Below are 45,196 nucleotides of genomic sequence, written 5' to 3' on the forward strand. Positions count from 1 at the left end.
GCTCCCGCGGCGCAACCGCGCCAAACTCAACCGCGGACTCCGGCATCAGCTGGATGAATGTCGGGGGTCACAGCACCGGCGCCTTGGCTTGCTCGATCGCGCACCGAGAGGCGACTACCGTAAACTTTGCGAAATTCTTACTTTGGCTGGATCAGGCCGGTGATCCGACGCACCGCAACCCGGCGATTGAGGCGCTCGGCTTCCAGTGTCGGAACGATTGGAAAGCGTTCGCCGTAACCCTGGACGACAATGTTCTCGGGTCGCACGCCGAAATACTCGGACAGGGCCAGCGCAACGGTTTCCGCGCGGCGGTCCGAAAGAAGCAAGTTGTAGCTTTCGTCACCGACAGCATCGGTATAGCCCTCAATCAGGAAAAGTTCCCGCGGATTTTCGTTAATCAACTCCACCATCAGCGAACCGATTTCCAGAAGCTGTTCCGCCTCGGAAGGCTCTATAGCAGCGGAGGCGGTTCTGAAGGTAATGTTTGACAGATTGATTTCGGGCGCCAGGTCGCGAACTTCGCGGTACTCCCTGACCTGGCTCAAACTGAAGGCGCGTCCGAGGTCGCGACGTTCGGCAGCCCGAAGCGCCTCGCGCAGGGTGTCCTTGTCGGTAGCGTCACGATAAGAGAGATCGGAGACAGTCGGTTTCGGCAACGCCTGAATTTCAACCGGCTCGAAACGTCTTGTGTCGTCAATAAGCATTACTTCGGTGCCATTGCTATCAATCCTGGTGCGGCGCAAAACCCGACCCATGACGTCGCGGATCGTTACAATCTGGACACCATCCTGGCGCGTGACGAATGTGCGTGTCGAGCCATCATTGAAGGTTTCCGTGCGAACGTCGGACCCGGCCTCGCGGACGAGGATATCGTCGTCCTTCAGAACACTGAAATTGCCATATTGGTCCTGCACGACGACCCGGTCGCCCGTCTTTGCGGTAACTTTCTGGCCATTGGAAAGAACAGACCCGACAACAAGTGCGCCAAGCGCGAGCAGGCCGGCCTTTTCAAGAGTGCTCAGGCCACCATCCTTGGACTTGACCTTCGGCTCGACAAACTCTTCGCTGCTGGAACGCGTGGCCTCCTCGGTGACGGTTTGGGTTGTCACTTCAATGTCGGCACCATCTGTTGCTTCGGCTGTCACGACGGCAATCTCCGCCTGACTCATATCATCGGCACAGAGTGTTTCGCCTTTGGCGTCGAGCAGTTCGACAACACATTCCTTGGCTTGGGCGGCGGCGCGGGCTTCGTTTTCGGCGATTGCGGTTTCTTCGGCTTTCTTGACTTGTGCCAAGGCTTTGGCATCCGCGATCGCAGTTGTTTCCGCTTCCGACTTCGTTTTGGCGTCGGCTCTTGCCTCTGCTTCCGCAGCCTTCGCGGCTTTGGCTTCTGCTTTCGCGGCTTTGTCTGCGGCCTCGGCCTCAGCCTTTGCGGCAGCCAAAGCAGCCGCATCGGCATCTTCTTGCGCTTTTGCGTCAGTTTGATCTTTTGCTTTAAGTTCAGCGTCTGCTGCTTCCTGGGCTTTCAGGTCGGCGGCAGCCTCGGCGTCGGTAACCTTTTCCGTTTCGGCTGACGCAAGCGCTTCGGCGTCGGTCTTCGCCTTCGCATCGGCCGCGACCTGCGCGTCTTCCGTCGCTTTCACAGCGTCGACAGCAGCCTGTTCAATTGAACAGGCCTCGGCATTGGCTGCGCGCACGATCCGCTCCGCCATAATTTCGTTGGATTCGCCCCTGTTTTTCTTGTCCTTCTTGTCCGCTGCATCATCGACTTCAAGTAGGCTTGGATCGCAGACAACCCCAGTGAATTTCAACTCCTCAAGACATGCCTCTTCGGCCGCCTTGGGTTTGCCGCTGAAATTCTCAAGACAGGCGAGAGTCGAGGCCAGCATCGCTTCGGGAATAGCTCCCGGCGTCTCGGCTTTGGACTGCGCCAGCGCGGGCAGCGGCTGAAGAAACGACAGCACAAGAACCAGTGCGGTTGTGGAGTCCAATTTGTTCTTGATCATGTCCGCTTCCTATTGATTGATCATTCTCCGCCAATTTAACCCAAGAGATGCGCAAAAAGGCAGAGCAATGAATAATTAAAGACCCCAGTTACAGACGAACGGTGAGGACCAGAACGACGATAACGATAAAGATCACACAGAGAGCGCCGAGGCCGCCATGTTCGAAACCACAGCTATATTCCCTAAATCGACCGAGCACCCCTCATCCCGACTGCATTAAATTCTGTAATGCAGAGCGCCGCACTAACTTGCGTCAACATACCAAAGGATTTTGCGCTTCCTCAGGTCGCAAGATCCGCCCCGCGGTGAGTTCTGAAACGTCCTTGTAAGCAAATGTGCACTCTCCTGCCGGCGCTGTCCTACCCAGACGCCATCCGTCTCTCGGCGTCCGGCGGCCCGAAAATCAGCCGGCTGCGTCGGATAACGTCCAACGGCTAATACATGTCAGGCGAAACGAGAGCAGAGGCCAAGCGCCAAGCCGAAAAGGTCGAGAGCAAGGTCCGCAATGCCGCGTGCGGCATCAAGAACACTATCCGCGACACCTAGGAATCCGGGCGTTACGCGCGTGGTTCGACACAATGAGGAAGAACCCAGCAGTGTCCCCGCCCGACTGAGTGGCGGAGCGCTCGCGCGGCACAAGTGGCCGGGACCTCGTACTCGGAGAGACAAGTTCGAATTCGTCTGCCAGCGCCTCACGCTTTGGTCTTGGCCAGAAATGTCGTCCAGACCGCGATAAACATGGCCGCTATAACCGGGCCCGTGATGAAACCCTGTATGCCAAACGTCGCGATCCCGCCGATGGTCGAAATCAGGACGACATAGTGGGGCATCCGCGTTGCTTGCCCCACAAGCCATGGCCGGGCGATGTTGTCGATCAGGCCGATGACCATGACGCCATAGACCATCAGGGCAATTCCTTTCCAGATCACTCCATTGGCAAGGAAATATATTGCCATTGGCCCCCAGACCAGTGCCGCCCCGAACACGGGAACCAGCGACATCAGCGACATCAGCACCGTCCACAGAGTCACCGCATGGACCCCCAGGAACCAGAACCCCAGTCCGCCAAGGCTGCCCTGCAAAAGGGATACCAGGATGTCCCCACGTACCGTGGCGCGAACGACGACGCCGAGTGTGTGAAACAAGTCCTCCATGAGATCGGTCTCCATCGGAATGGCCGACTTGATGCGCTCCAAAATCGCATCACCATCGCGAAACAGAAAGAACATCAGATACAGCATGACGCCCAGCCCGACGAACAATCCGACTGTGTTCTGCCCGAAGTACAGGATCGTCGGCGTATTGGTCCCGAACCAACTGGTGGACGAGTCAGCGATCGAGCGCAGCGCCGCCGTAAGATTGCCAAGCCCCAGCCGTTGCAGAGCGGCTTTTGACCACGCAGGCAAACTATCCAGAACGGACTGGAACATCTGATACAGATTGATCTCGCCTGACTCCACGGAGGCAATCAGGCTGTTCGCCTCCCTGACCACGGCAGTCAGGATCAGAAGTGTTGGCAGGATGATCAAGAGCAGGAAGCCCGTGATCATTATCAATGCCGCCAGATTGCGACGCTGGCCCAGATGCTGCGACAGACGGCTGGCCATGGGGTCAAGCACGATCACGAAAGCAACCGCCCAGAAGACGGCACCGAACAGCGGCCAGAGAACCCAGCCAAAGGCAAGGGTGACAAGGGCAATCAAGACGACAAACGTCCGGTTCCGTGCCATGTACCCTCCCGTTTTACCCTTCTCTTCGTGCGAACATTGATAGCTTAAACTGACATTCCCCAAGTGGAACGCCAACTCATTGATGGGTGTCGACGTTTTACGCAGCGCTCAAGCCGCTTGGCGGGGCGGTGCCTTGGTTCCGGCACGGCTTGGGCGCACAGAGCAGGTCGCGCGGCTCATGGAAACGATCCCGCCGGCGGAAGGGTAACGCTTCTTCATAAGCCAGAATTGCAGATTATTCGACATCCAAACGGACGTAATGTCATGAAACCAAGCTGTCGGTCGGCCCATTGTGCACGGGCCGACCAATCTGCAGAACGTCGTGCGTCCGCTCGGATATTACCGGACGATGTGGACGACCTTGCGGTCTTTCGTCTCCACCAGAACCAACACACCGTTGATGTATGCATATTCATAGGTGCTTTCGGGAACCGGAGCCAACATAACCGTATCCGGAATCCCAGCACCGACGACAACTTCGCCGTCCAGATAGATCGGGTCGACGGGGTTGCTCTTGACATAAGTGACAACGGTCGGATCGGGTTCAACCGAAGCGCCAACGGCACCTCCGACGATTGCGCCAACGACCGCACCAACCGGGCCGGCTACAAGCGCACCGGCAATGGCTCCCGTGGCGAGCCCACCAGCGGTTGCCGCTTGCTCATTGTCATACGTGACTGTTTTGAGGACTACCCGCTTGTCGCCGGAGGCAAGTGCGACCGGTGCGTTCTCGATCGTTGTTGCCAGATAATTGCCCGCGGCCCATCCTGACGTCTCGCCGTGGGTGACTCGGCACCAGCTCGCGTCGGTAAGGCATCCTTGCACCATAACTGTGTCATTCGCCGGGATCACATCGACGATCGAATGCATCGGACCGGGTCCGTCGCGCATGTTGAGATCGGTCCAGGCCGTAGCCTGGGTTTCAGCGGTCGCGGCGCCAGCAATCAGACCGGCAACAACCGACATACCTAAAATTGTCTTGATAAACATCATGTTTCCTTTTCAACGGAGACGCAAAGCGTGGTTCTTTGGACCGCCCCTTTCAAAAGGGCGTTCCGGACATGCCATCGCAATGCTGTAGAGGTTGGCCTGCAGCAAGCTTTCGCTGCTGTGTCCCGACGGAGTCGTCGGATGAACCAACATTACGCAGATTGTCCGGGCCGGCTGACTGATATGCATCAGCCCGACACCCCATTTCAGTAAATTCCGTGACTACGGACGAATGAAACATGTTGCGCTACCTGTACCGGCAGGCTCTGTTGCACAAATCGGGTGATGGCGGGGGTTCCCCTTTCCCCGGACAGACTCATCCCACAGCTTCTGTGATGGGTATACCGAGGGCGGTGAAGCCGTTGAGGACGGCAACCCGGATCTGGAACTCGGCAACCTGACGGTCGAACTCGCGCGCGGAGAGCCGCTGGCCCAGCAGCTTGACGCAGTGCATCTTGGTTTCTGCGCGGCTTCGGCGGTGATACCCGCTCCATCGTCGCCAGATCGTCCGGCCGAGACATTTCGATGTGCGCAGGATCTCGTTTCGCGCGATTGCCCCGGCTGTGTCGGGCTTCCAGGGTTTGGCGTTCTTGCGGGCTGGAATGATGGCGGCAGCACCACGGGCGGCGATGGCGTCGTGACACTTGCGGGTGTCGAAGGCGCCGTCGGCGGTGACACTGCCGATCTCCTGATCGGGCGGGATTTGGTCGAGCTGCATCGGCGCATCGCCTACATCGCTGGTGGTGAACTCGGCGGCTCGGATTTCCAGTGTTTTCTCGTCGATCCCGATGTGGAGCTTGCGCCAGACCCGCCGTTTCGGGCCGCCGTGCTTGCGCGCGTTCCACTCCCCCTCGCCCTCGACCTTGATGCCCGTGCTGTCGACCAGCAGGTGAAGTGGACCCTCTGACCCGCGGTAGGGAATGTTGACCTTCAAGGTCTTCTGGCGACGGCTGAGCGTGCTGAAGTCCGGCACCGTCCAGTCCAGACCGATCAGCCGCAGCAGGCTCTCGACAAACCCGGTCGTCTGCCTGAGCGCCATGCCGAAAAGAACTTTCATCGTCAGGCAAGTCTGGATCGCCGCATCGCTGTAGTCGGGCTGTCGACCGCGTTTGCCGGTCGGCACAGCCTCCCATGTCATGGCGGGATCAAACCAGATCGTCAGCGAGCCACGGCGCTTGAGCGCTTCGTTATAGGCCGGCCAGTTCCTGGTCTTGTAGGCGGGGGGGATGGGTCTGCTCATGCACACCAGCTACCACACTGGATTCACGAGATGAATCCCTCACGGGATTTGTGCAACAGAGCCGTATCCGCCATTTCTGTGCCTGTTTCCAAGTCGTCGGCTGCCAAGCGCGAAACACTGGGTGGAGCGGCGCGGAAAATCGTCAGGCTGACCTCGGCCAAACTCCACCGTTTCGTTAACGTTCCTCCAGAAACAGCGGAAATTGCGGCTCCAGACCAACCTACATCAGTATGAGAGAACGAGGGTGGTGCCATAGTCTGATCGTCCGCCGAACATCGCTGGGCATGTACCAGTCCGAGTGAGCCTGAAACACGTGGGGCAAGCTGTTCCCTCGTCCCCATGTCCCGCGTGTTTCTCGTTTCCGGACCGTCCAGGAAAGGACAATCCAATGACACCCGAAACCAACAAATCCACGAACGTCGCCGACAAGATGAAGACCGTGAAGGCCGCGTGGGACAACGCGCCCGCAGGCCCCAAGAAAGATGCGGCGCTGAAGCATTACCAGGCGGCCGAGAAGGCCCATACGGCCAACAACGACGCCGAAACACACAAGTCCCTCGACGCTGCGACTCACGCTCTCGCGTAACAAGTCGGCAAGTCTGCCCGGTAATACATGCCGGGTAGGCGGACGCGGAAGACCGACTAAGGAATTCCCGCCCAGATCCCTACAACCATTTCATGAAGACCTGATTTCAAAAGTATCACGGGTGGCGAGTCCTTTTTGCCTCGCCACCCGTTATTCTATTTGACGATGCGCGTGGGCAATCAGCGCCGCCGAACATCCCTCTACCACCGCCGCGCATCGGGATGGCAGTGTGATCCGGTGGAGTCGTTTTTCGACACAACAGTATTCTTTTCCTTGGGCTGATTAGGGTTAGTGCGGCCCTTGAGAAAACAGGCGAAAAGACTCCATCGCCTGGTTCGGAACATGGCACCACGTCATCTTCTGGAAAGCCGCGCTTTAAAAGGACAAGTTCCATGATCAAGATTGCTGGAATTCTCTCTGCCGCAACCGGCCTCGCTCTGGCGGGCTGCACCTACAACGATGGCACGGCCAACCAGCCGGCCACCGGCGCTATCATCGGAGGCGTGACAGGGGCGGCCATTGGCAACGCAATCGGCGATGACACGCGCTCGACCATTATCGGCGGTGCCATCGGCGCTGCTGTGGGCGGCGCCATCGGGGCGAACATGGCCCAACAGGAACGCGAGTTGAATCAACAACTGGCGGGCAGCGGCGCGGTCGTCACCAATACCGGCAGCCAGTTGCGTGTTATCCTACCCGAAGGCGTGACCTTCCCGACGGGATCCGCCACTGTAGCCTCTAGTTTCCTGCCAGCCCTGCGCGAGGTCGCCCGTTCGCTGAACGCGCACCCAAACTCGACGGTCCGTGTCGTGGGTCATACCGACACCGTTGGCTCTGCCGCTTACAATCAACAGCTGAGCGAAGATCGGGCGTTGGCCGTGGCACGCATCCTGATCAGGTACGGCGTATCCACTTCGCGGATTTCCTATTCCGGTCGCGGCTACAACGAGCCGATCACGACCAACGCCACGGCCGCCGGCAGGGCGCAAAACCGTCGCGTCGAAATCGTGATCACGCCCACGCGCTGACCGGCATCAATGCGCAAGCAACGCATCGCCGGCAGCATAACTTCTGGTCGCACCGGATTTGGCGATCACCTACCTTCGGAAAGGAATACGCAATGGACAAGGATCGGGTTATCGGCTCGGCCAAGGTCGTGAAGGGTAAGATCAAGGTTGCCGTCGGCAAGGCGGTCGGCGACGCCAAGCTCGAAGCGGAGGGCCAGGCCGACAAGGTCGAGGGCAAAGTCCAGAACGCTGTCGGCGGCATCAAGGATACGATCCGTGACGCCTAGAGCCCCAGTGCTCCGAGCATCCGCTCATTCGCAGGCAATGGTCCCGGCGGCGTGCTCTCATTGCGGCCACGGTTCCGCTTTGCAAGAGAGTTCCACGTACCAGCGAGGACAATTTCGATGAGCCGGAACTTGCTTCTCATCCTGACCGGTGTGCTCGCCGTCTGCCTCATTGGCGCAGGCTATCTCTACTATCAGGAACGCCAAAGCGGCATCGACATCGAGATCAACGAGCATGGCGTGACCATCGAAGGGAACTGAAACGGCCTTGTGCCGAAAATACCACCATCGGAGCGTCTCGCATGACGAGCGCGCCCCAACATAGGAGAAAGCGCCATGTCACTTGGTACGATCCTGATCATTATTCTTGTGATTTTTCTGCTCGGCGGGTTCAGCGGGCGCTTCGGTGGCTATGGCTACGGCTTCGGTCATGCCGGAACCGGCGTTATTGGTACTGTGTTGATCATCGTGGTCATCCTGATGCTGCTGGGTCGCATCTGAAGGCAGGCCAATGCGCAGCGACGTCAGCGGAGAAGCGGCCCTTTCTGATCCATGTAGGACGGATCAAACTGGGCGAACCTGACCAGTTGGTCATAGTCGTCGAACGCGACAAACCCGTCCCGAAACGTGATCATTCCCGCTTCGCGCAACTGCCGCAGAACCCGGTTGACGTGGACGGCGCTCAGCCCAAGCGCATCGGCCAGGTGGTATTGCGTCAGCGGACAGGCAAAGCCTTCCCGGCTGGCCAGGCCGATCAGGGAAAGCCTCGCGCCAAACTCCAGCAGGAAATGCGCCATGCGCTCGGCAGCATCGCGACGCCCCACATCCACCAGATGCTCGACCACCATGGCCTCATCGCGGGACGCTGCCCACAAAACCGCGGTGGCCAACCGGGGCGTTTGCGCAAATGCATCCAAAAGGTCGGCAACGTGGATTTCCGTCACCTCGATCTCCGTCACCGGCTCAATGCTGTGATCCGAGACGTGCAAAAGAACACTGCGCAGCCCCAGGAAGTCGCCGGGGATCTGGAAATCCACGATCTGCCGCTGACCATCCTCAAGAAGCTTGTAGGAACAGGCCCAGCCGGAGGCGAGGATATAAGCGGCCTGATCCGATTGCCCCTGATGGACAAGATCCCGCCCGGCCACAAAGGTGCGGCGGCGCTTGTGCAAGGACGCAAGCACCGACAGTTCAGGGTCCGACAAGGCGACGAATGCGCCGAGCTTTCGGACAAGCGGAGTGTTTTCGATCATTTGTTCCTGTCCAGCGCCTGACACAGTCTTAGCCAAAACAACCGCAGCGACGACTGATGTGGATCAGCGCAGCATAGCAGATTTCTTGCCAGTCTGCTCTGCAAGCAGCGGGCGCCTTTCGGCGTCGCACATGCCGGAAAGGCCAAGACCCCATGACGGACGATCATACGTATTCAGGCATGGCAGCCCTCTCAGTTTGCGAAGCCCTGCTCCTCGCACTGAACGACGCCGGGATTTTGCCCGAGAAAGAGATCATGGGCGTTCTGACGGATGCCGCTGCCACCCATGAGAACGCCGTTGGTTCCGCGGCCGATGTCGAAAGGCACCAGGCTGCGGCAGCATTGCTCCGACGGATCATTGCTGGGGGGAATTCTGTGCGCAGGGGGTGACTCTACAGATGGCGCGCCTGGTTCAGACCAACATGGCGCCCGCACCAAGTTCGGAGGGCAGGCCCCATTATCTACAAAAGGAGGAAAACCATGAAACATCACGAAAAACCTAAGTCCAGGTCCCCGGAGGTCTCGGACGAAACCGGCCGACACAAGCGCGGGAAGGCCGCAGAAGACGAACCGCGCAGACCAGACGAAGGCGCTCAAAAGATCGACCGACCCGGTTTTGATTTGAGTGGCTCATCTAACGACACACATGCCGGAACGGGTTTGGGGCTAGGTGCTGATGCGTCCGATACAGCCGGTGACAGACGGCTTCCGGGGCGCCGGCCTGACAACAAGCTGACCATTCCGCGTTGGAGTGGGCCCGAGCCAGATGGCAGGACCGAACCTGACAGGAAACCGTCGGGTAGCAAAACGTAGGTCCCGATGAACGCCTTGCAGATCGGCACGCTTCTGATTGTGTTCGCCGGCGTGTTCGGAGCGGTAAATCACATCGTCTTCCGCCTGCCATCTGCTATCGGCATCCTGATCGTCGCCCTTGCCGCATCCTTCTGCGTCCTAGGCCTGGATGCGCTGCGCCCCGATCTCGGTGTCGCCATGGAAATGCGGCAGTTCGTGACCGAAGCCGAGTTCTCACGGACCCTGCTCGAAGGAATGCTCGGCCTTCTGCTGTTCGCTGGGGCCCTCCACGTCCGCCTCGAGGATCTGCGGGAACAGGCCTGGACAATAGCAGTCATGGCTACGCTCGGGGTGGCGCTCTCGGTCACGGTCGTCGGCTTTGGCTTCTATTGGGTCACCGGCATGCCGTTGCTGGCGGCACTTGTCTTTGGCGCGCTGATCTCGCCAACCGATCCGGTGGCCGTGCTCGGTGTCATGGCCGAAGCCAACCTGCCGAAGTCACTTGAAGCCAAGATCGTCGGCGAATCCCTGTTCAACGACGGCGTCGGCTATGTCGTCTTCCTGGTGCTGGTCGGTCTGGCTTTCCAGCCGGTCGGCGGGCATGCCGCTGCCGATACCGTCGGCATCATCATGTTCTTCCTGAAGGAGGTTGGCGGCGGCGCGCTGCTCGGGGGCGTCCTGGGATTCCTGACATACAGGGTCATGCGCCGGATCGACGACTATCCGCTGGAGATCCTGCTCTCGCTCGGGCTGGCCCTGGGAGGGTACCAGCTCGCTGTCGCACTCGGCCTCTCAGGTCCGATCATGGCCGTGGTTGCCGGGCTCTTCATGGGGGATATCGGCATCAAACATGCGATGTCAGAACAGACCCAAGCGTATCTGAGCGGATTCTGGACCGTTATCGACGAGATTCTCAATGCGGTTCTGTTCCTTCTTATCGGCGTCGAAGTCTTCGTCGTTACTCTGAACTTAAATACGATCTCCGCTGGAGTCGCAGCGATTGGCCTGTCTCTGGTCGGACGCCTTTTCGCCGTTGCGGTTCCGGTTGTTCTGATCCGGCCGTTCCGAGAGTATTCGCGCGGGGTTGTGCCCATCATGACGTGGGGCGGGCTCAAGGGGGGCATCTCGGTTGCCCTCGCGCTCAGCCTGCCGGACAGCGAATGGAAGCCGCTTATCCTCACCGCGACCTTTATCGTCGTCGTGTTCTCGATCATCGTTCAAGGGCTCACCATCGCGCCTTTGGCCCGATTTATGAGCCGAAAACCGGCGTCACGTCAGGCATAGCTACTCACGAACGGGCCGGTTGCGTCGCCCTGGTTACGTCTTCGAAATCCGAAGCAGCGCTTCCTACCCTGATCGTATCATGGAGTTGCATGATCTTCTCACGATCCGATGCGGGCGCGCGGCGGCTGCATCTCTCCATGACTTCAAGCAGTCGTCCGACCAGGTCGGCGTCCCTGATCCCGTACCGGGCAATGGCCGCAAACGCCGAACAGGCCAATTCCGCGAATGTCACCGGATCGAAAACGACCCGCAGCTTCATGTCCTGATCCAGGACCCGACCCGAGGGAAAATGCCGACCCGCCAAGATCCCAAGCACCTCACCCAGGCGATCCAGGCAATAAAGTGCGGTTGTCGGGTCGTTGACCCCCGGCGACAAGGCACGTTGCGCGATTTCCACAATCCGCCTGAGCGAGAACTCGATATCGTGGTCGGGCGTGCGCTCGGGGCCAAACGAGAACGCATCGGACAGCTCGTCGGCAACGGCATCCGAGACCCGGCCATAGGGGAAGGCAACGACAAGGGAACCCGCTCCAGGTACAAAATTGCCAATCCGACCCTCTACCCGGACAACAAGATCGTTGTCGCTGGCGACCTGCCGAAGCCTGTCAATATCAATCGACTGAATATAGCCGCCGCCCGACGCGACCACGGAGCGGCTGTCTGAGTCAAAGTCGGGTGGCAAAGCCACCTCGAGCGATTTCTCTGGTAATGATGCGGAGGGCGTGCGGCCGTTCTCCGGGAAGACCCGCGCAACGGTCTTGCGGGCCTCCACCGCGAGTTTCTCCAGAATGGTCTCGATGCGGATCGAAGTCGCGATGTGGTGGATGAAGTAGATGAGCGTCGCGAGGCTTGCGACGGCCAGGATCATACCGAAGCTCACGGCGATCACCGGCACGAAGTAGGAGTCGCCGCTTCCCCGAACGGAGGCAAGGACCAACAGGCAATATACGAAGGTGGACAGGAATGTGCCCAGCACGATCTGATTGCCTCGGTCGCGCATGAAATTGCGCAGCATTCGGGGGCCGAACTGTGAAGATGCCAATTGCAGGGTCAGCATCGTCATCGAGAATGTGACGCCAGCGACGGTGATCATTGATCCCGCAATAGCCGACAGGATCGCCCGCGCGCTTTCTGGCCCGAAGGCATAAGTCCATTCGTCGATCCATCCGAGCCATGCTGCCTCAAGAGCGTCCAGCATGACCAACAAGATAGCCGTTGCCATGGCCGAGAGTGCCATGACCGACGGCAGAAACCAGAAACTGCTGTGCAGTCGGTCCCATGTCCTTGATATGAGTTTGAAGTGGCCGCGCATCGTTCTCCGCACCCCGGTAGGGATACTGTCATGGTCCTTCATGACCTCGTCGCGCGAACGACATGTCAGCTTCGAACGCGGTGATCAGACGATCCGTGAGGCCTCAAATACATTCCGGCTACCCGTCTTTTTCGTCGGATTTGGTGACGCGGGTCTTGCCGGCGGGGCGTTCGTTTGCCCGCTTCAACTCATCCTGTGTGCCGATGTCACGCGGCAAACGTCCACCGGAACGCCCGGCTTGAGAGATGGTGCCCTTGGCACCAAGCCCGTGGTCGGCAGTGTCGGGTTTCGGGGTTTTACCTTTAGTCATCGCTTTGCCTCCAATTGTTCCGCTACGAAGATATCCGCACTCAGCGAAGGCCGAAAAAGCCGAGGATGAACAAGACAATGACCACGAGGCCGACGATGTATATGATCCGGTTCATTGTATTCCTATCCGTTCTGAGAAGGACCATTGCCCATCTGCATCGCCAAGTTTGGCACATCGAAATTTGTGCCAGATTGATATCAGTCAGTGCGCCAGCAGTTTCTTGCGCTCTTCAAATTCCTGAGTGTCGATTTCACCCTTTGCGTAGCGCTCCTTGAGCAACATCAGCGCTCGATCAGGTGCAGGCCCGCCACTACCGGCCACACCGAACAGCCGTAGGAGGTAGATTGCACCAACGACGATCCCGACCAGGATCAGGATCATGAAGATCGGACCAAGTACCATTCCGAACCCTCCCCATTGATCACCGCCCCACATCATATCGTGCCCGTGATAGAAGGGTGCATCGCGGTTGGGCATTTCGTCGGCTTGCGCCAAGGCCATGTTGGCCGTCAGGGCCGCTGCGATGGCCAAGGTCGCCGAGCGTGCCGCAATCCAGAGTCTCATCGGGCATCTCCTTGAAAGTGACGGCAAAGGCCGCTCTGCCGTTATCAAATCGGAAATGACCGGAACGCGCACTGATCTGCATCACCCTGCGCGCTGCTTTCACGGGATATCATAACGAAGAGATAAAGACCTTCGAAGCGTGGGCCTTGAGCCCGATGCGGCAGCGCGGACACGCGCCTCGGAAAGGCCGGACCACGCGGTCGATGGTTTCGACTGAAAGGATGCTGCCATGAACTACACGATCAACCGCTTCTTCGAGGGGGTATCCTTCGAGGATATTGACGCCCGGACGCGCGCCGCGCTGGCCGACAATGGCTTTGGCATTCTGACTGAGATCGACGTCAAGGCGACGATGAAGAAGAAGCTGGATGTCGAGATGCCGCCCTACAGAATCCTCGGCGCCTGCAACCCGAAGATGGCCTATCAAGCCATTGGGATCGAACCACGCGTCGGCGCAATGTTGCCCTGCAACGTGATCCTGCGCGAGGTTGAGGGCGGGGTCGAGGTCAGCTCGGTCGACCCGGTGGCCTCAATGCAAGCGATCGACAACACCGAGTTGACAGCCGTCGCAGGCCAGGTGCGCGACCTGCTGGCCAAGGCCGTCGCGGCGATCTGAGCTACTGAAGACCGGCGTCACATGGCCCTGCCCCCTCAAACGAAAGGCGGGCGCGGGCAATTCGTGAAACCGCATCAGGCTGCTGGTGCGGGCTCAAGCAAACTCAAGGAGCTTTGCATGTCCCCCACCCATCCGCAAACAGACCATCGGGACCCAACCGACGACGATCTTTCTGAGCTGGAGCGCGACCCGGACACCGGGTCTGCTGACGTCGACCCAGTCTGCGGGATGACCGTTGCGCTGAAGCCTGACACTCGGTCCGAGACGTTTGACGGCAAAACATATCATTTCTGCTCAGAAAAATGTCAGGCGACCTTCAAGGCCGATCCGCCATCGCATATCACTTGCCGGCTTGACCAGCCCGTTAACACCGCCCCGGCCGAGGTCCAGTACACCTGCCCGATGCACCCCGAGATCCTTCGGGACGCACCCGGTGCCTGCCCGCTCTGCGGTATGGCGCTGGAACCGATGGAGCCGACGGACGGGCCAAACCACGAGCTGGTGGACTTCACCCGCCGCATGTGGATCTCGGTGGCGGCGGCTGCCCCGCTGATCGTGCTGACGATGGGGCCAATGGTGGGTTTGCCCGTGCGCGACTGGCTTGGGGCTAAGACCGCGGGCTATCTTGAGTTTGCGCTCGCGACGCCAGTCGTCCTTTGGGCCGCACTGCCGTTTTTCCAACGTGGATGTGCGTCAATCGTCAACCGTGCGTCGAACATGTGGACGTTGATCTCGCTGGGCGTGGCGGCGGCCTATATTTACTCGCTTTTTGCGGTTTTCCTGCCGGGCCTGTTCCCCGAACAATACCGAACGGGCGATGGCGTCGGTACCTATTTCGAGGCATCCGTCGTGATCGTAGCGCTGGTCTTTTTCGGTCAGGTGCTGGAACTGCGGGCGCGCGAACGCACGGGCGATGCGATCCGAGCGCTTCTTGACCTCGCGCCAAAGACCGCGCGGCGCATCGAGGCAGATGGCTCCGAAAGCGACGTTCCGTTGGACTCCATCGTGGAGGGCGATCGCCTGCGTGTGCGACCCGGCGATGCGATCCCGGTCGATGGCGTGGTGATCGAGGGGCGGTCCTCTTTGGATGAAAGCATGCTGACGGGCGAGTCGATGCCGTTGGAAAAGGGTCCGGGCGATGCGGTGACCGGGGCCACGATCAACAGGAACGGCAGCCTCGTGATCGAAGCGAGCAAGGTCGGTGCGGATACAGTGCTGGCGCAGATCGTGGCGATGGTGTCGAACGCGAAGCGGTCGCGCGCCCCGATCCAGGGGTTGGCAGACCGGGTCTCGGCAGTCTTTGTGCCGACCGTGGTCGGGGTGGCGATCCTCGCCTTTGCCCTCTGGATGATCTTCGGCCCGGAACCCGTGCTGGTCTTTGCAATGGCGGCCGCCGTGTCGGTGCTGATCGTCGCATGCCCCTGCGCGCTTGGGCTGGCGACCCCGATCTCGATCACCACGGCGGCGGGGCGCGGAGCGCAGGCGGGCGTGCTCATAAAGGATGCCGAGGCGCTGGAACGCATGGCGGGCGTCGACACACTGATCGTCGACAAGACCGGCACGCTGACCATGGGCAAGCCGAAACTGACCGATATGGTGGCGCTTGCCGTTATCACAGAGGCCGAGCTACTGTCGCTGGCCGCGGCGCTGGAACGCGGCTCGGAACACCCGCTGGCCGAAGCGATCGTGGAGGGGGCCGAGGCGGCGGGCGCCGCCCGGCAAGAGGCCGCCGAGTTTGCGGCTGTCACCGGCAAAGGCGTGCGCGGACAGATCGGCGGGCGCGCAGTTGTCCTCGGCAATGCGGCGATGATGAAGGACATGGGGCTCGACACGGGCGTTGCCGAAGATAGGGCCGACACCCTTCGCACCGAGGGCAAGACGGCGATGTTCATCGCGGTCGACGAGGCGCTGGCGGGCATCGTTGCGGTAGCCGATCCAATCAAGGAAAGCACCGCGCAGGCGATCAAGGAACTTCATGCTCTGGGCCTGCGTGTTATCATGGCTACCGGTGATAACGAACGCACGGCAGAGGCAGTGGCGGGCGAACTCGGCATCGATGACGTGCGCGCGGGTGTCCTGCCGGAAGACAAGAAGACGCTGATCGACCAGTTGCGCAAGGGCGGTCACAAGATCGCGATGGCGGGCGATGGGGTGAACGACGCCCCCGCCCTGGCGGCAGCCGACGTTGGCATCGCCATGGGCACCGGCGCAGACGTGGCGATGGAAAGCGCGGGGATCACCCTACTCGGCGGCGATCTGATGGGCATCGTTCGGGCGCGCAAGCTGGCCCACGCCACCCTGCGCAACATCAAGCAAAACCTGTTCTTCGCCTTCGCCTATAATGCGCTTGGCGTGCCGATCGCAGCAGGATTGCTCTATCCGCTCACCGGCCTGCTCCTGTCTCCCATGATTGCCGCGGCGGCGATGAGCCTCTCCTCGGTCTCAGTCATCACCAACGCACTGCGGCTGCGACGGGTCGAACTCTAGCGGCAATGGGAACAGACCGCAGAGCAGCTCGCCCTGCACTGCCATCAAGCCGGTTAGGATTTTACCCCTGGTCGTTCGGCCTGTTCACGCGCGCTCAGAACCATGCGCCAAAGCGGCTTCAGCGCTTTCAGCGCCAGCAGAACCCCGACCCCGGCCAAGGGCGGCACGGCCAGCCAGATGCCTCCGAGGACGCCAAAACCGAACAGATCCCGGGCCGGAGCCCAAAGGAATGTCACCGCAAGCAGCGACGCCACAATCGGCAGCACGACGGCTAGCGCCTTGTTCGGCCGCAGCAGTGCCGACAAGATCGAATTGGAGTTGGACCGATCGATCAGGATCAACGCGACAACGCCGAAAACCAGCGTGGTAAACGCCAGTCCGCGCACCTGATCGGGATCAAGGCCGTAGCCTGGCGCAAACCAAGCAGCAGAGCCTGAAATCCCCAGCACCATCAGGCCCTGCAACAGGCTCCAGACCACTGTGGGCCAGGAAAACAGCGGCTCATCCGCAGGGCGCGGCGGGCGTTGCATCACGCCGTCCTCTTCGCGCTCGGCCTCGAAGACCAGCGCACAGACAGGGTCGATCACCATCTCCAGAAAGGCGATATGCACTGGGCCAAACAAAAGCGGCATGCCAAAAAGCAGCGGCATCAGCGCAAGACCCGCAATCGGCACATGCACGGCGATGATAAAGCTCATTGCCTTGCGCAGGTTGTCATAGATCCGTCGGCCCAGCCGTACCGTTGTGACGATGGAGCCGAAATCATCGTCCAACAAGACAATCGACGCCGCCTCGCGCGCAACATCCGTGCCACGTTCGCCCATCGCCACGCCGATATCGGCGGCCTTGAGGCTGGGCGCATCGTTCACCCCGTCGCCGGTCATCGCCACTACGGCGCCTTTGGCCTTTAGCGCATTGACGATACGCAGTTTCTGTTCGGGCAGGATGCGGGCGAAGATCGTTACGGTCGTGACCGCTGTGGCAAGGTCATCCTCCGACATCGCCGACAGATCATCCCCCGTCAGCACGATATCGCCGGGTAACCCCGCTTCGGCCGCAATCGCGCGCGCCGTGACCGGATGGTCCCCGGTGATCATGATAACCTGAATTCCTGCCGTCCGACATTCAGCCACGGCAGCGGGGACCGAGGTACGCAAGGGGTCAGCCAGACCGACGAGGCCCAGCAGTCGAAAGGCAAACCCGGTCTGCGTTTCGGGCAGGTCCTGCCCGGCTGGCCATGACGCCTCGGCCACAGCCAGCACGCGCAGACCCTTGGCGGCCATCGCGTCCAGTTGTGCCGAGATGACGACTCGCTGATCTGCTTCCAGCTTGCACAGATCGGCAATCGCCTCGGGTGCGCCCTTGGCAGCTATGGCAAAGGCATCCTCGGCCTGCCAGACCTGCGACATGGCCAGAAGATCGGGCGACAGCGGATAACTGCGGATCAGAGTCCGCCCAGCCCCCGGCAAGGTCTCACCTTCCCTTAGGTCATCGGCTGCCAGCGCGTGAAACGCCACTTCCATCGGGTCGAACGGCTTGGGTGCCGAGGCCATGACACCCGCCGCGGCCAGCTCGCGAAAGGCGGGGGGCAAGGGCACTTTCCCTGCAATCTGGTGGGCTGAGCCATCGACCAGTTGCAAGGCGACAATTGTCATGCGGTTCTCGGTAAGAGTCCCGGTCTTGTCGGTGCACAGCACGCTTGCCGACCCCAAAGCTTCAATGGCGGAGGCGCGGCGCGTCAGCACCCGGGCCTTGGAAATGCGCCAGGCCCCCATTGCCATGAAAACCGCAAGGACCATCGGAAACTCTTCGGGCAGCATCGCCATGCCGACCGCGATCCCGGCCAGCAGGGCATCCAGCCAGCCGCCGCGCAAGAAACCGTAGAGCGCTACCACGACTGCGCTTATGCCTATGCCTATTCCAGCCATGGCAATCACAAGGCGCCGCATCTGGCTTTGCAAATGAGGCGTCTCGGGCTCGATCTGGCTCAGGCTCTTGCCGATCTTGCCGATCTCGCTTTCAGCGCCGATCGCTGTGACCTCAGCCAGCGCCGATCCGCGCACGATCAGCGTGCCGGCAAACACTTGCGGCAAGTCGTGGCCGCCCGGACGCACATCGGCCCCTCCCGCTCCCACCGTCTTGCGCACGGCCTCAGCCTCGCCCGTCAAGAGGGACTCGTCCGCCGACAGGTCCGCGGACTCGATCAGCATCGCGTCGGCGGGCACCCTGTCGCCCTCGGACAGAACGATCAGGTCACCGCGCACCACCTCACGCCCCGCGATACGCAGGCGCGCACCGTCCCGGATCACCAGTGCGCGGGGGCTGGACAGATCACGCAACGCCTCCAGAACTCGACCGGTGCGAGCCTCCTGCACCGCTGTGATACCGATGGACATGCAGGCGAAGGCCAGCAGGATCAGCGCTTCGGCCCTGCTTCCAAGCAGCAGATAAACCACGCCCCCGACCAGGAGCAGAACCAGCATCGGCTCTTTCAGTACATCCAATACGATGCGAAAGGGAGACCTTCGCTTTGCCGTCGCCAACACATTGGGTCCGTCAGCGGCCAACCGCGCCTTCGCCTCGGCTGCAGTTAGCCCAGATTGGGCCAGTTCCGGAGCGAGCATCGTTGCGTTCATACCTGTGATCCATCATGCGTCGATTCTGGCGTTGCAGCGATGGTGGTTCAAAAGGCCCGCGGATACCCTGATCTCGGTCAGTGCTGAGTTTAGGTGCGACGAGAGTCAAAATCGCAAGGTGAACCGCGGCTGTGATTGGGAACGTCGTATCGCCGCTTTCAATACCGCGAGCTACTCGATGACGGGCTTTAAAGAAAAAATGAATTCATAGGTTCAATCAGACTTCAAATAGACCAGACCGACGCAATCGCCAATCGCCAATCGCCAATCGCCAATCGCTGAGCGAAGCGCGCCATAGCGCGATTTCAAGTTGCATATACAGCGCACACGACATCCATTAAGATTTTGTATTTAACTACAAAAATTTCGAATCCATCACTGGACGATCCGTCAGACTGTCGCTTTCCACATTCGATACCGCCCCTGCCCTGTCACTTCGCGGATCAAACCGTTTTCTTCCATCCACGCCAGATTGCGCTGAACGGCGGCGCGACTGGCTCCGGTCATGGCCTCAGCCATTGGGGCGGAGACCAAGGGCCACTGAGAGAAAGTTCTTCGCAAGGCAAGCGGCGTGCGGCCAGACAATTGCGCCATGACGTTTTCTGCCCGACCCGTCCACGCTTCAATATCGTCAAGTGTTCGCATCGCCGTCAGAATTGCGCTGTTCATGCCATCCAACCAGCGGGCCAAGCGTTCGGTAGGCGTGCCCGAGCCACGCAGCCCCCCTGCCCCGCCCATAGCCAGCGGCGCGAAGACGGCGCCGCTTCCGTCGCAGGCCGCGACCCTGGACGCGGTGACGGCGGCTTCGATCTGGTCTCCGTGCTGTCCGAGGCCCGCCAGACTCCAGAGATGAAAGCCCATGCAAGCCCGGGTGATTGGGTGGAGCTCGGCTGCGGCTGTCATTACATCCAGCCATCCGCCCGCGCGATCTTCGAAACGCTCAGCGCTGTCTTCAATGTTCTCGGGATCGCGGCGATCCAGGAAGGCGGCCAAATCAGCTTTTGGTCCGGGACCGCCTGCCAGGCGCCGAACAGCCCATCCAACTCTTGCAAGGGCATTTTGGTCATCCTGTGCGCCCGAGAGCCGCATCGATATCCAGAGCGCCAGGCGGTCAGCACTGACCCGATCCCCTGCGAACCAGCTAAGGTCCGCTGCCTCGATCAGAGCAAGCCGATGCCGCCAGCCTTCCGGGCCGCGCAGCAGCCGGTCATCCAGAGCACCCAGGCGTCCAGCGACCCGTGCCAGTCGCGCAGCGTGAATGCCTTCTGCCTTTGCCCAGTCTTCGATGACAGCAGTGTCTGGCGGTTCCGCCCGTGGCCCAGGAGGCAAATCATCCAGTTCTTCCTCGAGTGGCCCAGGCAGAAACCAGAGATCCTCGTCGTGAGCCTCTTCATCCTCCTCGATTGTGATGAGGGGGTCATCAAAATCATTAGTCAATGCAGATGGTTGGGTCTTCATATATGCAAAATACCGTTCTTTTGCACATTACCCAAGCATTTTTGTGGCCGCTGCATGTACCCTTTATATAGTATGCGCACGCGACTGCCGGCGGAACCTCTCAGATCGCGCTCAGCGCAAGGAAACCAAGGCATTGTACGCCAGCACGACGAGAGAACACTTGCTTGCATTCGTTTGCAAACGGTCGTTTATTGACGATATATTAAATTGCAAACGGCCCAGTTTCATGCCCCTGATTGGCTATGCGCGCGTCTCCACCGAGGATCAGACCCCCCTGCCCCAGTCTGAGGCACTGCAGTCTGCGGGATGCGCCGAGATCTTTGAAGAGCACGCCTCGGGCGGCAATCGCGCGCGGCCCGTGCTTGCACGTGTGCTGGAGCGGATTGGCAAGGGCGACACGCTGGTCGTCGTGCGGATCGACCGGCTTGCGCGGTCTTTGTCGCACCTACTTGAGGTGATCGAAAAACTGGAGGGCAAGGGGGCGTTCTTCCGCTCGCTCCAGGACCCGATCGACACTGCCTCGCCCCAGGGCAAGTTCACGTTGCAGGTTCTGGGCGCTGCGGCTGAGTTCGAACGCGCTCTGATCCGCGAGCGTACCAAAGCCGGACTTGCCTCGGCACGCTCAAAGGGCCGCGTCGGCGGCAACCCAGGTCTTCGCGCCAAGGACCCTGAAGCGCTGCGCAAGGTGCGGCTGGCGCGACAGGACGGCTACATGGAGCGCTTGAACGAAACTGCGCAGGATTGGGTGCCCCATGTGCGCCGTTTGCGCCCCGATATGGCTTGGGAAGACGTCCTGCGGATCATCAATGGCCCCCTGCCCCATGATCGGCGCTGGACGCAAAGCCGCCTGCTCCGCGCCGTGAAGGCATACGTGGCGGACGGATTCCTGCCCGCTGAAGTGCTTGGACGCGCTGGACGTCGCGAAACCGACGATCGCCTGCCCGCGATTGTCGCCGCAATCAAAGGTGCTGACCCCGAGATCACCTTGCAGGCAATCTGCGACCGACTGGAATCCATGCGTGAGCGCACCCCTCGCGGTCGCACCAGCTGGCAGCCTTCCTCAGTCAGAATGCTGCTGGAGCGGGCAGAGCGTCTCGGCCTTTTGTAGGCCCAATGGTCGGCAAACTACTCTTGTCGCTCAGCCAAAATCTTCCAGAATCATCGCCTCAATTGGACTAAGATTACCTAAATATCCAACAAAGCCTTGGGGTTAGTTGGCGCGAGCAGAAAATATCTCGAAGGATACCAACCTCGCCAGATTCGGTCTTTATCGTTATTAATCAATGCGTTATACAGCACAGGCCCCACGCGGCCAAATTGGTGCTGTGGATAACTTTTCCACTACATTTAGATTCTTCTTGCCGGACTCAGATGTTCGTGGCATCTCCATACTGACGGCAAAACGCGTCAGACGCGGCTTCGACCGTCAGAACGACAAAGAGCCTTAGCAAAGGCCATGAGAGGCGGCAGAACATGGATGATCGAAATACGGGCTACGCGCAAGGAATAGGCTCTTCCGACATCGGAGCATTCGCAGACAGTCTTGCTGAGTCGCTTGACCGGCAGATGAAAGTTGCGTTCGAGCCAGAAGAACGCAAGTCCTTGCGCCGCTTCAGCTCGACCGAGGTCGCCGAGTTGCTGCGCGTTAGTACGTCGAACCTGCGCAACCGCCACAAAGAGGGCAGCTTCCCAGAAGTTCACACTGACGGTCGTGGTCATAGGTTCTACACAGCCGAAGAAGTTGACGACCTCCGCAACATTTTGGCGCGGACAGGCAAAAATGCTGACGCGTACAGACCTGGCCGCCGAGACGGCGACCGTCTTCAGGTCATTTCGGTCGTGAATTTCAAAGGCGGCAGCTCGAAGACAACAGCGACGATCCATTTGGCACACAGGTATGCCCTTCGTGGCTACCGCGTGCTTGTGCTGGACCTCGACCCACAAGCCAGTTTGACGACATTTTTCGGCTTCCGGCCTGAGCTCGAATTTGCCGAAGGCGGCACAATCTACGACGCATTGAGATACGATGATCAAGTTCCGCTCTCGGAGGTCATCCAGAAAACATACTTCCACAAGCTCGACATGGTCCCGGCCGGCTTGATGTTGTCCGAGTACGAAACCGAAACAGCGAATGCCCTTGCGCGCAGGGTTCAGCCGATTTTCGCAGAGCGTCTTGCTCTGGCGCTAGAGGAAGTCGACTCAGACTATGACATCGTGCTGATCGATTGCCCTCCGCAGTTGGGCTTCCTGACATTGACAGCATTGGCAGCGTCCACGGGCTTACTCGTGACGGTCGTCCCCGGCATGCTCGACATCGCTTCGATGAGCCAGTTCCTCAAACTCGCTTCGGAAACGGTCAAAGCCGTCGAAGAGGCGATTGGACGACATGTCACTTGGGACTTCGTAAAGTTCCTGATCACACGCTACGAGCCGTCGGACGGACCACAAACGCAAATGGCCGGGTACCTGCGCTCAATCCTCGCGGGCCAAGTCATGACTGAACCGATGCTGAAGTCGACAGCCATTTCTGACGCCGGCATGACTCAGCAAACCATCTACGAGGTAGACCCGAGCCAGCTCATTCGGAAGACCATTGATCGGGCTTTGACCAGCGTGAACAGCGTTGCCGATGAGCTGGAGCAGACAATCCAAATGGCATGGGGGCGTCGCTGATGGCTCGAAATATCTTCAACCAGCCACCGAAAGACGAGAAAGAGTCGGCAGCCCCCTCCCCTGCCCCGGTCAAATCCTCGAAGCTACCTGGCTCGGTTGGCGGATTGCGGGATTCTCTCCGGGAAATCACTGCCAACTCAATCCGAGATATCGAACCCGACCGGATCGATATGGATGGTCTCCGGGATCGCCTGATCCTGGAAGATAGTAGCATTGAAGACCTCGCCGAAAGCATTCGCAAGCATGGTCAGCAAGTGCCGATCATGGTTCGCCCCTCTGACCAACCGGATCGATACCGCATCATCTACGGGCGTCGCAGACTTGCAGCCATTCGAAGAGTTGGTGGAACCGTCAAAGCGATCGTTCGAACGCTCGATGATGATGCTTCTCTGATCGCGCAGGGTCAGGAAAACAACCTGCGGCTGGATCCGTCCTTCATTGAAAAATCTCTTTTTATCAAAGAGATGCAGGAGGCCGGTTACAAGCCTGGCGTCATTCAGGATGCCCTAGGCCTCACCCGGCAAGGTGTGTCGAACCATCGTGTAGTCATTGAGCAGCTGCCTGACGAACTTGTCCGGCTTATCGGACCGGCTCATGGCGTAGGTCGACGGCAATGGGGTGATCTTGCTGCACTTTCAGAGAAGGCTCCGCTTGTCGACATTGCGCGTGAGACACTTGCCTCTCTGCCTGACACCACTCCAAGCTCGGACAAGTTTCAAGCCGTCTATGTTGCGTGCTCCAGCAAGGCGCGTAGCGCAGCCAACCAAAGCGCCCGTGGCCAAACGACCGTGGTAAAGGACAATAGTGGTAGCCCTGTCGGCACACTTTCAGTCGATGGCAAGTCGATCGCTATCAAGATCACCCGCAAGGACAACCCGGAATTCGGCCAATGGCTCGAAGAGCGCGCGGAAACCACGCTGCGAGAGCTTTTTGAACAATGGCAGAATGAGAGAGGCTCGGGGAGCTGATCCCCGGTCATAACCAAAAACACGAGCAGAGGAGAAAGGCGAAGACCAAAAAGAAAAGAGCCCCCCAAGGTTTCCCCCGGAGAGCCCTCATCATCTGATTAGCACCTGTGATGTAGCAATCTCCGACATACCGGTCAAGAGTCACCGATTCGGTGGACGTCTTTTTGTTGCCTTTTCTCGCCAAACACAGCGGGAAGAGCCGGGGAAGTTGTGGGCCGCAACGGTCGTCGTTCAACAAACATGGCATTCACAAAGCTTTCCGTTCAGACCTTTGGCGTCGGCAAGGGCACTCCCGCCACGTCAACACCTGAAACCGACATCTGGGCAGTCTTCCGCGCGCTCAGAGATACTCGCAGCCTGTTCGGTCTCCGTCCAGGACATGTTCAAACGCTCCAAGCGATGCTGAGCTTTCTCAAGCCTGGGCATGGAGACACAGTCTTCGCTTCCAACGACGAGATCTGCCGTCGAGTTGGCGGGATCGATGAACGAACCCTCCGTAGGCACATCGATCGCTTTGTTGAACTCGGTTTCATGAAGCGCCACGACAGCCCAAATCGCAAGAGATACCGAGTGAAGTCCTCCGAAGGTCAGTCCATTAGCTATGGCTTGTCGCTGGCTCCGTTGCTCGCGCGTGCCGGCGAACTACTTGCGACAGCCCAAGCGATGGAAAACGCTCGTCGGGATCGCGTGTTTTTGCGAAAGCAAATCCTAACCAAACTTGCTCAGATCGACGAAGCTGACCCCGAGAACGAACTCACTCATCAGGTACGCCGAGTTCTTCGGAGGAAGCTCTCGATCGCGGAGTATCGTGCTTTGCTCGGCGAACTGGAGGCTCAATGCAAACAGATGTCCACCGCGGTGGACGCACCAGAAACAATGAAACTGCCCGCCAATGACGGGCAAACTGTCCGCCACCATTCTAAGTCTAAAAAAGAACAAAAAGATTTAGAAAGCGGGACCAACAGCGAAACACTTCCCCTGCAAACGCTCACAAGCGTTTGTGACCAGGCTACATCGTTCGCAACCAACACACTTAGGAACTGGCACGATGTCGAAAGCCACGCGAGAACGCTCGCTCCAATGATGGGAATCCACGAAAGCACCTTCGAAAAGGCTGCTAGGAAGATAGGCTCTCAAAAAGCATCATGCGCCATCTTCATAATTCTCCAGATGAGCAATCGCATCCGAGACTTTGGAGCGTATTTCCACAGCATCACGCTCGGTCGCAGAGAAACTGACTTCAACCCATCACTGTTGTTGGAGAGGCTTTCTCATTCTGGGGCAGCAACTGCGTGATGTCCACCGCGGTGGACATGTTGAGAGGGAGAGATGGGCTGTGAAAGGGGTGACGGGAAGTGAGAACGGAAGAGTGGCTTCCGGCGCCCGTCGTGGAGAAGATCTGATGGCGAAATCTGCCCAGAAAGTCACCCTGTCCCCGTCCCGGGACATTCCCTTCGACAAGCTCGTGCTGAGCCAGTCCAACGTCCGGCGCATCAAGGCCGGCATCTCGGTCGAGGAACTGGCCGAAGACATCGCCCGCCGCGGGTTGCTGCAGAGCCTGAGCGTTCGGCCCATTCTGGCGGATGACGGGTCCGAGACCGGCAAGTTCGAAATCCCCGCTGGCGGCCGGCGCTTCCAAGCACTCTCGCTCCTGGTGAAGCAGAAGCGTCTGGCCAAGACGACACCCATCCCCTGCATCGTGCGGGATGCCAATTCCACCATCCTCGCCGAAGACGACTCACTCGCTGAGAACATGCAGCGCGCTGCCCTGCATCCGCTCGATCAGTTCCGCGCCTTCGCGGCGCTGCGGGAGAAGGGTCAGGGCGATGAGGAGATCGCAGCCGCTTTCTTCGTCACGCCGCAGGTGGTCAAACAGCGCCTGAAACTCGCAGCCGTGGCCCCTGCCCTGCTCGAGCTTTATGCCGAGGACGAGATGACGCTGGAGCAGCTGATGGCCTTCACGGTCAATCCGGATCACGAGCGCCAGGTTCAGGTCTGGGATGCGATCAAGTCATCATGGAACAAGGAGCCCTATCAGATCCGGCGGATGCTGACGGAAACCTCGGTACGCGCCTCTGACCGTCGGGCCGTCTTTGTCGGCGTCGAGGCGTACGAGACGGCTGGTGGCACCATGTTGCATGACCTCTTCCAGGGCGATGACGGCGGCTGGCTGGAAGACCCGGCCCTGCTGGATCGTCAGGTCAGCGAGAAGCTTCAGGCTGAAGCCGAAGCGATCGCGACCGAAGGTTGGAAATGGATCGAGGTCTCGCTCGACCTGCCCTATGGCTACAGCCACGGTTTGCGGCGGCTGAGCGGAGACCCGGCGCCGATGACGGATGACGAAGGCGCGGCCCATGACAAACTGCTTGCCGAATACCGAGCGCTCGAAGAGGAATACGAGGGCCAGGATGAATTCCCCGAAGAGATCGACGCGCGTCTTGGCGAGTTGGAAGTCGCGATGGAGAAGCTCGAGGCCAGGCCGCTGATCTTCGACGCGGAGGAGATCGCGAGGGCAGGGGCCTTCGTGACGCTTGATCGCTATGGCGAGCTTGCAGTTTATCGGGGCTTTGTCCGGCCCGAGGATGAACCTCGGGCAGACGTAGACGTCCACAGCGGTGAACAGGCGGCAGACGGGCAGGGCGTTGAGCTTTCAACGGGGAGCAAAGTAGATGGTATCGGCCATGGCACGGTGATCACCTCTGCCGGTCAAATGCTTGGCGCGAACATGCCCGACGACGAGGACGATGGTGCGTTGAAGCCCTTGCCCGAGCGGCTGATCATGGAGTTGACGGCGCACCGGACATTGGCACTGCGGGAAGCTGTCGGGCGTTCTCCTGACGTCGCCCTGACGCTGCTGCTCCTGAAGCTCGTCAATGACACCTTCCGGACGTCCAGTTCGGCCGGCAGCTGCCTTGAGGCCTCGGTGCGTCACGTCTACATGTCCGCGCAGGCGAGCGATCTGAAGGATAGCGTGGTGGCAAAGCTGGTGGATGATCGCCACGCCGAGTGGGAGGCCGACTTGCCGCTCGGCGACGATGCCGTTCTTTGGGACTACCTGGCTTCCCTCGATCAGGCGAGCCGGCTGTCGCTACTCGCGCATTGCCTCAGCTTCGGGATCAACGCGCTCCATGAGAAGGTGAACCCTTATGGTGCCGGTATCTCCGCCAGCGGTTTGACCAAGCGGATGACACAGTCCGACTTGGTCGCACAGGCGGTCGAACTCGACATGGTCGAGGCGGGCTGGGAGCCGACGGTCGATACTTATCTGAACCGTGTGCCCAAGGCCCGGATCCTCGAGGCCGTGCGCGAGGCGAAAGGGGAGGGGACGGCGCAACTCCTCGATCATTTGAAGAAGGGCGAGATGGCGACCGAAGCCGAGCGTCTGCTGAAAGGCAGCGGCTGGTTGCCGGAGGTTCTTCGCCGTCACGACCTGGCGGCGCTCGATGCCGAAGACGGGCAGGGGGTGTCTGAGCCCGTTCCCGGCTCCGAGCAGGCCGAAGATGTCGACCTTCCCGCCTTCCTCACCGCTGAGCTGCCGAGCAATGAAGCATCGATGATGGCCGCGGAGTGATCTGGACCATCCGAGGGCGGGGAAACCCGCCCTCAATCACATAAAATACAACAATATCAATATGATGAATGCAAAGTGACGCATTCAGGATGAGGAATCATGTCTGCAACCACCATTCTCGACACCGCGCCCCTGGGCGCGCTCATTCGCTACACCGACAACAGTCCGAAACCACCTGCGCGGTTCACGAAGAAGCTCGCGGCCTGGGAACGCTCGAACGGCGTCGGCCGTCTCGTCAAAAAGGAGCCGCCGCGAGCCTATCCAACCTGGACGGCGCCGGCGTCGTTCACGCTGCACGAGGGGAACTTCTCCTCGGACGGGGTCATACTCGTGACCATCATGCGAACGCATTTGGCTGACAGTGCGTTGACCTTCAAGGTAGCAGAGGAACCGAAGCCCGGACAGGTGCGCGTCCTGGTGGATTTTGGCGGCTGCACGGAGCTGCTCCACCTGGCCGAGTCTGTCACGGCTGCGGAACTCTGGATCGCCAGAGAAGGCTATCGCAACGCGCGGCTCGAGATCGTCGGCAGCGAGGGCGGCGATAGGGCAGGGGATGCGGAACTTGCCGCCTAAGCATGTAGAATCCAAGGGGTCCGCCAAAGCGCGGGCCTCTCACCCATCACGACTCTTTCCCGCGAGATCGCGGGGCACCATAGGGTCCAATCCAACACGAAACTAGCTCTGGTACCAAATGTCTGCCGGGAGGCTGGCAGCGATAGCATCAGCGGGACACCCGGCTCCAGTCAGCCGTCGCACCATCCCCCGCTCGCCATTCCCTTCCTTGCCCCGAATCCCGTCTTCGAGATCAACCCGCGAGGGGTCGGACTACGGGCGAGCCCGTGCCGCCGGGTGGATTCGGACGAGCCGAACGCACCCGGTGATGTCAGCCAGTCTTCGGGCCTGCGGGGTCCTGTCGCGCGGGGGATGGTCCTCCGCCTCCAAGACAGGAGCCAAACAGATGTCCCGCAAAGATGCTCACGCCTTCGCCGCTTCCCTCGCCGCCACGCTCATGGTCTCGATCGTCGTCTTCCAGGCAGGAGATGGAACCTTTGGCGCCGTCCCCGCCGATGAAATCGACGGAGACGAGGTACAGGTGGTGGGTGAGATCGACCCGTGGGCGTAAAGCCCACGGGGTCGAAGACAGCTCGGGCTCGGGGCAAAGCTCCGATCCGGGCCTTTCGCTTGTCCACCGTTCCGGCCGACCGGCAGACTGAGCCGACGATGGTCGGCATGCCTTTGCATTAAGAAAACAAGCTCGAGCGTCAGCCAATCTGGCTTTGCACAGACATCAGCGGTCAATTGCAGTGCAATGAATGCAGCTTGAACATCGTCAGGGTTCGTCGGAAGCTGCGTTATATTTGGTTCAGGTCACGTCGCATGCTCTACAAATCATTGATTTCCTTATACGGTTCATCGCTTGCGGGTAAATCGGCTCCTGCTGACGACCTGGTTTGGCACTTTGCGCCGTCCGAGGATCTGAGGCTTTTTCGCGAGTATGCGCTCGATGCCCTGCAGCAGGCGAAAGTGTACCTGCTCGACCATATGGCTGCAGCCTATGCCGATACGCTTCATGACGCAGTCGCCAAACAGGCTTCGGAAACCGGTCTTCCCGCAATGGCCATTCTGGGTGAGGTAAAGCTCCCCGCCGACGTTGTTTGGGTCGAATTCGACGATCGAGAGCTGGGTGTCGCGCGCTTTGAACGGGCTTCACCTGTAACGAGACATGACGACAAACCCGTAGGCACTGGTCTACGCGGCTATCTCATCGATGATCGAAACAAGGGCCACTTGCGGATCACGATGTTCCATCGCCGCGAGAATTCGCGGGTCGTCGATCCAATCTGCGCTTTGCTCGTGAAGCGAATTCCGACAGGCGAGTTGAATTACGACAACGTCGAAGTCGAGTTGAGCCGTTCCATGGTCGAATTCCGTGTGCGGAGCGGTGATACGATGGAAATGATCAACGGTCGGCGCACGGTGCACCAAGTTGAAACAGGCTACGACCTGTTCATCCCTTACGCGCTCTTTGCGATGCTGGTTTCCCCGGACTTGGGTGGCATCATTCCCACGGAAAACGAGACGTTCACAGCCAAGGATGCAAAGACCGCTCGAAAGTTCGGGAAGTCCTGGATTCTAGGCGCGCAGAAATCCCATCTTACAATCCGCATTGGTCCGCAGGCCGCGGCTCACATGCAGGAGCGGCAGGCTCGCCTTGAGTTCGAGCGTCAGGTCCAGGACGGGCGAAGCGGCCCTGTTCGCCATTGGGTGAGCGAACATGAGCGGCGCTATCGCAGCGGTAAAGTTGTGTTGGTGAAGGGGCACCACAGAGGGCAATTGCCTGCGCCTAATCTGCCAACGCGTGTGATGGGACCAAAACCCGAGGCAACGATTTTCGAGTTGGACACAATTGATCCGCCCAACCTAGACTGAACCCGGAGTTTTCCATGCAGTCATCTCGTCTGTCGTCAATCTATCGTCGTCACATTGACGAACAGCCGTAGTTTTCGGCCTTGATCGGACCAGGTCGGTGCCAAAAGCTCAGGGTGCCGGAAACCCTGCGATACCGGCGCACAAGCGGATTCCATTCTCCCCGATCAGTTCGGCCAGGAAGTGGTCCATCCCTTGGCGATGGCTTCCGCATTGGTGCAACCTTTCGCCATCTGCCAATCCGAGACCGTGGAGATTGACCTGGCGACTTTCTTCCGCATTTTCTGCAGAGCGTTGGGCGACAATGTCCCGAGATCGAAATCAGTTATTTGGTGCGGTCGGTGTCCGGAATATTCCGGTATCGATAGCCCGTCGCGGTAGGGCCCTGCATTTCCCGGCAGGCAAGGGCAGGGGTGAGAGCTGGTGATAGCCACTTAGGCCGCTAGCGGTGTGCTGGGCTTTGGTTCAAACAGTCCCGATTGGCAAGGGGACATGGTCTGGCATGGGCTCCCCGCATCTCTCTGTCTCCTGGGCCATCCCTTCGACTGACAATCCCCTAATCCCGTTCGGTCTCCTGCGCGCAACCCCGCGTCAGTCCGGGCCGTGTTGGCCGCCTTTGGCGTCCTGCCCGCTCCACCCCGGTCCTCTGGGGGTGTCCGGTGTCCATGTTGTCCACCGTGCACGCGTCACCCGATGGGCTTTTTCAGGGTCTTGTCGAAGGGACGGTCCCGAAGACAGGAAACACAGGAGCTTATCATGCAGAACATCGTCATCCTCGCCGGCAACACCGGTCAGACCCCCGAAGTCCGCACCACCCAGAGCGGCACCAAGATCACCAACTTCAGCCTCGCCACCTCGCGTCCCCGCCTCTCGGAAGGCCGTGTGATGCGCGACGAGAACGGCTACCGGGTCATGGACACCGAATGGCACCGCATCACCTGCTTCAACGGTCTCGGCAAGACGGTCGCTGAGCATTGCGAAAAGGGCATGAAGGTCCTCGTCCACGGCCGCATCCACTACACCAAGTGGATCGATAGCATGGGGAACGACCGCTACGGCTGCGAGATCATCGCCGAAAAGGTCGACTTCCTGAGCCGCCCGAAGTCGGCCGAGAACGAAAACCCCGAGCTGGTAGACCGTGACGATGAGATCCCGTTCTGAGGAACGGGCTCTCCCCCTTGGACCCGGTGGGGCAACCCGCCGGGTCCTATGTTGTTTTAGGAAACTATCGGTCCGATTTCGCCTTCACGGCGCTCCGCACCAGCTTGCCGAAGGCGCGGTCCTTTTCGCGGCGCTCGGCAAGGCTGGCGGAGTTGAAGGCATCCTCGGCCTGTAGTTTATGCCAGCGGGCGAGCCGCGCAGGGTCGAGGCTGCAGTCTTCGACGGCAGCGAGGATGGCGCAGCCGGGCTCAGTCTCATGCTCGCAGTCGGTGAACCGGCATCTTGCAGCTAGCGCCCCGATATCCTCGAACACGTCGGCGATGCCTGCGGCAGCATCGGTCAGCCGCAATTCGCGCATGCCTCTCCCGCCTCTTTCGAGAGTTACAGGAGTGCCGGTTTCCCGGTGACGGGTTGAGGGCTGGGAGAGTGGCTCCCGGCGCCTGTCGCGGAGGAATGCCGATGGGCGTTTTGGAAGTTCTGGATGCGGTACAGCCGACGCGGGCTGGTGGCTGGAAAGTGGATGTGAGCCGGGGTGACCGGAATGGGCGGGTGTCGTCCGAATGGTTCAACAGGCCGGATGACGAGCGGTACCTGTCGCTCGACGATCTCTGGGCCAATGTGAAGGGTCGCTCTGAGCGCAGCCGCAGCCGGGTGGTGCAAACCGCCGACATCCGTGTCGAGGCAGCGCGCGACAGTGCAGAGCGGCTGCACTTGGTCCTGCCGAAAGCGCATGAGCCGATCGCACCCACGCACTGGGCCTTCGGCCAGCTTGCCAGCATCGTCGGTGCCCCGGCATCCTACCTGCGGCAGCTTCCCGCGCCTCTGGCGGGGATCAACCTGCAATACGGTTTGACCAACCACCGCGCCGAGCAGGTGAAGACCTTCGAGACCGAGGATGGCCGCACGGAACTGCGCGCCGTGACCGGTCCCGACTACGGCCGCATCCATGACTTCGAGCTTGTCGAGGCGGTTCAGCGCATCGCGGGCAATGGCACGGGCGATACGCGCTGGAAGGTACCGGGTGTGCTGGATTGGTCGACCGGGGTCTACAACCCCGATGTCGAAATAAGTCGCGACACGACCACGCTCTACGCCTCAGACCGCGATGTCTTCCTGTTCCTGGTCGACGATCGCAATCCGATCGAAGCAGGCAAGTTACCCGACGGCTCCCCCGATCTCTATTTCCGGGGCTTCTATTGCTGGAATTCCGAGGTGGGCGCGAAGACCCTTGGCATGGCGAGCTTCTATCTGCGGGCGGTGTGCCAGAACCGCAACCTCTGGGGTGTCGAGGACTTCCAAGAGATCAAGATCCGTCACTCGAAATACGCCGCGTCGCGCTTCGCACATGAGGCGGCGCCGGCGCTGACGCGGTTTGCCAATTCCTCGCCGCAGGGGTTCGTGAACGGGATCCGGGCAGCTCGACAGCAGGTCGTGGCGCGCAGCGATGAGGACCGTGCCGATTTCCTGCGCAAACGGGGTTTCTCGAAGGCCGAATCCGGCAAGATCATCGAGAAGGTGCTGGTGGAGGAAGGTCGCCCGCCCGAGAGCATCTTCGACTTCGTACAGGGCATTACCCGGCTTGCGCGCGACAAGACTCAGCAGGATGCCCGCCTTGATATGGAAGGGCGCGCCAAGAAGCTTCTCGACCGCGTTGGTTGAGGTGGCGACCGGAGGCGATATCGCCTCCGGTCTCGTCCCTGTTTCATCGATCTGCTACCGTGCCCGACATGTTTAGGTATTGGAAGTACGCGCATGGAAGAAATCGATTGGTCAGATCGTGCATTTTATGATGACGGCGAATGGGTTACCTGGTCGGAAATCGACGAGCAGCTTCGCTACAAGGAGTGGGGCGCTAAATACCCGAACGCGATCCGGTCTATGATCCCATATTTTGAGGATCTCCTGTCCCTCGCGGAAAGCTACCACCTCGAGACCGGCCTTCACCTCTCTGTCTACGGCGATATCGGTGAGCTGTTCGGTGCTATCACGTACGGTATCAAGCTGAACAAGACCTACGCCCAGGGTGCTGACGGAAGACTTGGCAATGATCATGTCGAGGTCAAAACCATTACGCCATTCAAGACAAAGGATGTGGTTGTGGTCGATACCAATGGGCATTTCAACAAGCTCTTGGTTGTAAAGATCAACGAGGATTTTCAGGTCTCGGGTCGGATGATCGACCGAAAAGATCTTCCAAAGCGCGAAGGGCGCTACTTGCGGGTTCGATGGGGCGATTTACCAACGCCGAAATGATCGGCCCGATCAGCGACAGAGAGTCCGAGGGGGCGGTTTGGTCTTTGACGGTTTGAAGCGGGGAGAGAGGCTCTACGCACCGTCGGAGATATGCCCATGTTCGATCTTACTCTCCAAACTCAGCCGGAAATACAGAAAACAGGTTTGCCGCCGAGCTTCCTGACCGTTCTTGCAGATCAAGACTTGCCGTTTGCGCTCACGACGGCTTGCCATGCTCCCGCGGCGCTCATGTCCGGGCATGCACACCCCAAGGTACTGGAGCGGTTTGCCACGCTGGCCGAAGCCATGCAGGGGGCAATCGTTCACGCCGAAAATGTCACCCCTGAAGACGCGCCGCGCATCCTGGCGATCCTCGATCGGGAGGGCCGCCTCGTTCTGGCCGGGGCTACCTATGATGGCGGGGTCGCATGGTGCCACCCGGTCTCGGATGCCGCCGAAGCCCGCGCCGTCGTGTCCGAGGCCAGCCAGACCCGCGCGCAGGCCATGCGGGCGGCCGAGTGGCATGCACATGGCCTCGCGCGACGGCTGCGGCACCACGCCGACGTTCTCGATGCCCGTCTTGTCGATCCGCTCTGGCGTGTCTTCGCGTCTCGCGCACTGCAGATCGCGGCGTGACGCCCCAGAGTCAGAGAAGGGCAGGGGAGGATGTGAGCCTAGGAGGACGAGAGAGCCTCGGGGTTCAGATCCTTTCCCTCATTTCGGAGTTTCCAATGTCCAAGATCGAACCCACCTTGGCCGCGCCGATGGCGCCGTCCAGGATTGATTTCGCCGCCGTGCTGGCTCGGCAGTCCGAGCGTGACGCGCGGATCGCAGCTTTGCGTCCGGCCAACAAGGAGCGCCTCTTCGATGGCCTGACTGCCGCGGGCATCACCCATGTGACCGTGAGCTTTGACGGCTATGGCGATAGCGGCCAGGTTGAAAGCATCGAAGCCTACGCTGGCGACGCCGAAGTCACTTTCCCCAAGACCCAGATCGCCTATGCCGCATTGACCTGGGACGACCCGGAGGTCGAGATGCGGGCGCTTTCGCTCGAAGATGTCGTCGAGCAACTGGCCTACGACTTCCTCTCCGACACCCATTGCGGCTGGGAGAACAACGACGGGGCTTACGGCGAATTCTGCTTCGACGCGAGCGCTCGCACCATCCACCTTGAGTTCAACGAGCGCTTCAGCTCGTCCGAACTCTACACGCACGATTTCTGAGGGGGCGGCGATGGCACATCCCTACCACCACGCCCTGTCCTCGGTGCAGAAATGGGGCGGCACGGTCGACGACTACCTCGCCGTGCATTCCTGGTTCGACCAGAGCAAGGAGATCACAGCCGATTTTCGGCACCGGGCGCTGCGCCACCATGCCGAGGGCATCTTCATGGCCGAGACGATCTTCGGCCAGACCCTCACGCTCTCGACCGGACGCATCATCCCGACTCGGTGGGTCGGCGAGCAGCATGTAAGGGAAGACCTTGGCTTCATCCCGAGCTTCGCCGATTGGGTGAAGGCCATTCGGCCCGAGCCTTGGATGGGTCGAACCGAACGGATCGAGGCACGGGTCGATCCGCATCTCGTTTCGCCCGTGGTTGAGGTCACGTGAAATGACCGATCCCACTTATCGACGTCTTGGCTTGCCGCCGACCGCTTCGCGACTGGCAGTGGTTCGCGCGGCGGTCCGGTCGCTACACCCCGACACGCGCGCTGTTTGCGGTCTCCGGCTGGCGCGGAAGCGCTTCTACCGGCAGATGCTCTGCGCGCATGCCGCGCGTCAGGCGTCAGGCGACCAGCCCACCGGCTGATCGCCCCACCCATCCCTTCATCCAAATCCAGTAACCGGCCGCCCGGCCGGGTTTTCCCCATTCAGGAGGTCCCCATGGCGGATTACTTCACCCATTTCTCATGCCTGATCGACGTCGGTAGCCCCGACAAGGCCGCCCGCGCGCTCGCGCTGTTCCAAGAACTTCGCGCCGCAGATGAGGACGCCGATGACCCGGAGGTCGCAGGCTTCGACCTCGTGCGCCAGGACGCGCCCGATGGCAGCACCCTCTGGATCCATGATGACGAACACGGCGATGTCGAAGCCGTCATCCGCTTCGTCTTGCGCCTCGCCGAAGACCTCAACCTCACCGGCCTTTGGGGGTTCCAGTATTCTCTGACCTGCTCTCGGCCACGACTCGAAGCCTTTGGTGGCGGCGCGCATGCCATCGATCTCGGCGCGCGCAAATCCATCGGCTGGTCCAGCACGCAAGAATGGCTGGCCGCCGCATTGAACGGGGAGGACATCGATGCCTGAGGTGATCTGCACCACCGTCTACCAGTTCCCCGAACTCTCGGATGCCACCAAGGAGAAGGCGCGCAGCTGGTATCGCGAACTCGGCCCCCACGACGACTGGTGGGACGCGGTCTATGAGGATTTCGAAAGGGTCTGCGAGATCCTCGGCATCCGCCTGAAGACCACGCCCGTGCGGCTGATGGGCGGCGGGACGCGGGCCAAGCCCTGTATCTGGTTCTCCGGGTTCTGGAGCCAGGGCGACGGGGCTTGCTTCGAAGGCTACTGGTCCCACGCCAAGGGCGGGGCCACACGCATCCGCGACTACGCGCCCCAAGACGCGGCTTTGCAAGGCATCGCCGACCGGCTGCAGGCCATCCAGCGGCGGAACTTTTACCAACTCGCCGCCGAGGTCAGCCATCGCGGGCGCTACTACCACGAATACACCATGGCCGTTGATGTCACGCGGGACAGCCCGACCTGGCAGCCGCCGACAGAGGACGCCGAAGACATCGTGACCGAGGCGCTGCGTGATCTGGCCCGCTGGCTCTACCGCCAGCTTGAAGCCGAATACGACCACCTGACCTCGGACGAGGCCATCGAGGAGGGGATCATCGTGAACGAGTACACCTTCACGGAAGCCGGGCGCCGCTTCGGGTGAGAGCGCAGGCAGTTCATTTGATCTTTACAAGGAGGTCATATGATCTATATTCGGGCCAATGGAGGACGCCATGTACGTTGCTGAGAAAATCCGGGAACCCGCACAGATCAACGCCGTCGCGTTGAAAGCTTATGCACGCGTGGCCGATGCTTGGGGTCTCAGTCTCAAGGAAGCGGCTGGCCTTGCCGACATGTCAGAGAGCACGTGGAAGCGCGCCAAGAAGCCGGATTTCGCCGGAGAGCTCACCAAGGACCAACTGCTGCGGCTCAGCGCTGTAATTGGCATCTTCAAGTCGCTCGAACTCTACTTCTCGGAGCCTCTGGCAAAAAGCTGGTTTACCCGACCGAACACCGGTCCGCTCTTTGGTGGAAGCCGACCAGTCGACACCGCCATCGACGGGGGGTTGCCGCAGATCCTCGCGGTGCGGACCTATCTCGATGCGTTGCGTGGTGGGGCATGAAGCAGACCGAGGTTTCAGATCGCGGTCTCGTTCGTCTCCTGACTGCCACCTACCACAAGCCGCCATCCCTGCGCGGTCTCGTCGATACCGATGACGAGATGGAGATCTTGGCAGAGATCGAGGGCCTGACCAGTGGACGTCTACAGGCCGAACGCGGGCGCAACCCACATCTGGACCCGCGCGAACTCGCTTGGCAACGCCGTAGCCGCGATCTGCGCATCTATGGGGACAGTCACGTCAACGCAGCCTTCACTTACACCCGCGCCGGCGGAAACCGCTTCAACGCCGAGGAGCGCGGCGCTTGGTACTGCGCATGGGATGTGATGGTTTCTGTCAGCGAAGTGGCCTGGCACCGCACACGCGAACTCGGCTTTACCGGCAGCTTCCACGACAGCGCCCGCTATGTGGAATTGCTGGCCGACTTCATCGGCGTCTTCAACGACATGACCGATGAGGCAGGTCATCCGGCGCTGCATCCGGATCCGGCTGTCGGGTATCCCGAGGGCCAAAGCCTGGCACAGCATCTGCGTCGGGGCGGATCCAAGGGCCTGATTTACCCTTCGGTCCGGGCTCCTGCACCGGGCGGGAATTGCCTGGTCTGCTTCGAGCCCCACGCAATTCAGAACGTTCGTCCGGGCGCGTCTTGGGATCTTGTTTGGGATGGGACACCGCACTACTCGATTGCGGCTGTCAGCTAATCCGCAAAACCGTAATTGCCCCGGAGGCCTATAAGGATGGCAACGCCTGATATTGAAAGCCCTGACCGCACCGATCTCAAGCAGATCGACCATGCGCACTTCTTTGAAGCGATGGACTCGCCGCCTTTGCCGACCGAAGCACTGCGCTCTGCCTTTCGTCGGGCGAAAACGCGGTCATTTCAGCGAAACACAGGGCTTGGAAGCGCCGACTGAGTTCACCCGTCTTCGGCGCCTCCCATCGACGCGATGAGGACGGCCAACGCAAAGCGCCCCTCACGACGGTGATGGCCGTGGCTCAACCCAGGAGCTTCAACAAGGCGTCGCGATGCGTGGCATGTTTTTCGGGGTTGTCGCGCTTCAGTTTGTTCAGGTTGAGGACTTTCCACTTCACGGCCGGTAGCTCAGCGGCTTGCGAGCGGTTGATCGCCGCAAAGTCAGGCTCGCCGTCCTGAAGCGTCAGGAGGAACTGCCTCGCCTTGTCATCGAGCCTCGATTGCAGATCGGCGACCAACTTCAGGCGTGTCGCCAAAAGTGTAGTGAGAGGGACGGGTGTTCTGGTCATGCCCTCGAATTCCCGTGCGTAGGGTTGCTCGAGATCGATCAGGTTCGGATCGAGAAGCTCATGCGCCGGTCGTGGCGAACTGGCGACATAGATCAGGAAGGTGTGGAAGAGGTCGTGCGTCACACCCTCGTTTTCGTAAAGGAGCGTGACGTCGTAGAGATCCCGGGGATGCTGCCTGTCCAGGGCGGCGTGCAGCTTGCCAGCGAACAGGTCCTCGAACGAGACGATCTGCATTTCGGCATAGCCATAGGCATCCTCCACGGCGGCAGAGACGGTCCGGACTTCCGGGTCGTGGACCACGCCCCGGGTCACGGGCGAGGTTTCGATCTTGATCTCGGCATTGTCCAGGCGCGCCAGGAGCCGGGTGGCTCCGCCGCCGCCCCCTTGGATGCGCTGCGATTTCGCGCCGTGGATTCCGGTCTCGATGGAAGCCGCGATGCGATCCATCGCGGCGTTGATCTCGTCCAGGCTCTCGGCGCGTTCCTTGATTGGCAGGTAGGTCAGGTCGATGTCGACCGACAGCCGAGGCAGGTCGCGGTAGAAGAGGTTGATGGCCGTCCCGCCCTTGAGTGCGAAGACGCTTTCGCCCGCGACATGGGGCAGGACGCGCACCAGGAGCGCAACCTGGGCTTCATAGGTCTCACGCGCCATGTTCGGCCTCCGGTTTCACGAATTCTTCCGGCACCATGATCCGATAGCGCGGGTGGATCTTGCCGCCCTGGACCAGAGCCCGGTCGCCGCTTCCGAGGTCGAATACCTGCGGGTCGATCCGTTTGCGCCACGGATGATCGTGGCGGTCCGCGAAGACGAAGAACAGGCGCTTGACCTTGATCTTCTGGCACGCTTGCAGGAGGTCGGAAATCAGCCTTGGGCGCAGGGTTGTCAGGCTCTCGAAGACCATGTCGAGCGTGTGGAAACTCTCATGGTGGGGCAACTCGTCCATGGCTTCCAGGATTGCGCGCTCCGGCGTCGACATCGTCAGACCCCAGTCCCATGGTAGGCCTGTCGTTTTGCCCTCGATCACACCCAGCTTCGGATCGGTGAACAAGGAACGGGTGCGAATATTGATCGGGGCATCCGTCGGCAGTTTGATCAGCCAGTTCGGGACCTTGTCCCCATAGACCCAGACTGGAGCGCTTTCGCCAAGGCGAAGGTAGTGGGCATGTCCTTGTTCACCGAGTGCCGTTGTGCTGCCGACATGCAAATCATGACCCATGATATGTTGCATCGAAAGGATGCAGGTCTTCCAGTCGATGCTGTTGGACGCCTGCATATTCGGGACTGGCCGGCGGAAGACACCGCGTGCGATGCGGTCCAGCCAGCCGCGCTTCACATAGTCACGGAAGCTCTCATAGGCGATGCCTTGCGAGACGAGCCATGCCGCATCGACCAGATAGCCGGCGGGTACGGCATCGAGCAGTTTCTTCAGATTCTGTGACCTTGCGGTGTTCATGATGCCTAAAGTGACAGATTTTCAAAGAGACATCCACAGTTTTCTTTGATAAAAATACTTTTACAGCGTTATGGACGCTCCTATCTCACTATTTTCAAAGAACTGAGGGACTAGCCCCAAGGGGAGGGAGATCTGAAGACGCTGGGTTGAGAGACGGCTACGACTTGCGGTGGTTACCGAAGGTCGCAGCGGTGCACCTCCCGGCGTGCCGCCGGGACCAGGCCTTGGTCCTTCGGACAGGAGTTTGACCGAGGCTGATGTCCCGAAGGGCCTATCTGCCAACCTACAGGTTGGCAGCTGCGCTCGGTTTGCCAAACTATGATGTGGCAAAAAGCTGGACGACCGCACAGAGCGTCACTAGCCTGTGCTGTGCTCACTTATTCCCGTCGATCCACTTCGACATGAGTCCCTTGTCGCGGAAGCATTCGTCCGGAACGGCGCGCTGTTTGATCCGGGCGAGTTTCTCAGCGAAGGCCACCTGCCTGGACGTGGGCAGCCGGTCCATGTCCGATACCGGCTTCAGCTGGGCCTGAGCCTCGATCCAAGCGCTCAAAGATCGCCGGTCTTGCTGAACCTCCCAGGGCAGGAGCGTCCGGTTGCGCAGGGCGAGCGACCGCGCATAGGCAATCTGCTTGGGTGTTACGGGCATGGCGTTCTTGGTGCTTTCCATGGTGGAACCCCCTTTCTGGCTTGGCTCAGAATATAGAACAGAACAAGAACAAAATCAAGCCGAGCTTCCGGGACGCGTCGGATTCGAGAGGGAGAGAGGGGCCGGGAAAGATCAGGTCCGAGGCTGCCCGAGAGAGGGTGTACGGGCCTTATCCTGTCCTTCATTCCGGAGTTTCCCGATGACCCATCTTGCCCCTGTTGCGCAGGCGTCCTTGCCTGCGCCCATTGTCCCGTTGGCAGCAAATCCTGCCCCTGCGATCGTTGCTGTTGCCGAAGCGCTGCAGCCCGATCTGGCGCAAGGGCTTCAGATCGACGCGCTGCGCCTCCGCCGCGAGATGGAACATGCCTTTGGCGGTTCCGATGCGACCGGTGCCTGGGACTGGAAGTTCGCCTATGAGGCGGGCGAGGTGGCGCTGATCCTCTTTCTGCGGAAATTCGGTCGGGCGTTGCTTGCGCGTGCCGGCTCGCCTGCGGCGCTCTTGCCGATCCTCGCCAAGGTGGCAGGCCTCTTGCCCACGCACACCCGGCGGTCGGAAGAGATGGAGCGCTTTCAGCAATTCTCGACGCCGCTGCCCATGGGGCTCGCGGCTGTGGCGGCAGCACAGATCACGCCCCGTGATCTTGTCCTAGAGCCGTCTGCCGGGACCGGGCTTCTGGCGATCCTCGCCGAGATCGCCGGCGGCACTCTGGCTCTGAACGAGTTGGCGGGCACCCGCGCCGATCTTCTGCGCCTGCTGTTCCCGGCCCGACCGGTCACGGGGTTCGATGCCGCGCAGATCGACGATCATCTCGATGCCTGCTCAAGCCCGAGCGTCATTCTGATGAACCCGCCCTTCTCGGCCCAAGCCAATGTCGATGGTCGGTCGACCGAGGCGACGGCCCGACATCTGCGCTCGGCCCTTGCGCGCTTGGTTCCCGGCGGACGGCTCGTGGCCATCACAGGGGCCGGTTTCGCGCCGGATGCGCCGGCCTGGGCCGAGACCTTCGGCCGTCTGACCGAGACGGCCCATCTCATCTTCACCGGCGCGGTGTCGGGCGCAGCTTTCGCCAAGCACGGCACCAGCTTCGAGACGCGGATTTCTGTCTTCGATAAATGCCGCGGCGGTGAGCCGGGCGGCATCACCGCTGACCTGCACCAGCCCACGTCCCCGGACGTAGCGCATCTGATGTCCAGGGTCACTGCAGAGGTTCCGCCGCGCCTGGAGCTTGATCCGGCAGTTACTGTGAGTCTGGGCCACACTTCCCTCTTCCCGGGAAGTCCTGCCCCGACCACCCGCAAACCCGTCAGCCGATCCCGCGCGACCTCCGCAGCTCAACCGGCGAAACCAGACACACCGATTGAGGCCGAGGAACTGGACTACGCTCTCCGCGACGCCGCCGAGGACGAAGATGCGACACGCCTGTCCGACGCGATCTACGAGACCTTCCGTTTGCAGGCGATCGAGATCCCGGGCGCGGCCCAACACCCGACCAAGCTTGTGCAATCCGCGGCCATGGCCTCGGTCGCACCGCCGAAACCCAGCTACCGCCCCAAGCTTCCCGCGACCATCCTGCGCGACGGCCTGCTGTCCGACGCGCAGCTTGAGACCGTCATCTACGCGGGCGAAGCCCACTGCGCATACCTCGCCGGGTCGTGGGCCGTCGATGAGACCGGAGACGTGGTCGCCGCTGCACCGGAGGACGCCGCTGACGCCGTCCGCTTCCGCCGCGGCTTTTTCCTCGGCGATGGCACCGGTGCGGGCAAGGGCCGCCAGTCGGCTGGGATCCTGCTCGACAACTGGTGCCAAGGCCGCCGCAAGGCGCTCTGGATCTCGAAAAGCGACAAGCTCCTCGAGGACGCGCAGCGCGACTGGTCGGCGCTCGGGCAGGAGCGCCTGCTGGTGACGCCGCTGTCGCGTTTCGCACAAGGCCGCGACATCCCGCTGACCGAGGGCATCCTCTTCACCACCTATGCGACGCTGCGCTCGGAAGAACGGGGTGCCAAGAAATCCCGCGTCGACCAGATCGTCGACTGGCTCGGGGCAGATTTCGACGGGGTGATCCTGTTTGACGAAAGCCATGCCATGGCGAATGCCGCCGGGGGCAAAGGCGAACGCGGCGAAACACAAGCCTCGCAACAGGGCAGGGCGGGTCTGCGCCTGCAGCACAAACTTCCGAATGCCCGCGTGGTCTATGTCTCGGCCACGGGCGCGACGACCGTCCACAACCTCGCCTATGCGCAGCGGCTCGGGCTTTGGGGCGGGGAGGATTTTCCCTTTGCGTCCCGCGCCGAGTTTGTCGAAGCCATCGAGGCTGGCGGTGTCGCGGCGATGGAGGTTCTGGCCCGCGACCTTCGGGCGCTCGGCCTCTACACGGCGCGGTCGCTGTCCTATGATGGTGTCGAATACGAGATGCTGGAGCATGCGCTCAGCCCCGAGCAGCGCAGCATGTACGATGCCTATGCCGGGGCCTTCGCCATCATCCACAACAACCTGACCGCGGCGTTGGAGGCCGCGAACGTCATGGGCGACAGCGGTACGCTGAACCGGCAGGCCAAGTCTGCTGCCCGGTCAGCTTTCGAGTCCGCCAAGCAGCGTTTCTTCGGCCATTTGCTCACCTCGATGAAGACCCCCACGCTGATCGCATCCATCGATGCCGATCTGGCAGCGGGTCATGCGGCGGTCATCCAGATCGTCTCGACGGGTGAGGCGCTGATGGAGCGCCGCCTGTCCGAAATCCCGACAGACGAATGGAACGACATCCGCTGTGACATCACGCCCAGGGAATATGTCCTGGACTACCTCGCCCATTCCTTCCCGGTGCAGCTCTACGAGCCCTTCACCGACAGCGAGGGCAACCTCTCGTCGCGGCCCGTGACACGGGACGGCCAGCCCGTCGAATGTCGCGATGCCGTTCGCCGTCGTGACGCGCTGATCGAAAAGCTGGCCTCGCTGCCGCCGGTGCCGGGGGCGCTCGACCAGATCGTCCAGCGCTTCGGCACCGATCTCGTGGCCGAGGTCACGGGGCGTTCACGGCGCATCGTGCGCAAGGGCGAAGGGCATTCGGCACGGCTCGTGGTGGAGAGCCGGGCCGGAGCCGCGAACCTCGCGGAAACCCAAGCCTTCATGGATGACGAAAAGCGTATCCTGATCTTTTCGGATGCCGGCGGCACCGGGCGCAGCTATCACGCCGATCTCGGGGCGAAGAACCAGCGCCTGCGGGTCCACTACCTCTTGGAACCCGGCTGGAAGGCAGACGCGGCGATTCAGGGCCTCGGACGCACCAACCGGACCAACCAGGCGCAGCCGCCGCTGTTCCGGCCGGTGGCCACCGATGTGAAGGCGGAGAAGCGGTTCCTGTCGACCATCGCGCGTCGTCTTGACACGCTTGGCGCGATCACGCGCGGCCAGCGCCAGACCGGCGGGCAGGGGTTGTTCCGCCCGGAGGATAACCTCGAGTCTCGTTACGCCCGCGACGCCCTGCGCCAGCTTTACCGCCGCATCTATCGCGGCGATCTGGCCGGATGTTCGCTCGGGGCTTTCGAGGATGCGACCGGGCTCAGCCTGACCGATGATAACGGGCTGAAGGATGACCTGCCGCCGATCACGACCTTCCTCAATCGCCTGCTGGCGCTGACGATCGACATGCAGGCCGTGCTGTTCGCGGGTTTCGAGGAGCTGCTCGATCAGCGAATTGAGGGCGCCATCGCCGCCGGGGTCTATGATCTCGGGCTCGAGACACTCCGTGCTGAGAGCTTCCGGGTGACCGACGTACAGGTCATCTACACCCATCCGGGCTCCGGCGCGGAAACCCAGCTGCTGACCATCGCGGAAAAGCGCCGCAACACGCCTACCTCGCTGGCCGATGCGCTCGAATGGCTGGATGACCCGCAGGCGCGGCTTCTGGTCAACAGCCGCTCGGGCCGGGCTGCCGTGCAGGTTCCCGCCACCAGTCACATGCTGGACGATGGGACCATCGAGCCGCGCCTGCGCCTGATCCGCCCGCTTGATGCCAGCACGGTCCCGGCCAAGGTCATGGAGGACACCCACTGGCTCGAGGCCGACCGCGCGGCCTTCACAGCGGCGTGGATTGCGGAACTGGCCGAGGTGCCGGAGTTTTCGGTCTCCACACTGCACATCGTGGCAGGTCTTCTGCTGCCGATCTGGAAGCAGCTTCCCCAGGATGAAACCCGCGTCTACCGCCTGCAGACCGATGACGGGCAGCGCATCATCGGCCGCCGCGTCTCGCCTGCCTGGGTCGTGACCACGCTGGCCGCCGATGCGCCCAAGCTCTCGGCCGCGCAGGTCCATGCCCTCGTTCTGGAGGGCAAGACTGTGGTGCGCCTGGCCGAAGGGATGGAATTGCACCGCTCGCGCGTCATGGGCGCGAACCGGATCGAACTCTCGGGCTTCTCGGAGGCAGCCAAGGATCGGCTCAAGGCCGATGGCTTCTTCTCGGAGATTATTAGTTGGAAGCTTCGGCTGTTCTGCCCGACCGACGCCGATGGCGTCGCGATACTGGATCGCCTGCTTGCACGTTGTCCTGTCGCAAGGCTACATGATCGCGGAGGTTGTTGACCCATGTATTCCGAGACCGAAGACCTCGTGCGCGAGCTGGCAGAAAATGCCGAAGGCGTCTGTCGTGCCTACCTTCCCGCCGGACGGCGGGAAGGATCCTACTGGATCGTGGGTGACCTGCAAAACAACCCCGGCCGCTCGCTCTTCGTGCGTTTGACGGGCCCTGCGTCGGGACCAGGGGCAGCGGGCAAGTTTACGGAACATGTTGCGGTGCGGATTATGTTGCGGTTGCGGTTCTGGTCCCTGTTTTGCTGTGGATTTCGCGGGGCTG

At 60.8% G+C, this 45,196-nt stretch carries 44 protein-coding genes and 1 pseudogene; 32 read left to right on the forward strand and 13 right to left on the reverse strand.

Annotation, left to right across the window (positions count from 1 at the left end):
* Positions 1 to 137: 137 nt before the first annotated feature.
* The 4 genes from KTQ37_RS14285 to KTQ37_RS14300 all read right to left on the reverse strand — a co-directional run bounded on the left by KTQ37_RS14285 (position 138) and on the right by KTQ37_RS14300 (position 5,966).
* Entirely contained in the window at positions 138 to 2,006 is a 1,869-nt protein-coding gene (locus KTQ37_RS14285) for an OmpA family protein (RefSeq protein ID WP_218631200.1), read from the reverse strand.
* A gap of 692 nt (positions 2,007 to 2,698) precedes the next feature.
* Positions 2,699 to 3,736, reverse strand: a complete 1,038-nt coding sequence (locus KTQ37_RS14290) for an AI-2E family transporter (protein ID WP_218631201.1) — start codon at positions 3,734 to 3,736, stop codon at positions 2,699 to 2,701.
* Between the two features lie 339 nt (positions 3,737 to 4,075).
* Positions 4,076 to 4,729 (reverse strand): DUF1236 domain-containing protein, encoded by a 654-nt coding sequence (locus KTQ37_RS14295; protein WP_236021241.1) that lies wholly within the window; start codon positions 4,727 to 4,729, stop codon positions 4,076 to 4,078.
* Between the two features lie 313 nt (positions 4,730 to 5,042).
* Positions 5,043 to 5,966: an IS5 family transposase gene (locus KTQ37_RS14300; RefSeq protein WP_218631202.1), complete on the reverse strand. Its 924-nt coding sequence runs from the start codon at positions 5,964 to 5,966 to the stop codon at positions 5,043 to 5,045.
* A gap of 388 nt (positions 5,967 to 6,354) precedes the next feature.
* On the opposite strand from KTQ37_RS14300, the gene KTQ37_RS14305 reads away from it, so the two are divergent.
* From KTQ37_RS14305 to KTQ37_RS14325, 5 genes are all read left to right on the forward strand, one after another.
* The gene (locus tag KTQ37_RS14305; protein ID WP_218631203.1) at positions 6,355 to 6,552 is read left to right on the forward strand and encodes a hypothetical protein; all 198 of its coding nucleotides are present in this window, start codon (positions 6,355 to 6,357) and stop codon (positions 6,550 to 6,552) included.
* Between the two features lie 392 nt (positions 6,553 to 6,944).
* Entirely contained in the window at positions 6,945 to 7,580 is a 636-nt protein-coding gene (locus KTQ37_RS14310) for an OmpA family protein (protein WP_218631204.1), read from the forward strand.
* Between the two features lie 92 nt (positions 7,581 to 7,672).
* On the forward strand, positions 7,673 to 7,846 hold the full coding sequence (locus KTQ37_RS14315; RefSeq protein WP_218631205.1) for a CsbD family protein: 174 nt from the start codon (positions 7,673 to 7,675) through the stop codon (positions 7,844 to 7,846).
* Between the two features lie 117 nt (positions 7,847 to 7,963).
* Positions 7,964 to 8,104: a hypothetical protein gene (locus KTQ37_RS14320; protein ID WP_218631206.1), complete on the forward strand. Its 141-nt coding sequence runs from the start codon at positions 7,964 to 7,966 to the stop codon at positions 8,102 to 8,104.
* Positions 8,105 to 8,179: 75 nt separating this feature from the next.
* The gene (locus KTQ37_RS14325; RefSeq protein WP_218631207.1) at positions 8,180 to 8,344 is read left to right on the forward strand and encodes a DUF3309 family protein; all 165 of its coding nucleotides are present in this window, start codon (positions 8,180 to 8,182) and stop codon (positions 8,342 to 8,344) included.
* Positions 8,345 to 8,367: 23 nt separating this feature from the next.
* On the opposite strand, the gene KTQ37_RS14330 is transcribed toward KTQ37_RS14325, so the two are convergent.
* The gene (locus KTQ37_RS14330; RefSeq protein WP_218631208.1) at positions 8,368 to 9,096 is read right to left on the reverse strand and encodes a Crp/Fnr family transcriptional regulator; all 729 of its coding nucleotides are present in this window, start codon (positions 9,094 to 9,096) and stop codon (positions 8,368 to 8,370) included.
* Positions 9,097 to 9,248: 152 nt separating this feature from the next.
* Here KTQ37_RS14330 and KTQ37_RS14335 point away from each other — a divergent pair, with 152 nt between their 5' ends.
* Positions 9,249 to 9,485 carry a hypothetical protein gene (locus tag KTQ37_RS14335; RefSeq protein ID WP_218631209.1) on the forward strand — a complete coding sequence of 79 codons (237 nt, stop codon included), beginning with the start codon at positions 9,249 to 9,251 and terminating at the stop codon, positions 9,483 to 9,485.
* Between the two features lie 429 nt (positions 9,486 to 9,914).
* Positions 9,915 to 11,171 (forward strand): cation:proton antiporter, encoded by a 1,257-nt coding sequence (locus tag KTQ37_RS14340; protein WP_218631210.1) that lies wholly within the window; start codon positions 9,915 to 9,917, stop codon positions 11,169 to 11,171.
* Positions 11,172 to 11,175: 4 nt separating this feature from the next.
* Here the strand turns inward: KTQ37_RS14340 and KTQ37_RS14345 are convergent, their stop codons facing one another.
* A complete protein-coding gene (locus tag KTQ37_RS14345) occupies positions 11,176 to 12,483 on the reverse strand; it encodes a DUF2254 domain-containing protein (protein ID WP_328799741.1) in 1,308 nt (435 codons plus the stop codon).
* Between KTQ37_RS14345 and KTQ37_RS14350 the strand changes: the two genes are divergently transcribed.
* A complete protein-coding gene (locus tag KTQ37_RS14350; RefSeq protein ID WP_218631235.1) occupies positions 12,368 to 12,862 on the forward strand; it encodes a hypothetical protein in 495 nt (164 codons plus the stop codon). The genes KTQ37_RS14345 and KTQ37_RS14350 overlap by 116 nt on opposite strands.
* 132 nt (positions 12,863 to 12,994) lie before the next feature.
* Here KTQ37_RS14350 and KTQ37_RS14355 read toward each other — a convergent pair whose 3' ends face one another.
* Positions 12,995 to 13,357 carry an SHOCT domain-containing protein gene (locus KTQ37_RS14355; protein WP_218631212.1) on the reverse strand — a complete coding sequence of 121 codons (363 nt, stop codon included), beginning with the start codon at positions 13,355 to 13,357 and terminating at the stop codon, positions 12,995 to 12,997.
* A gap of 229 nt (positions 13,358 to 13,586) precedes the next feature.
* On the opposite strand from KTQ37_RS14355, the gene KTQ37_RS14360 reads away from it, so the two are divergent.
* Together KTQ37_RS14360 and KTQ37_RS14365 are read left to right on the forward strand one after the other, a co-directional pair.
* Positions 13,587 to 13,973 (forward strand): DUF302 domain-containing protein, encoded by a 387-nt coding sequence (locus KTQ37_RS14360; protein WP_218631213.1) that lies wholly within the window; start codon positions 13,587 to 13,589, stop codon positions 13,971 to 13,973.
* 117 nt (positions 13,974 to 14,090) lie between these two features.
* A complete protein-coding gene (locus KTQ37_RS14365) occupies positions 14,091 to 16,460 on the forward strand; it encodes a heavy metal translocating P-type ATPase (RefSeq protein ID WP_268921095.1) in 2,370 nt (789 codons plus the stop codon).
* Positions 16,461 to 16,513: 53 nt separating this feature from the next.
* On the opposite strand, the gene KTQ37_RS14370 is transcribed toward KTQ37_RS14365, so the two are convergent.
* Positions 16,514 to 19,084 (reverse strand): cation-translocating P-type ATPase, encoded by a 2,571-nt coding sequence (locus tag KTQ37_RS14370; RefSeq protein ID WP_236021244.1) that lies wholly within the window; start codon positions 19,082 to 19,084, stop codon positions 16,514 to 16,516.
* On the opposite strand from KTQ37_RS14370, the gene KTQ37_RS16785 reads away from it, so the two are divergent.
* Entirely contained in the window at positions 18,969 to 19,307 is a 339-nt protein-coding gene (locus KTQ37_RS16785) for a hypothetical protein (RefSeq protein WP_236021245.1), read from the forward strand. The genes KTQ37_RS14370 and KTQ37_RS16785 overlap by 116 nt on opposite strands.
* Before the next feature lie 179 nt (positions 19,308 to 19,486).
* Here the strand turns inward: KTQ37_RS16785 and KTQ37_RS14375 are convergent, their stop codons facing one another.
* A complete protein-coding gene (locus KTQ37_RS14375) occupies positions 19,487 to 20,554 on the reverse strand; it encodes a helix-turn-helix domain-containing protein (protein WP_218631215.1) in 1,068 nt (355 codons plus the stop codon).
* Positions 20,555 to 20,780: 226 nt separating this feature from the next.
* Between KTQ37_RS14375 and KTQ37_RS14380 the strand changes: the two genes are divergently transcribed.
* From KTQ37_RS14380 to KTQ37_RS14420, 9 genes are all read left to right on the forward strand, one after another.
* Entirely contained in the window at positions 20,781 to 21,662 is an 882-nt protein-coding gene (locus KTQ37_RS14380) for a recombinase family protein (protein ID WP_038073824.1), read from the forward strand.
* Between the two features lie 365 nt (positions 21,663 to 22,027).
* A complete protein-coding gene (repA, locus tag KTQ37_RS14385) occupies positions 22,028 to 23,227 on the forward strand; it encodes a plasmid partitioning protein RepA (protein WP_218631216.1) in 1,200 nt (399 codons plus the stop codon).
* On the forward strand, positions 23,227 to 24,195 hold the full coding sequence (repB, locus tag KTQ37_RS14390) for a plasmid partitioning protein RepB (RefSeq protein ID WP_236021242.1): 969 nt from the start codon (positions 23,227 to 23,229) through the stop codon (positions 24,193 to 24,195). Before repA ends, repB begins: the two co-directional genes overlap by 1 nt.
* A 240-nt stretch (positions 24,196 to 24,435) precedes the next feature.
* Positions 24,436 to 25,491 carry a plasmid replication protein RepC gene (gene repC / locus KTQ37_RS14395; RefSeq protein ID WP_218631218.1) on the forward strand — a complete coding sequence of 352 codons (1,056 nt, stop codon included), beginning with the start codon at positions 24,436 to 24,438 and terminating at the stop codon, positions 25,489 to 25,491.
* A 106-nt stretch (positions 25,492 to 25,597) separates the two neighbouring features.
* Positions 25,598 to 27,766: a ParB/RepB/Spo0J family partition protein gene (locus KTQ37_RS14400; protein WP_218631219.1), complete on the forward strand. Its 2,169-nt coding sequence runs from the start codon at positions 25,598 to 25,600 to the stop codon at positions 27,764 to 27,766.
* Between the two features lie 99 nt (positions 27,767 to 27,865).
* Complete coding sequence (locus KTQ37_RS14405; protein WP_218631220.1) at positions 27,866 to 28,339, forward strand: hypothetical protein; 474 nt, start codon at positions 27,866 to 27,868, stop codon at positions 28,337 to 28,339.
* Between the two features lie 385 nt (positions 28,340 to 28,724).
* Positions 28,725 to 28,889, forward strand: a complete 165-nt coding sequence (locus tag KTQ37_RS14410; RefSeq protein WP_008335988.1) for a hypothetical protein — start codon at positions 28,725 to 28,727, stop codon at positions 28,887 to 28,889.
* A 254-nt stretch (positions 28,890 to 29,143) separates the two neighbouring features.
* Complete coding sequence (locus tag KTQ37_RS14415) at positions 29,144 to 30,196, forward strand: hypothetical protein (RefSeq protein WP_218631221.1); 1,053 nt, start codon at positions 29,144 to 29,146, stop codon at positions 30,194 to 30,196.
* A 753-nt stretch (positions 30,197 to 30,949) separates the two neighbouring features.
* Positions 30,950 to 31,354, forward strand: a complete 405-nt coding sequence (locus KTQ37_RS14420; protein ID WP_218631222.1) for a single-stranded DNA-binding protein — start codon at positions 30,950 to 30,952, stop codon at positions 31,352 to 31,354.
* A 64-nt stretch (positions 31,355 to 31,418) separates the two neighbouring features.
* On the opposite strand, the gene KTQ37_RS14425 is transcribed toward KTQ37_RS14420, so the two are convergent.
* The gene (locus KTQ37_RS14425; protein WP_328799740.1) at positions 31,419 to 31,712 is read right to left on the reverse strand and encodes a ribosome small subunit-dependent GTPase A; all 294 of its coding nucleotides are present in this window, start codon (positions 31,710 to 31,712) and stop codon (positions 31,419 to 31,421) included.
* 101 nt (positions 31,713 to 31,813) lie between these two features.
* On the opposite strand from KTQ37_RS14425, the gene KTQ37_RS14430 reads away from it, so the two are divergent.
* From KTQ37_RS14430 to KTQ37_RS14475, 10 genes are all read left to right on the forward strand, one after another.
* Complete coding sequence (locus KTQ37_RS14430; RefSeq protein WP_218631223.1) at positions 31,814 to 33,013, forward strand: DUF932 domain-containing protein; 1,200 nt, start codon at positions 31,814 to 31,816, stop codon at positions 33,011 to 33,013.
* Between the two features lie 93 nt (positions 33,014 to 33,106).
* Positions 33,107 to 33,607 carry a hypothetical protein gene (locus KTQ37_RS14435; protein ID WP_007803268.1) on the forward strand — a complete coding sequence of 167 codons (501 nt, stop codon included), beginning with the start codon at positions 33,107 to 33,109 and terminating at the stop codon, positions 33,605 to 33,607.
* 96 nt (positions 33,608 to 33,703) lie between these two features.
* A complete protein-coding gene (locus tag KTQ37_RS14440; protein ID WP_218631224.1) occupies positions 33,704 to 34,222 on the forward strand; it encodes a DNA repair protein RadC in 519 nt (172 codons plus the stop codon).
* 95 nt (positions 34,223 to 34,317) lie between these two features.
* Positions 34,318 to 34,809, forward strand: a complete 492-nt coding sequence (locus KTQ37_RS14445) for a DUF6878 family protein (RefSeq protein ID WP_218631225.1) — start codon at positions 34,318 to 34,320, stop codon at positions 34,807 to 34,809.
* A gap of 10 nt (positions 34,810 to 34,819) precedes the next feature.
* Positions 34,820 to 35,197: a DUF6915 family protein gene (locus tag KTQ37_RS14450; RefSeq protein WP_218631226.1), complete on the forward strand. Its 378-nt coding sequence runs from the start codon at positions 34,820 to 34,822 to the stop codon at positions 35,195 to 35,197.
* Between the two features lie 273 nt (positions 35,198 to 35,470).
* Positions 35,471 to 35,890 (forward strand): hypothetical protein, encoded by a 420-nt coding sequence (locus KTQ37_RS14455; protein WP_112324455.1) that lies wholly within the window; start codon positions 35,471 to 35,473, stop codon positions 35,888 to 35,890.
* Entirely contained in the window at positions 35,883 to 36,527 is a 645-nt protein-coding gene (locus tag KTQ37_RS14460; RefSeq protein WP_218631227.1) for an antitoxin of toxin-antitoxin stability system, read from the forward strand. The genes KTQ37_RS14455 and KTQ37_RS14460 overlap by 8 nt, the downstream gene beginning before the upstream one ends.
* 58 nt (positions 36,528 to 36,585) lie before the next feature.
* Entirely contained in the window at positions 36,586 to 36,987 is a 402-nt protein-coding gene (locus tag KTQ37_RS14465) for an MbcA/ParS/Xre antitoxin family protein (RefSeq protein WP_112324460.1), read from the forward strand.
* On the forward strand, positions 36,984 to 37,685 hold the full coding sequence (locus KTQ37_RS14470; protein WP_218631228.1) for an RES family NAD+ phosphorylase: 702 nt from the start codon (positions 36,984 to 36,986) through the stop codon (positions 37,683 to 37,685). Before KTQ37_RS14465 ends, KTQ37_RS14470 begins: the two co-directional genes overlap by 4 nt.
* A 36-nt stretch (positions 37,686 to 37,721) precedes the next feature.
* Positions 37,722 to 37,898 carry a type II toxin-antitoxin system TacA family antitoxin gene (locus tag KTQ37_RS14475; RefSeq protein WP_018065915.1) on the forward strand — a complete coding sequence of 59 codons (177 nt, stop codon included), beginning with the start codon at positions 37,722 to 37,724 and terminating at the stop codon, positions 37,896 to 37,898.
* 82 nt (positions 37,899 to 37,980) lie between these two features.
* Here the strand turns inward: KTQ37_RS14475 and KTQ37_RS14480 are convergent, their stop codons facing one another.
* The 3 genes from KTQ37_RS14480 to KTQ37_RS14490 form a co-directional block, all read right to left on the reverse strand.
* Positions 37,981 to 38,898, reverse strand: a complete 918-nt coding sequence (locus KTQ37_RS14480; RefSeq protein WP_218631229.1) for a nucleotidyl transferase AbiEii/AbiGii toxin family protein — start codon at positions 38,896 to 38,898, stop codon at positions 37,981 to 37,983.
* Positions 38,888 to 39,700 (reverse strand): type IV toxin-antitoxin system AbiEi family antitoxin, encoded by an 813-nt coding sequence (locus KTQ37_RS14485; protein WP_218631230.1) that lies wholly within the window; start codon positions 39,698 to 39,700, stop codon positions 38,888 to 38,890. Before KTQ37_RS14485 ends, KTQ37_RS14480 begins: the two co-directional genes overlap by 11 nt.
* A gap of 373 nt (positions 39,701 to 40,073) precedes the next feature.
* The gene (locus KTQ37_RS14490; RefSeq protein ID WP_218631231.1) at positions 40,074 to 40,370 is read right to left on the reverse strand and encodes a hypothetical protein; all 297 of its coding nucleotides are present in this window, start codon (positions 40,368 to 40,370) and stop codon (positions 40,074 to 40,076) included.
* A gap of 178 nt (positions 40,371 to 40,548) precedes the next feature.
* Here KTQ37_RS14490 and KTQ37_RS14495 point away from each other — a divergent pair, with 178 nt between their 5' ends.
* Together KTQ37_RS14495 and KTQ37_RS14500 are read left to right on the forward strand one after the other, a co-directional pair.
* Complete coding sequence (locus tag KTQ37_RS14495; protein ID WP_218631232.1) at positions 40,549 to 44,925, forward strand: strawberry notch-like NTP hydrolase domain-containing protein; 4,377 nt, start codon at positions 40,549 to 40,551, stop codon at positions 44,923 to 44,925.
* 3 nt (positions 44,926 to 44,928) lie between these two features.
* Positions 44,929 to 45,196 (forward strand): annotated as a pseudogene (locus tag KTQ37_RS14500) (hypothetical protein); the annotation flags it as partial.

The sequence above is a fragment of the Sedimentimonas flavescens genome (genome assembly GCF_019264375.1).
Taxonomy (GTDB): Bacteria; Pseudomonadota; Alphaproteobacteria; order Rhodobacterales; family Rhodobacteraceae; genus Rhodobacter; species Rhodobacter flavescens.

Coding starts and splice junctions, on each gene's coding strand:
- KTQ37_RS14340 (WP_218631210.1), top strand. CDS start 9,915: ATGAACGCCTTGCAGATCGGCACGCTTCTGATTGTGTTCGCCGGCGTG.
- KTQ37_RS14420 (WP_218631222.1), top strand. CDS start 30,950: ATGCAGAACATCGTCATCCTCGCCGGCAACACCGGTCAGACCCCCGAA.
- KTQ37_RS14360 (WP_218631213.1), top strand. CDS start 13,587: ATGAACTACACGATCAACCGCTTCTTCGAGGGGGTATCCTTCGAGGAT.
- KTQ37_RS14430 (WP_218631223.1), top strand. CDS start 31,814: ATGGGCGTTTTGGAAGTTCTGGATGCGGTACAGCCGACGCGGGCTGGT.
- repA (WP_218631216.1), top strand. CDS start 22,028: ATGGATGATCGAAATACGGGCTACGCGCAAGGAATAGGCTCTTCCGAC.
- KTQ37_RS14480 (WP_218631229.1), bottom strand. CDS start 38,898: ATGGCGCGTGAGACCTATGAAGCCCAGGTTGCGCTCCTGGTGCGCGTC.
- KTQ37_RS14450 (WP_218631226.1), top strand. CDS start 34,820: ATGGCACATCCCTACCACCACGCCCTGTCCTCGGTGCAGAAATGGGGC.
- KTQ37_RS14355 (WP_218631212.1), bottom strand. CDS start 13,357: ATGAGACTCTGGATTGCGGCACGCTCGGCGACCTTGGCCATCGCAGCG.
- KTQ37_RS14455 (WP_112324455.1), top strand. CDS start 35,471: ATGGCGGATTACTTCACCCATTTCTCATGCCTGATCGACGTCGGTAGC.
- KTQ37_RS14435 (WP_007803268.1), top strand. CDS start 33,107: ATGGAAGAAATCGATTGGTCAGATCGTGCATTTTATGATGACGGCGAA.
- KTQ37_RS14300 (WP_218631202.1), bottom strand. CDS start 5,966: ATGAGCAGACCCATCCCCCCCGCCTACAAGACCAGGAACTGGCCGGCC.
- KTQ37_RS14375 (WP_218631215.1), bottom strand. CDS start 20,554: ATGAAGACCCAACCATCTGCATTGACTAATGATTTTGATGACCCCCTC.
- KTQ37_RS14345 (WP_328799741.1), bottom strand. CDS start 12,483: ATGCGCGGCCACTTCAAACTCATATCAAGGACATGGGACCGACTGCAC.
- KTQ37_RS14475 (WP_018065915.1), top strand. CDS start 37,722: ATGGCAACGCCTGATATTGAAAGCCCTGACCGCACCGATCTCAAGCAG.
- KTQ37_RS14445 (WP_218631225.1), top strand. CDS start 34,318: ATGTCCAAGATCGAACCCACCTTGGCCGCGCCGATGGCGCCGTCCAGG.
- KTQ37_RS14465 (WP_112324460.1), top strand. CDS start 36,586: ATGGAGGACGCCATGTACGTTGCTGAGAAAATCCGGGAACCCGCACAG.
- KTQ37_RS14295 (WP_236021241.1), bottom strand. CDS start 4,729: ATGATGTTTATCAAGACAATTTTAGGTATGTCGGTTGTTGCCGGTCTG.
- KTQ37_RS14415 (WP_218631221.1), top strand. CDS start 29,144: ATGCTCTACAAATCATTGATTTCCTTATACGGTTCATCGCTTGCGGGT.
- KTQ37_RS14470 (WP_218631228.1), top strand. CDS start 36,984: ATGAAGCAGACCGAGGTTTCAGATCGCGGTCTCGTTCGTCTCCTGACT.
- KTQ37_RS14460 (WP_218631227.1), top strand. CDS start 35,883: ATGCCTGAGGTGATCTGCACCACCGTCTACCAGTTCCCCGAACTCTCG.
- KTQ37_RS14410 (WP_008335988.1), top strand. CDS start 28,725: ATGTCCCGCAAAGATGCTCACGCCTTCGCCGCTTCCCTCGCCGCCACG.
- KTQ37_RS14305 (WP_218631203.1), top strand. CDS start 6,355: ATGACACCCGAAACCAACAAATCCACGAACGTCGCCGACAAGATGAAG.
- KTQ37_RS14365 (WP_268921095.1), top strand. CDS start 14,091: ATGTCCCCCACCCATCCGCAAACAGACCATCGGGACCCAACCGACGAC.
- KTQ37_RS14325 (WP_218631207.1), top strand. CDS start 8,180: ATGTCACTTGGTACGATCCTGATCATTATTCTTGTGATTTTTCTGCTC.
- KTQ37_RS14290 (WP_218631201.1), bottom strand. CDS start 3,736: ATGGCACGGAACCGGACGTTTGTCGTCTTGATTGCCCTTGTCACCCTT.
- KTQ37_RS14405 (WP_218631220.1), top strand. CDS start 27,866: ATGTCTGCAACCACCATTCTCGACACCGCGCCCCTGGGCGCGCTCATT.
- KTQ37_RS14285 (WP_218631200.1), bottom strand. CDS start 2,006: ATGATCAAGAACAAATTGGACTCCACAACCGCACTGGTTCTTGTGCTG.
- KTQ37_RS14495 (WP_218631232.1), top strand. CDS start 40,549: ATGACCCATCTTGCCCCTGTTGCGCAGGCGTCCTTGCCTGCGCCCATT.
- repB (WP_236021242.1), top strand. CDS start 23,227: ATGGCTCGAAATATCTTCAACCAGCCACCGAAAGACGAGAAAGAGTCG.
- KTQ37_RS16785 (WP_236021245.1), top strand. CDS start 18,969: ATGCGAAAGGGAGACCTTCGCTTTGCCGTCGCCAACACATTGGGTCCG.
- KTQ37_RS14490 (WP_218631231.1), bottom strand. CDS start 40,370: ATGGAAAGCACCAAGAACGCCATGCCCGTAACACCCAAGCAGATTGCC.
- KTQ37_RS14315 (WP_218631205.1), top strand. CDS start 7,673: ATGGACAAGGATCGGGTTATCGGCTCGGCCAAGGTCGTGAAGGGTAAG.
- KTQ37_RS14485 (WP_218631230.1), bottom strand. CDS start 39,700: ATGAACACCGCAAGGTCACAGAATCTGAAGAAACTGCTCGATGCCGTA.
- KTQ37_RS14350 (WP_218631235.1), top strand. CDS start 12,368: ATGACCAACAAGATAGCCGTTGCCATGGCCGAGAGTGCCATGACCGAC.
- KTQ37_RS14335 (WP_218631209.1), top strand. CDS start 9,249: ATGACGGACGATCATACGTATTCAGGCATGGCAGCCCTCTCAGTTTGC.
- KTQ37_RS14380 (WP_038073824.1), top strand. CDS start 20,781: ATGCCCCTGATTGGCTATGCGCGCGTCTCCACCGAGGATCAGACCCCC.
- KTQ37_RS14425 (WP_328799740.1), bottom strand. CDS start 31,712: ATGCGCGAATTGCGGCTGACCGATGCTGCCGCAGGCATCGCCGACGTG.
- KTQ37_RS14320 (WP_218631206.1), top strand. CDS start 7,964: ATGAGCCGGAACTTGCTTCTCATCCTGACCGGTGTGCTCGCCGTCTGC.
- KTQ37_RS14440 (WP_218631224.1), top strand. CDS start 33,704: ATGTTCGATCTTACTCTCCAAACTCAGCCGGAAATACAGAAAACAGGT.
- KTQ37_RS14370 (WP_236021244.1), bottom strand. CDS start 19,084: ATGCTCGCTCCGGAACTGGCCCAATCTGGGCTAACTGCAGCCGAGGCG.
- repC (WP_218631218.1), top strand. CDS start 24,436: ATGGCATTCACAAAGCTTTCCGTTCAGACCTTTGGCGTCGGCAAGGGC.
- KTQ37_RS14310 (WP_218631204.1), top strand. CDS start 6,945: ATGATCAAGATTGCTGGAATTCTCTCTGCCGCAACCGGCCTCGCTCTG.
- KTQ37_RS14330 (WP_218631208.1), bottom strand. CDS start 9,096: ATGATCGAAAACACTCCGCTTGTCCGAAAGCTCGGCGCATTCGTCGCC.
- KTQ37_RS14400 (WP_218631219.1), top strand. CDS start 25,598: ATGGCGAAATCTGCCCAGAAAGTCACCCTGTCCCCGTCCCGGGACATT.